This is a genomic window from Streptomyces sp. NPDC001732 (assembly GCF_053596315.1).
In genome coordinates this window covers 227,871-285,100 of sequence record NZ_JBSFFY010000003.1, presented here as the reverse complement: position 1 = coordinate 285,100, position 57,230 = coordinate 227,871, and the positions used below count along the sequence as shown (strand labels likewise).

49 protein-coding genes and 2 pseudogenes (2 of these 51 cut by a window edge) are annotated in these 57,230 nt (G+C 72.8%); 27 read left to right on the top strand and 24 right to left on the bottom strand.

The window, feature by feature from the left end; genetic code table 11:
- The 3 genes from ACWCXX_RS06250 to ACWCXX_RS06240 all read right to left on the bottom strand — a co-directional run.
- Positions 1–348: the 5' end (the start) of a DUF1266 domain-containing protein gene (locus ACWCXX_RS06250; RefSeq protein WP_451124851.1), read on the bottom strand. The gene continues 840 nt to the left of window position 1, outside the view; the window shows 348 of its 1,188 coding nt (coding positions 1–348); the start codon lies at positions 346–348; its stop codon lies beyond the left edge, outside the window.
- Positions 345–1,505, bottom strand: coding sequence for a DUF1266 domain-containing protein (locus tag ACWCXX_RS06245; protein ID WP_451124849.1), 1,161 nt, complete (start codon positions 1,503–1,505; stop codon positions 345–347). The genes ACWCXX_RS06250 and ACWCXX_RS06245 overlap by 4 nt, the downstream gene beginning before the upstream one ends.
- A gap of 138 nt (positions 1,506–1,643) precedes the next feature.
- Positions 1,644–3,008: a M20/M25/M40 family metallo-hydrolase gene (locus ACWCXX_RS06240; protein WP_451124847.1), complete on the bottom strand. Its 1,365-nt coding sequence runs from the start codon at positions 3,006–3,008 to the stop codon at positions 1,644–1,646.
- 183 nt (positions 3,009–3,191) lie between these two features.
- Here ACWCXX_RS06240 and ACWCXX_RS06235 point away from each other — a divergent pair, with 183 nt between their 5' ends.
- On the top strand, positions 3,192–4,406 hold the full coding sequence (locus ACWCXX_RS06235; RefSeq protein WP_451124935.1) for a geranylgeranyl reductase family protein: 1,215 nt from the start codon (positions 3,192–3,194) through the stop codon (positions 4,404–4,406).
- Positions 4,407–4,497: 91 nt separating this feature from the next.
- Here ACWCXX_RS06235 and ACWCXX_RS06230 read toward each other — a convergent pair whose 3' ends face one another.
- Complete coding sequence (locus ACWCXX_RS06230) at positions 4,498–4,986, bottom strand: nitroreductase family deazaflavin-dependent oxidoreductase (protein WP_451124845.1); 489 nt, start codon at positions 4,984–4,986, stop codon at positions 4,498–4,500.
- A 128-nt stretch (positions 4,987–5,114) separates the two neighbouring features.
- Between ACWCXX_RS06230 and ACWCXX_RS06225 the strand changes: the two genes are divergently transcribed.
- The 3 genes from ACWCXX_RS06225 (at position 5,115) to ACWCXX_RS06215 (ending at position 7,995) form a co-directional block, all read left to right on the top strand.
- A complete protein-coding gene (locus tag ACWCXX_RS06225) occupies positions 5,115–5,840 on the top strand; it encodes a TetR/AcrR family transcriptional regulator (RefSeq protein ID WP_451124843.1) in 726 nt (241 codons plus the stop codon).
- Between the two features lie 188 nt (positions 5,841–6,028).
- Complete coding sequence (locus tag ACWCXX_RS06220; RefSeq protein WP_451124841.1) at positions 6,029–7,333, top strand: sensor histidine kinase; 1,305 nt, start codon at positions 6,029–6,031, stop codon at positions 7,331–7,333.
- On the top strand, positions 7,330–7,995 hold the full coding sequence (locus tag ACWCXX_RS06215) for a response regulator (protein WP_451124839.1): 666 nt from the start codon (positions 7,330–7,332) through the stop codon (positions 7,993–7,995). The genes ACWCXX_RS06220 and ACWCXX_RS06215 overlap by 4 nt, the downstream gene beginning before the upstream one ends.
- Before the next feature lie 101 nt (positions 7,996–8,096).
- On the opposite strand, the gene ACWCXX_RS06210 is transcribed toward ACWCXX_RS06215, so the two are convergent.
- A complete protein-coding gene (locus ACWCXX_RS06210) occupies positions 8,097–8,870 on the bottom strand; it encodes a maleylpyruvate isomerase family mycothiol-dependent enzyme (protein ID WP_451124837.1) in 774 nt (257 codons plus the stop codon).
- Complete coding sequence (locus ACWCXX_RS06205; RefSeq protein ID WP_451124835.1) at positions 8,867–10,156, bottom strand: MFS transporter; 1,290 nt, start codon at positions 10,154–10,156, stop codon at positions 8,867–8,869. Before ACWCXX_RS06205 ends, ACWCXX_RS06210 begins: the two co-directional genes overlap by 4 nt.
- Positions 10,157–10,277: 121 nt before the next feature.
- On the opposite strand from ACWCXX_RS06205, the gene ACWCXX_RS06200 reads away from it, so the two are divergent.
- Entirely contained in the window at positions 10,278–11,492 is a 1,215-nt protein-coding gene (locus ACWCXX_RS06200; RefSeq protein WP_451124833.1) for an ROK family protein, read from the top strand.
- A 367-nt stretch (positions 11,493–11,859) separates the two neighbouring features.
- Positions 11,860–12,150, top strand: a complete 291-nt coding sequence (locus ACWCXX_RS06195; protein ID WP_451124831.1) for an SHOCT domain-containing protein — start codon at positions 11,860–11,862, stop codon at positions 12,148–12,150.
- A 108-nt stretch (positions 12,151–12,258) separates the two neighbouring features.
- Here ACWCXX_RS06195 and ACWCXX_RS06190 read toward each other — a convergent pair whose 3' ends face one another.
- Together ACWCXX_RS06190 and ACWCXX_RS06185 are read right to left on the bottom strand one after the other, a co-directional pair.
- Positions 12,259–12,780 carry an ATP-binding protein gene (locus tag ACWCXX_RS06190; RefSeq protein WP_451124829.1) on the bottom strand — a complete coding sequence of 174 codons (522 nt, stop codon included), beginning with the start codon at positions 12,778–12,780 and terminating at the stop codon, positions 12,259–12,261.
- Between the two features lie 188 nt (positions 12,781–12,968).
- Positions 12,969–13,286 carry a hypothetical protein gene (locus ACWCXX_RS06185; protein WP_451124827.1) on the bottom strand — a complete coding sequence of 106 codons (318 nt, stop codon included), beginning with the start codon at positions 13,284–13,286 and terminating at the stop codon, positions 12,969–12,971.
- A gap of 195 nt (positions 13,287–13,481) precedes the next feature.
- Here ACWCXX_RS06185 and ACWCXX_RS06180 point away from each other — a divergent pair, with 195 nt between their 5' ends.
- A complete protein-coding gene (locus ACWCXX_RS06180; protein ID WP_451124825.1) occupies positions 13,482–14,615 on the top strand; it encodes a PLP-dependent cysteine synthase family protein in 1,134 nt (377 codons plus the stop codon).
- Between the two features lie 29 nt (positions 14,616–14,644).
- Here the strand turns inward: ACWCXX_RS06180 and ACWCXX_RS06175 are convergent, their stop codons facing one another.
- From ACWCXX_RS06175 to ACWCXX_RS06160, 4 genes are all read right to left on the bottom strand, one after another.
- Complete coding sequence (locus tag ACWCXX_RS06175; RefSeq protein ID WP_451124823.1) at positions 14,645–15,124, bottom strand: SRPBCC family protein; 480 nt, start codon at positions 15,122–15,124, stop codon at positions 14,645–14,647.
- Between the two features lie 61 nt (positions 15,125–15,185).
- The gene (locus ACWCXX_RS06170; protein ID WP_451124821.1) at positions 15,186–16,733 is read right to left on the bottom strand and encodes an SDR family oxidoreductase; all 1,548 of its coding nucleotides are present in this window, start codon (positions 16,731–16,733) and stop codon (positions 15,186–15,188) included.
- Positions 16,734–16,819: 86 nt separating this feature from the next.
- Positions 16,820–17,269: an SRPBCC family protein gene (locus ACWCXX_RS06165; RefSeq protein WP_451124819.1), complete on the bottom strand. Its 450-nt coding sequence runs from the start codon at positions 17,267–17,269 to the stop codon at positions 16,820–16,822.
- A gap of 106 nt (positions 17,270–17,375) precedes the next feature.
- The gene (locus tag ACWCXX_RS06160) at positions 17,376–18,212 is read right to left on the bottom strand and encodes a DeoR/GlpR family DNA-binding transcription regulator (RefSeq protein WP_451124817.1); all 837 of its coding nucleotides are present in this window, start codon (positions 18,210–18,212) and stop codon (positions 17,376–17,378) included.
- Between the two features lie 187 nt (positions 18,213–18,399).
- Between ACWCXX_RS06160 and ACWCXX_RS06155 the strand changes: the two genes are divergently transcribed.
- A complete protein-coding gene (locus ACWCXX_RS06155; RefSeq protein ID WP_451124815.1) occupies positions 18,400–20,778 on the top strand; it encodes a hypothetical protein in 2,379 nt (792 codons plus the stop codon).
- Here ACWCXX_RS06155 and ACWCXX_RS06150 read toward each other — a convergent pair.
- The 7 genes from ACWCXX_RS06150 to ACWCXX_RS06120 form a co-directional block, all read right to left on the bottom strand.
- Entirely contained in the window at positions 20,748–23,189 is a 2,442-nt protein-coding gene (locus ACWCXX_RS06150; RefSeq protein WP_451124813.1) for a right-handed parallel beta-helix repeat-containing protein, read from the bottom strand. The genes ACWCXX_RS06155 and ACWCXX_RS06150 overlap by 31 nt on opposite strands.
- A gap of 154 nt (positions 23,190–23,343) precedes the next feature.
- On the bottom strand, positions 23,344–23,952 hold the full coding sequence (locus ACWCXX_RS06145; RefSeq protein ID WP_451124811.1) for an Rv1733c family protein: 609 nt from the start codon (positions 23,950–23,952) through the stop codon (positions 23,344–23,346).
- Positions 23,953–24,176: 224 nt separating this feature from the next.
- Positions 24,177–24,656, bottom strand: a complete 480-nt coding sequence (locus ACWCXX_RS06140) for a DUF6643 family protein (RefSeq protein ID WP_451124809.1) — start codon at positions 24,654–24,656, stop codon at positions 24,177–24,179.
- 441 nt (positions 24,657–25,097) lie between these two features.
- Positions 25,098–26,147, bottom strand: a complete 1,050-nt coding sequence (locus ACWCXX_RS06135; RefSeq protein ID WP_451124808.1) for an RNA ligase family protein — start codon at positions 26,145–26,147, stop codon at positions 25,098–25,100.
- 505 nt (positions 26,148–26,652) lie between these two features.
- Positions 26,653–27,438 carry an FAD:protein FMN transferase gene (locus ACWCXX_RS06130; RefSeq protein ID WP_451124806.1) on the bottom strand — a complete coding sequence of 262 codons (786 nt, stop codon included), beginning with the start codon at positions 27,436–27,438 and terminating at the stop codon, positions 26,653–26,655.
- Positions 27,431–27,865, bottom strand: a complete 435-nt coding sequence (locus ACWCXX_RS06125; protein WP_451124804.1) for an FMN-binding protein — start codon at positions 27,863–27,865, stop codon at positions 27,431–27,433. Before ACWCXX_RS06125 ends, ACWCXX_RS06130 begins: the two co-directional genes overlap by 8 nt.
- Positions 27,866–27,873: 8 nt before the next feature.
- Entirely contained in the window at positions 27,874–29,244 is a 1,371-nt protein-coding gene (locus ACWCXX_RS06120; protein ID WP_451124802.1) for a ferredoxin reductase family protein, read from the bottom strand.
- A gap of 149 nt (positions 29,245–29,393) precedes the next feature.
- On the opposite strand from ACWCXX_RS06120, the gene ACWCXX_RS06115 reads away from it, so the two are divergent.
- Together ACWCXX_RS06115 and ACWCXX_RS06110 are read left to right on the top strand one after the other, a co-directional pair.
- Positions 29,394–30,125, top strand: coding sequence for a response regulator transcription factor (locus ACWCXX_RS06115; RefSeq protein ID WP_451124800.1), 732 nt, complete (start codon positions 29,394–29,396; stop codon positions 30,123–30,125).
- Positions 30,122–31,621 carry a sensor histidine kinase gene (locus ACWCXX_RS06110; RefSeq protein WP_451124798.1) on the top strand — a complete coding sequence of 500 codons (1,500 nt, stop codon included), beginning with the start codon at positions 30,122–30,124 and terminating at the stop codon, positions 31,619–31,621. The genes ACWCXX_RS06115 and ACWCXX_RS06110 overlap by 4 nt, the downstream gene beginning before the upstream one ends.
- Positions 31,622–31,860: 239 nt before the next feature.
- Here the strand turns inward: ACWCXX_RS06110 and ACWCXX_RS06105 are convergent, their stop codons facing one another.
- On the bottom strand, positions 31,861–32,298 hold the full coding sequence (locus ACWCXX_RS06105) for a DUF2690 domain-containing protein (protein ID WP_451124796.1): 438 nt from the start codon (positions 32,296–32,298) through the stop codon (positions 31,861–31,863).
- A gap of 218 nt (positions 32,299–32,516) precedes the next feature.
- Here ACWCXX_RS06105 and ACWCXX_RS06100 point away from each other — a divergent pair, with 218 nt between their 5' ends.
- A complete protein-coding gene (locus ACWCXX_RS06100) occupies positions 32,517–33,827 on the top strand; it encodes a TerD family protein (RefSeq protein ID WP_451124794.1) in 1,311 nt (436 codons plus the stop codon).
- A 51-nt stretch (positions 33,828–33,878) separates the two neighbouring features.
- On the opposite strand, the gene ACWCXX_RS06095 is transcribed toward ACWCXX_RS06100, so the two are convergent.
- Complete coding sequence (locus tag ACWCXX_RS06095; protein WP_451124792.1) at positions 33,879–35,051, bottom strand: glycosyltransferase; 1,173 nt, start codon at positions 35,049–35,051, stop codon at positions 33,879–33,881.
- Positions 35,052–35,109: 58 nt separating this feature from the next.
- Here ACWCXX_RS06095 and ACWCXX_RS06090 point away from each other — a divergent pair, with 58 nt between their 5' ends.
- From ACWCXX_RS06090 to ACWCXX_RS06075, 4 genes are all read left to right on the top strand, one after another.
- On the top strand, positions 35,110–35,895 hold the full coding sequence (locus ACWCXX_RS06090; protein WP_451124790.1) for a glutamate racemase: 786 nt from the start codon (positions 35,110–35,112) through the stop codon (positions 35,893–35,895).
- A 60-nt stretch (positions 35,896–35,955) separates the two neighbouring features.
- Positions 35,956–36,519: a hypothetical protein gene (locus ACWCXX_RS06085; RefSeq protein ID WP_451124788.1), complete on the top strand. Its 564-nt coding sequence runs from the start codon at positions 35,956–35,958 to the stop codon at positions 36,517–36,519.
- A gap of 276 nt (positions 36,520–36,795) precedes the next feature.
- Positions 36,796–38,391 carry an apolipoprotein N-acyltransferase gene (lnt, locus tag ACWCXX_RS06080; protein ID WP_451124786.1) on the top strand — a complete coding sequence of 532 codons (1,596 nt, stop codon included), beginning with the start codon at positions 36,796–36,798 and terminating at the stop codon, positions 38,389–38,391.
- A 30-nt stretch (positions 38,392–38,421) separates the two neighbouring features.
- Positions 38,422–38,901, top strand: a complete 480-nt coding sequence (locus ACWCXX_RS06075) for an NUDIX hydrolase (protein WP_451124784.1) — start codon at positions 38,422–38,424, stop codon at positions 38,899–38,901.
- 115 nt (positions 38,902–39,016) lie between these two features.
- Here ACWCXX_RS06075 and ACWCXX_RS06070 read toward each other — a convergent pair whose 3' ends face one another.
- Positions 39,017–41,407, bottom strand: coding sequence for an ATP-binding cassette domain-containing protein (locus ACWCXX_RS06070; RefSeq protein WP_451124782.1), 2,391 nt, complete (start codon positions 41,405–41,407; stop codon positions 39,017–39,019).
- Positions 41,408–41,996: 589 nt separating this feature from the next.
- Here ACWCXX_RS06070 and ACWCXX_RS06065 point away from each other — a divergent pair.
- The 12 genes and pseudogenes from ACWCXX_RS06065 (at position 41,997) to ACWCXX_RS06010 (ending at position 55,747) form a co-directional block, all read left to right on the top strand.
- Positions 41,997–43,088, top strand: a complete 1,092-nt coding sequence (locus ACWCXX_RS06065; RefSeq protein ID WP_451124780.1) for a polyprenyl synthetase family protein — start codon at positions 41,997–41,999, stop codon at positions 43,086–43,088.
- Positions 43,089–43,183: 95 nt separating this feature from the next.
- Entirely contained in the window at positions 43,184–43,819 is a 636-nt protein-coding gene (locus tag ACWCXX_RS06060; RefSeq protein WP_451124778.1) for a PadR family transcriptional regulator, read from the top strand.
- Positions 43,820–43,948: 129 nt separating this feature from the next.
- Positions 43,949–44,563: pseudogene (locus tag ACWCXX_RS06055) on the top strand (hypothetical protein); the annotation flags it as partial.
- Complete coding sequence (htpG, locus tag ACWCXX_RS06050) at positions 44,553–46,484, top strand: molecular chaperone HtpG (RefSeq protein WP_451124776.1); 1,932 nt, start codon at positions 44,553–44,555, stop codon at positions 46,482–46,484. The pseudogene ACWCXX_RS06055 and the gene htpG, both read left to right, overlap by 11 nt.
- Before the next feature lie 337 nt (positions 46,485–46,821).
- The gene (locus tag ACWCXX_RS06045) at positions 46,822–48,297 is read left to right on the top strand and encodes an MFS transporter (RefSeq protein ID WP_451124774.1); all 1,476 of its coding nucleotides are present in this window, start codon (positions 46,822–46,824) and stop codon (positions 48,295–48,297) included.
- Positions 48,298–48,380: 83 nt separating this feature from the next.
- Positions 48,381–49,832 carry an MFS transporter gene (locus ACWCXX_RS06040; RefSeq protein WP_451124772.1) on the top strand — a complete coding sequence of 484 codons (1,452 nt, stop codon included), beginning with the start codon at positions 48,381–48,383 and terminating at the stop codon, positions 49,830–49,832.
- Positions 49,833–49,924: 92 nt separating this feature from the next.
- Positions 49,925–51,070 (top strand): glycosyltransferase, encoded by a 1,146-nt coding sequence (locus ACWCXX_RS06035; protein ID WP_451124770.1) that lies wholly within the window; start codon positions 49,925–49,927, stop codon positions 51,068–51,070.
- Between the two features lie 103 nt (positions 51,071–51,173).
- Entirely contained in the window at positions 51,174–52,394 is a 1,221-nt protein-coding gene (locus ACWCXX_RS06030) for an FUSC family protein (protein WP_451124768.1), read from the top strand.
- A 154-nt stretch (positions 52,395–52,548) separates the two neighbouring features.
- On the top strand, positions 52,549–52,911 hold the full coding sequence (locus ACWCXX_RS06025) for a YciI family protein (protein WP_451124767.1): 363 nt from the start codon (positions 52,549–52,551) through the stop codon (positions 52,909–52,911).
- Positions 52,908–54,149: pseudogene (locus tag ACWCXX_RS06020) on the top strand (RNA polymerase sigma factor); the annotation flags it as partial. The gene ACWCXX_RS06025 and the pseudogene ACWCXX_RS06020, both read left to right, overlap by 4 nt.
- Before the next feature lie 249 nt (positions 54,150–54,398).
- Positions 54,399–55,109 carry a hypothetical protein gene (locus tag ACWCXX_RS06015; protein ID WP_451124765.1) on the top strand — a complete coding sequence of 237 codons (711 nt, stop codon included), beginning with the start codon at positions 54,399–54,401 and terminating at the stop codon, positions 55,107–55,109.
- Positions 55,106–55,747: a hypothetical protein gene (locus ACWCXX_RS06010; protein WP_451124763.1), complete on the top strand. Its 642-nt coding sequence runs from the start codon at positions 55,106–55,108 to the stop codon at positions 55,745–55,747. The genes ACWCXX_RS06015 and ACWCXX_RS06010 overlap by 4 nt, the downstream gene beginning before the upstream one ends.
- Before the next feature lie 4 nt (positions 55,748–55,751).
- On the opposite strand, the gene ACWCXX_RS06005 is transcribed toward ACWCXX_RS06010, so the two are convergent.
- Positions 55,752–56,216 carry a hypothetical protein gene (locus ACWCXX_RS06005; protein WP_451124761.1) on the bottom strand — a complete coding sequence of 155 codons (465 nt, stop codon included), beginning with the start codon at positions 56,214–56,216 and terminating at the stop codon, positions 55,752–55,754.
- A 94-nt stretch (positions 56,217–56,310) separates the two neighbouring features.
- Positions 56,311–57,230, bottom strand: the 3' portion of a protein-coding gene (locus ACWCXX_RS06000) for a protein kinase domain-containing protein (RefSeq protein WP_451124759.1). 850 nt of this gene lie beyond the right edge of the window; 920 of the gene's 1,770 nt are visible here — the last part of the coding sequence; the start codon falls outside the window, past its right edge; it ends in the stop codon at positions 56,311–56,313.

Here is a 57,230-nt window from a genome sequence, read left to right as displayed (position 1 = left end):
TAGCTGCTGCGGGTCGTGCCAGTCGAACTCGGCGATCCACTTGAGGGAGACCCGGTGGAACACCCATTCGGGATGCCAGGGCGGCAGCATGCCGTGAGTGAGCACCTGGCGCCCGGAACGTCCCGCCCCGTCCCGGTACGAGCGCCAGACCACCATGTCGGGATCCGCGTCGACCTCCGCCTTCGGCGCCAGGATGTAGAGGCGCGCACCGGCCAGCACCCGCAGCTGTGCCTCCACGTCACCGCGCGCCCCGGCCTCGTGCAGCAGATGCTCGGTCACGGTGGGAGCGGCCCAAGGGGCCCCGTACACCGGGACGTTGGGGGAGTGGGAGGGCTGGTGGGGATTCATGACCACGGGATGTTCCGGTAGGGGCTCGTCGGATCCTGGGTGAGGATGCGGTGCTGGGTGAGCGACTGCGCGTACTTCTCCTCGGCATCGTCCTCGCCGTCGAACATGATCAGCCGGGTCAGGGCGTAGCCGAGGGAGAACTCCTCCCAGGAGCCGTACGTCCGCCGGGCCAGTTCACCGATCCGCAGAACGGCCCGCTCGGCCTCCTGCGGGTCGCAGTAGCGCGCCCCCAGTCCCATCCGTACGACATTGACGGCACGGCCGTGGTCGAAGGCGGACAGCGTGTCGATCCTGCCCCCGGGGGCGAGGACGCCGTCGGCACGGAACCGCGCCTCGTACCGCGCGATGCGCCGGAGCGCCTCGTCCGCCTCCGCCGGCTCGGTGGCCGCCGCGCCGCGCCGGCCCAACGTCCCGCCGACGTTTTCGGACCACTCCTGGAGGGAGGGTGTCCGCCCCAACCGGTCGGCCAGCGCGCGCCGGATCCGGAGCACCGATTCATGGGTGCGGCCGATGAAACGGGTGGCCATCAGCGCGTCGAGGGTCTGCCGGTGGTCGGCGCGGTTCTCGATCCCCCACGGATTGCGCAGCCACGCGAGGTCCGACTCGTAATCCGCGTAGGCGGTGCCGAGCCGGTTCCAGACGAGGCCGTTGTGCACGGCGAGATGGGCGCCGACGGCCAGGCCGTGCGCGACCGGGCCGTGCAGCGGACCGCCGCTGTCCGTGAGCAGTCTGCCCGCCGGCGGACCGGCGGACCGCGCGTCGGCGGACAGCCACGCCCTGCGGTGCTTCGGGCGGGCGTCGAGGGTGAACGCGCCCGGCGTCGCGAGGTTCACGCCGAGCCGCCACTTGTTGTCCGGCCAGCGTCCGGCGAGTTCCGTCAGCGTCGTCCGGCGGAACACCCACTCCGGATGCCAGGGCGGCAACATGCCGGACGTCAGCACCGGGACGCACATCCGCCCGGTCACGGGGTCGTGCTGCGAGGGGAACGGGGCGATGTATCCCGGGGCGTCGGCGTGCAGCCGGGCGACCATCACATGGAGCCGGCAGTGGGAGAGCGTGTCGAGCACCGCTTCCGGGTCTCCGCCCGCCCCGGCCTCCCCCAGCAGCCGTTCGGTCTCTGTCGGCGGCGTCCAGCCGATCCCCGTCCCCGTTGTCACGGGCCGATCCTACGGAACCGGGCCCGGACCGACCCGTGGCGGGTGGTCCGGACCCGGTCCGCCGGAACCCGGCGAGCGTGCGCGCCGGGACACGCGAACCCTGCATGCCCCAAACGGGAGGCCTCAGGTGACGCGAAGTCAGGCCTGCTTGGAATCCGCGTAGTTGCGCAGGAACAGGGCCTCGGCGAGGGACAGCCGCTCCAGTTCCTGCGGCGACACGCTCTCGTTCACCGCGTGGATCTGCGCCTCCGGCTCGCTCAGACCGATCAGCAGGATCTCGGCCTGCGGGTAGAGGGTGGCGAGGGTGTTGCAGAGGGGGATCGAGCCGCCCATGCCGGCCGTCTGCATCTTCTCGCCCGGGTACGCGGCCTCCATCGCCTGCGCCATCGACGTGTACGCCGGGCTGGAGGTGTCCGCGCGGAACGGCTGGCCCTGGCCGACCTGTTCCACCGTGATCCTGGCCCCCCACGGGGTGTGGGCCCTGAGGTGAGCGGTCAGCAGCTCGGTCGCCCCGGCGGCGTCCTGGCCCGGCGGCACCCGCAGACTGATCTGCGCGCGGGCGCTCGCCTGCACGGACGGCGTCGCGCCGACCACCGGCGGGCAGTCGATGCCGATGACGGTGACGGCGGGCCGGGCCCAGATGCGGTCGGCGACCGTGCCCGTGCCGATCAGTCCGACCCCGTCGAGGACCTTGGCGTCCTTGCGGAAATCGGCCTCCGGGTACTGGAGCCCGTCCCACTCGGTGTCGGTGGCGAGCCCGTCCACGGTCGTGGTGCCGTCCTCGGCGCGCAGCGAGGCCAGCAGCTGGATCATCGCGGCCAGGGCGTCCGGGGCGGCGCCGCCGAACTGCCCGGAGTGCAGGTTCCCTTCGAGGGTGTCGAGCGTGACCCGCAGCATCGTCATGCCGCGCAGCGTCGCGGTGACCGTCGGCAGCCCGACCCGGAAGTTGCCGGTGTCGCCGATGACGATGGTGTCGGCCGCCAGCAGCTCGGGGTGGGCCTCCGCGTACTGCTCCAGGCCGCCGGTGCCCTGCTCCTCGGAGCCCTCGGCGATCACCTTGACGGAGACCGGGACGCCGCCGTTCGCCTTGAGGGCGCGCAGGGCGAGCAGGTGCATGATGAAGCCGCCCTTGCAGTCGGCCGAGCCCCGGCCGTACCAGCGGCCGTCGCGCTCCGTCAGCTCGAACGGCGGGGAGAGCCAGGCGGACTCGTCGAGCGGCGGCTGCACGTCGTAGTGCGCGTAGAGCAGCACGGTCGGGGCGCCGGCCGGACCGGGCAGGAAACCGTAGACCGACCGGGTGCCGTCGGGGGTGTCGAGAAGGGCGACGTCCTGGAAGTCCTCGGCGCGCAGCGCGTCGGCGACCCAGTCGGCGGCCGCCTCGCACTCGCTCTTCGGGAACTGCGCGGGATCCGCCACCGACCGGAAGGCCACCAGCTCCGTCAGCTCCGCCTTGGCGCGGGGCATCAGCGAGGCGATGGTCTCGGAAAGCGGACGGGCGGTCATGGGCACGCTCCTCGTGGGTGCGACGTTATGTGTATGAATCCGGCCGCATGCGCACCGGGTGTGCGGCGGCGCATGTGGGCCGAACGCACGGTCGATCCTCCCACAGCGGGGGCCGGGACCGGCGCGCCGTAGGATGCCGTGAGCAGCATGGGCCACTGGTGGGATCGGGAGCAGAAGCACATCGTGAGCAGCGAGAACGCAGACGCCGTACATGAGCACGAAGAACCGTCCGTGTGGGACGTGGTCGTAGTCGGCGGCGGACCGGCCGGAGCCTCCGCAGCATACGCGGCGGCGGTGGCCGGCCGACGGGTGCTGCTCCTGGAGAAGGCGGAGCTTCCCCGCTACAAGACCTGCGGCGGAGGCATCATCGGGTTTTCGCGCGATTCGCTGCCGCCGGGGTTCGAACTGCCGCTGCGGGACCGGATCCACGCGGTGACGTTCTCGCTCAACGGCAGGCTGGCGCGGACCCGTCGCTCCAAGCGGATGCTCTTCGGGCTCATCAACCGCCCCGAGTTCGACGCGGGCCTGGTCGAGGAGGCGCAGAAGGCGGGCGCCGAACTCCGCACCGGGGCGACGGTGACGAGGGTCGAGCAGCACGGCGCCTCGGTGCCGGACCGGCGCACGGTCGCCGTGGTGCTGTCCGGCGGCGAGACGATCCTGGCCCGTGCGGTCGTCGGCGCCGACGGCAGCGCGGGGCGGATAGGGGCCCACGTGGGGGTGAAGCTCGACCAGGTGGACCTCGGCCTGGAGGCGGAGATCCCGGTGCCGGCCACGGTCGCGGAGGACTGGGCGGGGCGGGTGCTGATCGACTGGGGCCCCATGCCCGGCAGTTACGGCTGGGTGTTCCCCAAGGGTGACGTCCTGACCGTCGGGGTGATCTCGGCGCGGGGCGACGGTGCGGGGACCAAGCGGTATCTGGAGGACTTCATCGCCAGGCTCGGTCTGGCCGGCTTCGAGCCGAAGATCTCCTCCGGGCATCTGACGCGCTGCCGCAGCGAGGACTCGCCGCTGTCGCGCGGGCGGGTGCTGGTGTGCGGCGACGCGGCGGGGCTGCTGGAGCCGTGGACCCGTGAGGGGATCTCCTTCGCGCTGCGGTCGGGGCGGCTCGCCGGCGAGTGGGCGGTCCGGATCGCGGAGTCGCACGATGCGGTGGACGCCAGGCGTCAGGCACTGAACTACGCCTTCGCCATCAAGGCGGGCCTGGGTGTCGAGATGGGCGTCGGCCGGCGCATGCTGAAGCTCTTCGAGCGCCGCCCGGGAGTGCTGCACGCGGTGCTGACGGGATTCCGCCCGGCCTGGAACGCGTTCGCCGGAGTCACCCGGGGGACGACCTCGCTCGGCGAGCTGGTCCGTACACATCCGCTGGCGCAGCGGGCCCTGTCGGCGATGGACCGCTAGGGGTTTTTGGCCCGGACGTGCGGGGCGGGCGGTACGTGCCGGACGTGCGGGGCGGGCGGTGCGGGTGAGATGTGCGGGGCGTACCGGATGGTCAGCCCCGCACGGTGAACCGGAAGACGGGGTGGTCCGGGCAGGCGGCCAGGAGCTCGGCGTCCGTGGACTTCGCGGTGACACCCTTGAAGTACTGGTTGACCTGCCAGCCCCACTGCTCCAGGTAAGTACGGATGACCAGGGCCTTCTCCGCGTCGTCCGCGATCTCCACGGCGTCGAAGGCGCGTACCTTCCGCCCCACCCGCAGCTCGCCGCCGCCGGCGACCCGCATGTTGCGCACCCACTGGGAGTGGCCCCGGGCGGAGACGAGGTACTGCCCGCCCTCGTGGGTGTGCGGGTTCACGGGGATGCGCTGCATCTGCCCGCTCTTGCGGCCGCGCACCGACAGTTCGGCCGAACCCTGGAGGCTGATGCCGTGTCGGGCGAGCCAGCCGATGATGCTGTTCACCCGCACGTTGAAGGCGTTGCCCCGGAGGTAGTACGGCTGAGCCACGGGCGGGGCCTGGGGCTGGGTCCGGGTCTGGAACATGGTGACTCCTTCACGTTTTGAGAGCGGTGCTCTCGCTTGAGATCAGCGTGCACGAGAGTGCTGCTCAAAAGCAAGAGCAGCGCTCTCGTTATTGGTCGGTGCTCTTTCCTCATGGCAGACTGACCGGCATGAGCACAGTCCGAGGAGCCAGGGAACGGGCCCGCATCGAGGTCACAGCAGCGATCAAGGACGAGGCGAAGAGGCAGCTCGCTGCCGAGGGCGCCGCGAAGCTCTCGCTGCGTGCCGTCGCGCGGGAGCTGGGCATGGCCTCCTCCGCCCTCTACCGCTACTTCCCCAGCCGTGACGAACTGCTCACGGCCCTGATCGTCGACGCGTACGACGCCGTGGGCGAAACCGCCGAGGCCGCCCACCGCGCCGCCGTGGCCGAGGCCGCCCCGCACCTCGCGCGCTGGACCGCCGTGGCCCGGTCCGTACGCGACTGGGCCCTGGCCCACCCCCACGAGTACGCTCTGATCTACGGCTCGCCCGTGCCCGGCTACACCGCGCCCCAGGCGACGATCGGCCCCGCGGCGCGCGTCGGCCACGTCCTGATCCGCGTGGTCACGGACGCCTACCGTTCGGACGGCATCGCCCTGCCCCCGCTCGCCGAGGATCTGCGCGCGGAGGCCGGGCGGCTGGCCGCCGAGTTCGCCCCCGGCCTCCCCCCGGAGGTCGCCGCCCCGCTGATCGCCGCCTGGTCGCAGCTGTTCGGGCTGGTCTCCTTCGAGGTCTTCGGCCAGTTCCACAAGGTGGTGGAGGCCCGCGAGGTCTTCTTCCGGGAAGCCGTCGCCGAACTGGCCCGCTCGGTCGGCCTGCTCGACGGCCGCCGGGGCCGGAACTCCTCCAGCCCCTGAGCACCGCCCCGCGCGACCGGGGAGGCGCCCCACGACCGGGAGTCACCGGGACCGGGGAAGCGCCGGGGCCGGGGAGGGATTGGCCGGCACGTCGTGCCGGGCCCGTACGCCGTACTCCACCGGGAGTACGGGTGACCACCACGCCCGGCTGACGCCTCCGCCGGGGCCCGCGGTCTAGCGTGACCGGCATGGAAGAGCAGCGCTCACGCAGAGGCGGCGGCCCCTTCCGGCCGCACGGCGAGCCGCCCCGGTGGCTGACGGGCGAGCGGGACGGCGCGGCCTCCCGGCTGCCGTGGCCCTCGACGATCCTGCTCGGCGCCTTCGTCATGATCGGGTCGACCGTCGCGGCCCGGGGCCAGATGAGCGAGCGGGCGCCGCTCGACCCCCTCGCGCGGGTGCTGCTCCTCCTGGCCGTCGCCGTGCTCCTGCTGCGCCACCGCCGCCCCGTGGCGGCCGTCTTCGGCACTTCGGCCGCGGTGATGGTCTACCTGGCGGCCGGCTATCCGTACGGGCCGGTCTTCCTGGCCGTCGCCGTGGGCTGCTTCGGCGCCGTCGTCTCGGGGCACCGGCGGGCCGCCTGGTCGGCCGTCGGCCTGGTGTGGCTGGGACATGTCGTGGTGGGCCACTGGCTCTACCGGTGGCTGCCGCCCTCCGGCGACCACGCCTCGCCCTGGGGGCAGGAACTGGGCGTCGCCGCCTGGGTGCTGGCCATCGTCGCCGCCGCCGAGTTCGTACGCGTGCGCCGGGAGCAGTGGGCGGACCGGCGGGCGGAACGGGAGGCCGCGGAGCGGCGGCGGGCGGACGAGGAACGGCTGCGGATCGCCCGCGAACTGCACGACGTCCTGGCGCACAGCATCTCCGTCATCAACGTCCGGTCGAACGTCGGACTCGCCCTGCTGGACTCCGACCCCGAACAGGCCCGCGCCGCCCTGACCGCCATCAAGGACGCCAGCAAGGAGGCGCTGGGCGAGGTCCGCCAGGTACTCGACACCCTGCGCACGCCCGGAGACGCCCCCCGGACCCCGGCTCCCGGGCTCGACCGACTTCCCGAGCTCGTCGAACAGGCGGCGAGCGCCGGACTGACCGTCACCGTCGAGACGGACGGCGTACGCCCGGCGGTACCGCCGGGCGCGGACCTCGCCGCCTTCCGGATCGTGCAGGAGGCGCTGACGAACGTGGTCCGGCACTCCGGATCGCGCACCGCGCGGGTCCGCGTCGGCTATCACCCCGATCGCGTCCGGCTCCGTGTCGACGACGACGGACCCGCCACCGGCAAGGACGCGGGCGGCAGCGGCAACGGCCTGGCCGGGATGCGGGAGCGGGCCGCGGGCCTGGGTGGCACCATCGAGGCGGGCCCCCGGGCCGCCGGCGGCTTCCGGGTGCGGGCCGAGCTTCCGCTGCCGTCCGGCCCGTCCGGGGCATCGGGGCCGCCCGGTCCGTCCGGCCCACCCGGTCCGTCCCGCGCGACGGCGCACGATGAGGAGACACCGTGATCCGCGTACTGCTCGCCGACGACCAGCTGCTGGTCCGGGCGGGCTTCCGGGCCCTGCTGGACGCCCAGTCCGACATCGAGGTGGTGGGGGAGGCCGCGGACGGCGAGGAAGCCGTGCGCCTGGTGCGCGAACTGCGCCCCGACATCGTGCTGATGGACATCCGGATGCCGCGTCTCGACGGCCTCGCCGCGACCCGTGCCCTCGCCGGGGACGCCGCGTCGGCCGACGTCAGGGTGGTCATGCTCACCACCTTCGAGCTCGACGAGTACGTCTTCGAGGCGATCCGCTCCGGGGCCTCCGGCTTCCTCGTCAAGGACACCGAGCCGGACGAACTGCTGCGCGCGGTGAGGGCGGTGGTGGGCGGTGACGCACTGCTCTCGCCGGGGGTCACCCGCCGTCTGATCGCCGAGTTCGCGGCCCGGTCCAAGGAGCCCACGGCGTCGACGGCGCTGGACGGACTCACCGAACGGGAGAGGGAGGTGATGGCGTTGGTCGGCATGGGCCTCTCCAACGAGGAGATCGCCCGGCGGCTGGTCGTCAGCCCACTCACCGCCAAGACCCACGTCAGCCGCACCATGGTCAAGCTGGGCGCCCGCGACCGGGCGCAACTCGTCGTGTTCGCCTACGAGTCGGGGCTGGTGCGTCCGGGCTGGCTCGGCTGACCGGGTACGGCGGAGGGCCGGGGCACGACGAAGGGCGGGGCGCTCCGCGCCCGGGAGAGTGGTTGGCGCCGGGCCGGGCGCCGTCCTGTCCCGGCCGGTCCTCAGGACCAGGTGATCCCGGAGTTCTCGCGCCAGATCCGGGCGGGCTCCGGATCGCCCGTCACGGTGACCGCCGTGAGCGGCAGCCGGTTCCAGAGCGTCAGGTAGAGGTTCTCGGCCGACGCGCTCAACTCGCAGTCCACCGGCCCCTCCTGAGCAACTCCGCCGATCCGCCCGGTCTGTTCGGTCCGCTCGGTCCGCGGCGGTTGCGCCGAGAGCCGCACGGTCCAGACGGCGTCGGTGTCCGTGGCCCGGATCCGCAGCGAGCACGGCGTGTCCGTACGCACCCGGCTCTTCGGGCGGCGGTGCATTCCGAGCAGCAGCTCGTCGATCCCGTCCACCGCGTGATCGGCCCCGACCGGTGACAGCCGCCCGCCGCGGGCCGACTCCGCGTCCACCCGGTGGATCGTGGTCTCGTGCGCCTGCCGCCGCGCCCAGAAGGCCACCGGCGACGGTGCGGGCAGGAAGGTCCAGCACTCCAGCCCGGCCGGCGCGGCCTCCAGCGCGTCGACCAGGAGGTCGTGGCCCTCGCGGAACCAGTCGAGGAGCTCCGGTCCGTCCAGGTCGGGTTCCCCTCCGTCGGGGTGGTACGAGGTGTGGCCCTCGGCGACGAAAGCGGTCGCCCAGCGGTGCACCATGCCGGTGTGCCGGAGCAGGTCGCGCACCCGCCAGTCCGGGCAGGTCGGCACCGGTGCGTCGGTGCCCGCCCGCCGTGCGGCGTCCGCCAGCGACGTCCCCTCGGCGGACAGCAACCGGATGTGGTCGGTGATCTTCATGACCCGATGGTGACACCGCTCCGGGACTCCCGGTGCGAGGATTCCGGCCACTTTCCCGAGGCGACCGGCCGGCCGTGCGCGGTCGCGTTACGTGCTCCGTACCCCAGCGCCGCGGCCGCGACGGCCAGCAGCGCCACCGTGGTCAGGGCTGCCGGAAGGGAGGACCAGTCGGTCAGGAAGCCGATCGCGGGCGGCCCGAGCAGCATGCCGCCGTAGCCGAGCGTCGAGGCGGCGGCCACCCCGCCGGGGCCGGCCAGTTCGCCCGCCCGGCCGACCGCGACCGGGAAGATGTTGGCCAGGCCGAGACCGGTGACGGCGAAACCGATCAGGGCGGCCCAGACGGAGGGCGCGAGCGAGCCGAGCAGCATCCCGGCGGCGGCCGTCGTGCCGCCCAGGACGAGGGTGCGGGTCTGGCCGAGCCGTTCGAGCATGGCGGTGCCGGTGAGCCGGCCCGCTGTCATGGCCAGCGCGAACAGGGAGTACCCGGCGGCGGCGACCCCGGGGTGGGCGTGCAGGTCCTGCTCCAGGTGGAGCGCGCCCCAGTCGGCCAGCGCGCCCTCGCCGTAGGCGGTGCAGAGCGCGATCACACCGAACAGGACCACCAGGCGGCGGGTCCTGCCGTCCGGCCGCCGCGGCTTCCCGGCGACGTCCGTGCCGGAGGCGGCGACGGGCGCCGGGTGGCGCAGCAGCACCGGCCCCGCCGCGGCGGTGACCAGGAGCCCGGCCCCGGTGAGGGCGAGGAGGTGCGAGGCGGGGGAGAGCCCGCCCGCGACCAGCCCGCCGAGCCCGGCGCCGATCATCCCGCCCAGGCTGAACGCGGCGTGGAAACCGGGCATCACGGGGCGGCGCAGGGCGGCGACCAGATCGACCGCGGCACTGTTCATCGCCACGTTCATCCCGCCGTACGCGGCGCCGAAGACCAGCAGCACCAGGCCGAGCGCGAGCGCCGAATGAGTCTGCGCGGGCAGGGCGATGGCGAGGGAGAGCAGGACGCCGCAGACCACGGTCACCGGATGACTGCCGAAGCGCCGGCACAGCCGGCCGGTGAACATCATGGTCACCACGGCCCCGGCGGACACGCCGAGCAGCGCGAGGCCGAGGGTGGCGGCCGAGGCGCCGGTCTGGTGCTTGATGGCCGGGATGCGGACCACCCAGCCGGCGAAGAGGAATCCGTCGAGGGCGAAGAACACGGTCAGGGCGGAACGGAGGCGGGCCGACGGGGGTACGGCGGTGTTTCCGCCCGGTCCCCCCGACAGGGCCGTCCGCAGTTTGTTTAGTTGCGGCACAAACTCAGCATAGGGGCGCCCGGACGGTAGGTGCAAGACGGAGGTGCAAGGGGAGCGCGAGGGGCCAGACCGCGCCACCGGGGCGTCGGAGGCACCCTCGGAGCGTGGGAGACTCGCCCCCATGAACGGCAAGGTGTCCACCACCCGGACAAAGCTGGAGAGGGGCCGCAGCGCGCTCGGGCCCGCGCTGGAACTGATCCATACCGGACGCGCGCCCACCCGCGCGGTCCTCACCTCCGAACTGGGGGTGACCAGGGCGACGGCCGGTGCGGTCGCCGCGGAGCTGGAGGCGCTCGGCCTGATCCGGGTCGACTCCCGCCCCGGCTCCGCCGCCGGCTCGCAGGGCAGGCCCTCGCACCGGCTGGCGGTCCGGGAGTCCGGCCCCGTCGCCGTCGCCGCCCAGGTGCACGCCGACGGGTTCCGGGCCGCCCTCGTCGGACTCGGCGGGCGGCTGGTGGCCACCGCCCCCGGCTGCGTCACGGTCACGGCGGACCCGGCACAGGTCATCGGTGAAGTGGTCGACGCCTGCGCCCGGTTGCTGCAGGAGAGCGGACTGCGCTGCGTCGGCGCCGGTCTCGCGGTCCCGTCGGCGGTCGCCGAACCGGAGGGCAACGCGCTCAACCCGCTGCACATCGCCTGGCCCGCCGGTGCCCCGGTGAGCGAGATCTTCGCCACCCGCGTACGCGAGGCGGGCATCACCGGACCCGCGTTCACGGGGAACGACGTCAACCTCGCCGCGCTCGCCGAGCACCGGCACGGCGCCGGCCGGGGCGCCCGACACCTGCTCTGCGTGGCCACCGGCCACCGCGGCGTGGGCGGCGCCCTGGTGCTCGACGGCCGCCTGCACACCGGGAGTTCGGGGCTCGCGCTGGAAGTGGGCCATCTCACGGTGAACCCCGAGGGACGCCCCTGCCACTGCGGCGGCCGGGGCTGTCTGGACGTCGAGGCCGACCCGCTGGCCTTCCTCGTCGCCGCCCGCCGCGAACCCGGCCCGGAGGAGTCCCTGCTCAAGCAGGCCGGCGATCTGCTGCGCACGGAGTACGAGGACGCGGAGGTGCGGGGCGCCGCCGAGGAACTCATCGACCGGCTCGGCCTCGGGCTCGCCGGACTGGTCAACATCCTCAACCCGGACCGCATCATCCTCGGCGGACTGCACCGGGCCCTGCTCGACGCCGATCCGGAGCGGCTGCGCGCGGTGGTGGCCGACCGGAGCCTGTGGGGGCGCAGCGGCAGCGTGCCGATCCTGCCCTGCACGCTCGACCACAACAGTCTGGTGGGCGCGGCGGAACTGGCCTGGCAGCCGGTGCTGGACGACCCGCTGGCCGCCCTCGCCTGACGAGGGATCAGGACCTGGCCGACCGGCCACGGACCCGAGCGTCCGGCTCTTCGGCCGGGGCCCGTCGACGGGCCTGCCCGCCCGCTGCCGGCCCCGGGGCCCACGTAGCGGCGCTCCCACCCGGGCTCCCGGGCGGCCTCGACCGGGCGGTCCGAAGCACTCACGATTCGGTGGCGCACAGCGGCCGGCAGGCGTGGAGAATCCGGCCCGGCCGGTGACGGGAGCAGCGAAGGGGCCGCCGCGTACTCCCGAGGGGGTACGCGCACGGCCGCCGGTCGCACGACGACCCGGACCCCCTGCCGGGGGCAGTCTCGGAGGCGTCGGGAAAAACCTGGACGCGAACCCCCGAACGAGGGAGCTGACCGAGATGAACACCCTGGCGCACAGCGGCGGACCCGGGCCCTGGATCCTCCTCTTCCCGCTCTTCTGGGCGACCGTCGTCATCGGCGGCGTCACCCTGCTGCGCAGGACCCTCCGGCGCGGTGGGCGGCCCCCCTGGCAGGCCCGTATCCCGGCGGAGGCACCCGCCGAACCGTCGCCGATCACCCTGCTCGGCCGCCGCTTCGCGGCTGGGGAGATCGACGAGGACGAGTACTGGCGCAGGCTCTCCGTCCTGGACGAGCAGTTCGGCCGCGGCGGCAAGGGGGCGGGGGTGTGAGCGACGCTCCCGTCCCGGCGCGCGGCGGAGGGCCGGCGGGACGGCCGGACGCCCGGCGGCCGTACGGTGCCGACGCCGTACCGGACCACCGGGAACCGGGGGCGGCCCTCAGCCGACCACCGCCGACCGTGCCACGGAAGGCATCCCGAGCTCCGGCTCGATGACGAGGTCCGGCTCGAACGGGCCGTCGGTGGTTGCCCCGTACACCGAATGCGGTGCCGGTGCGGCACACCGGGGAGGGGCCGTAAGGGTGAACCAGACGACCTTGCCGGCCCCGCCGCTCGGGCGGACCCCCCAGCTCTCGCTGACCGCGGCGATCAACGCGAGCCCGCGCCCCGACGTACTGGACGCGCTCGCCTCGCGCACGGTGGGCAGCCGTGGGTCGTGGTCGTGGACGGACACCATCAGCCGTTCGAGCAGCAACTCGATCTCGACGGTGCACGACTTGTCCGGCTGGGCGTGCCGGTGAACATTGGTCAGCAGTTCGGTGACGCCGAGCGCGGCCTGGTCGATCAAGGGATCGAGATGCCAGTAGCGCAACTGCGCCGAGATGATTCTGCGGACCTGACCGATCCGCGACGGCAGGGCCTGGAGCTCCACCGTGCAGTGCCTGCTTGGCTCGCTGATCACGGCTGCGACTCCCCGAAATAGGTCCGGAAGAAGACGGAGTGACGGATGCGGCAGCCGACTGGCTGCTGAATCCGGTCCCGGCGGCACGTACCACAGTGTCACCGCCGGTGAACCATGAGTGATGCGTGTCCAATGTCACCCAGGGCTCGCCGCTCCGCAACTCGCGGGGTTCCGGTGGCGCCGCCGGATCAGCTCGTCCGGCCGCCCGCGCTGCGCAGCGTCTCGAGGAAACGACGGGCCGGTCCGGTCCGGTCCGGTCCGTGGTTGCGCTGCCCCATCGTCAGCCGGTACCGCGTCCCGTTGAGCCGGGCCACGGCAGCCCCGGCGCCGGCGAACCACGGCCTGCCCGCGCTCACCGCCACCACCGGCGCGCTGTCGATCTCCCGTCCGTTGCTGGTCAGCAGGGCCAGCCTGCCGTCCTTGACGATCACCTGCCCGGCCCGCGTGAGTGAGCGGGCCCAGCGTTCGATCCGTACCCCCGTGGCACTGAACTCCGTTTCCGGCATGACGGCTTCGCCCCCTTCGTGATGCTTCTGAGGGGAAGTCTGCACAAGCGGGGGCCGACGCGCCAGGCCGCGTCACCGACCGTTCGGCCCCCTGGGGCCAAGGCCGGGCTATGGGACCTCAAAGTAAACGTTTGTGCAGGTGGGGGGAATATCGTGGGAAGCAGGCAGTCCGGTCGTACGAGGAGGAGCGCGCTGATGGGCATCGTCGAGCACAGGGGTGAGGGGCGTGTCGCGGCGACCGTCGACATCGACCGCTCCGACGTCGGCTACCGGGTCTGGCTCAAGGAGGCGGTCCGCAAGGTCCAGGCCGACGCCAACCGCTCCGCCGACACCCATCTGCTGCGTTTCCCGCTGCCCGAGGCGTGGGGCATCGACCTCTACCTGAAGGACGAGTCGACGCACCCCACCGGCAGCCTCAAGCACCGGCTGGCCCGCTCGCTCTTCCTCTACGGGCTCTGCAACGGCTGGATCCGGCCGGACAAGCCGGTGATCGAGGCGTCCAGCGGTTCGACGGCCGTCTCGGAGGCGTACTTCGCCAAACTGATCGGCGTGCCGTTCATCGCCGTGATGCCCCGCACCACGAGCCCCGAGAAGTGCCGGCTGATCGAATTCCACGGCGGCCGCTGCCACTTCGTGGACGACTCGCGGAAAATGTACGAGGAGTCCGCCACGCTCGCCGAGGAGACCGGCGGCCACTACATGGACCAGTTCACCTACGCCGAGCGGGCCACCGACTGGCGCGGCAACAACAACATCGCCGAGTCGATCTACCAGCAGTTGAAGCTGGAGCGCTACCCGGAGCCGACGTGGATCGTCGCCACGGCGGGGACCGGCGGCACCTCGGCGACCATCGCCCGCTACGTGCACTACATGCAGTTCGACACCCGGATCTGTGTCCCCGACCCGGAGAACTCCTGTTTCTTCGACGGCTGGACCCGGCACGACCCCCTGGCCACCAGCGACTGCGGCTCCCGGATCGAGGGCATCGGCAGGCCCCGGATGGAGCCGAGCTTCGTGCCCGGGGCCATCGACCGGATGATGAAGGTGCCGGACGCGGCCAGCGTCGCGGCCGTGCGCGCCCTGGAGAAGGCCATCGGCCGCAAGGCGGGCGGCTCCACCGGGACCGGGCTGTGGAGCGCGTTCAAACTGGTCGCGGAAATGGTCGCGCAGGGCAGCAGGGGCAGCGTCGTCACCCTGATCTGCGACCCGGGCGACCGCTACCTCGACAAGTACTACTCCGACAGCTGGCTCGCCGACCAGGGCCTGGACATCGCCCCGTACACGGCGACCGTCGAGTCCTTCCTCGCCGACGGGAAGTGGCCCTGCTAGGACGTGTCCCGGAAGTCCCGCCGGGGAGTTCAGGATGCCCGGCCGGCCAGCCGCCTGTCGAGATTGCGCACCGCGTCCCGGAAGGCCCGTCCCATCCCCGGCCGGCCCAGCCGCAGGGCGGCCCGGAAGGGCGCGGAACCGTCGACGGCGAACGTCCACTGCACCCGGGTCCCCGCCCCGGCCGGGGTGAGCCGCCACTCCTCCAACAGGGCGCGCACCCCGGGGGCGTTGGCCTCGTCGACCCGGTAGGCGTACCGTTCGCCGGGCTCCGCCGCCACGATCGTCTCGCGGAGCGCCCCGCCTCCCTTGAGCCGGATCTCGCGGCCCGCGCCGTCCTCGGTCGGCCGGGCCGCCGTCACCGCCGTGAACCAGTCGGGCCAGCCCGGCACGTCGTCGGCGAGCGCGCGGTAGACGGCGTCGGCCGGTGCGGACACCTCGGCGGCGAAGACCAGCCGCAGCGGGGCGGAGTCGATGAAGTCGAGCCCCACGGAACGGAGTCGGCGTGGCATGGAACGCACCTCCCGTGCGATCGGTGGCGGACGGGCCGCGCACACCATAGCTGGCGTACCGTCAGATGTCTTCGTGCGCCCGGCGGTCGGCCGGGGGACCGGGCGGAGGGCCGGACGGGGCGCTCCGGGCGGCCGCGGTGATGTTCCGGGCCATGCCGCCGAACACCACCGCGTGGAACGGCCACACGCTCCACCAGTAGGCATGGCCCAGCAGCCCGCGCGGATGGAACAGGGCCCGCTGCCGGTAGACCGTCCGCCCCCGCTCGTCCCGGCCCACCGAGAGCTCCAGCCAGGCCGGACCCGGCAGCCGCATCTCCGCGCGCAGCCGCAGCAGTTCGCCCGGCACGATCTCCTCCACGCGCCAGAAGTCCAGCGAGTCCCCGACCCGCAGCCGCTGCGCGTCCCGCCGCCCGCGCCGCAGCCCGACGCCCCCGACGATCCGGTCCAGCCACCCCCGTACGGCCCAGGCGAGCGGGAAGGAGTACCAGCCGTTCTCGCCGCCGATGCCCTCGATCACCCGCCAGAGTGCGTCCGGCGCCACCGGCACCGTCAGCTCCCGCTCGTCGCGGTAGAGGCTCCCGCCGGCCCAGTCGGGGTCGGTGGGCAGCGGGTCGCTGGGCGCACCCGCCACTGCGGCGGACGACCAGCGGGTGTCCACCCGGGCCTCCTTGACCCGTTGGAGGGCCAGCCGCAGCGCCCGGTCGAAACCGATGACGCCGTCCGGCGGATCGGGCACGTACCGGGCGATGTCGTGCTCGCGGCAGACCACCTCGTGGCGCAACGACTCCGCCAGCGGGCGGGCGATGGCGGGCGGCACCGGGGTCACCAGCCCGATCCACAGGCCGGAGAGCCCTGGGGTGAGCACCGGCACGGGCAGGATCAGCCGCCGCGGCAGCCCGGCGACCTCGGCGTAGCGCCGCATCATGTCCCGGTACGTCATGACGTCCGGCCCGCCGATGTCGAACGTGCGGTTCACCTCGGCGGGCAGGGTGGCGCAGCCGACGAGGTACCGCACGACGTCCCGCACCGCGATCGGCTGGATCGAGGTGCGCACCCAGCTCGGGGTGATCATCAGCGGCAGCCGTTCGGTGAGGTGGCGCAGGATCTCGAACGAGGCCGAGCCCGACCCGATGACGACCGCGGCCCGCAGCACGGCCGTCGGCACCCCGGAATCCAGCAGGATCCGCCCCACCTCGGTCCGTGACCGCAGATGCGGCGACAGCTCCCGCTCGGGCACCCCGGCCGGGGTGAGCCCGCCGAGGTAGACGATCCGGCCGACCCCCGCCGCCCGCGCCTGCTCGCCGAAGATCCGGGCCGCCTCGCGGTCCCGCTCCTCGAACCCGGGCCCGGAGCCGAGCGCGTGCACCAGGTAGTACGCCACGTCCACACCGGCCATCGCCGCCCGCACCGACGCGGCGTCCCCCACGTCGCCCTCGACCACCTCGACCCGGTCCACCCACGGATGGTCCCGCAGCTTGCGCGGGGTCCTGGCCAGCGCGCGCACCCGATGGCCGGCGTCGAGGAGCGCGGGCACCAGCCTGCCGCCGATGTACCCGGAGGCACCGGTCACCAGACAGCGCAGCCGCGCGTCACCGGAGGATTCGTCCACCCGCCCGAGTCTCGCACCGATCACCGCACGGGGCGGGCGGAGGACTCCGAACGGCGGCACCCGGACCACGCCTGCCCGGTCACCCGCTACGGCCGCCGGACCGCGGGATCCAGCAGACTGTCGAGCACCCGGCCGAAGACCCGGCGGCCCGCACCGGCGAGCAGCGGATCACTCCACCGCGGCAGCAGCCGGACGGTCAGCTCCTCCACCCACACCACATGCGATCCGGAACCGGTCGGATACACATCGATCGAGGCCCGGCCCCGGACCAGCCGACCGCGCTTCTCCAGCCCGCACAGCCCCGCGCGCCCGGCCGCGGGCGGAGTCCACCGCACCACTTCCATCGGATCGTCGAACCCCAGCGGGCCCATCCCCGTACGGGCCACGAAGACCGTCCCGACCGAGGTGGGCGCTTTCGTGAGCACGGTGATCCTGGTCAGCGGAACCTGTGCGGCATGCCGCTCCCAGTCCGTGACGCGGCGCCAGCACTCGGCCGCGGTCAAGGAGCTGAAACGCTCGATCCGGAATACTGCCACGCCGCGATCCTAGGGCGTTTTTCGAAAGTCTCGCCCGGCTCTTGACCGTCCCGGGGAGGACAAACGGAATCCGTCGCCGGCCGATGGGGCCAGGACGCCGACCGGCTCAGGACTCGCGGTCCGCCGCCCGGCCCGCCACCACCAGGCCCGGCAGATGCTCCTCGACCTCCGCACGGGCCGCGGCCGGCAGACCGTCGTCCGTCACGAACGTGTCGACCTGCTCCAGCGTCGCGAACGAACTCAGACCCACCGTGCCCCACTTGGTGTGATCGGCGACCACCACCACGCGCCGCGCCGACCGCACGAAGCGGCGGTTCGTCTCGGCCTCCGCCAGATTCGGCGTGGAGAGACCGGCCTCCACCGAGATCCCGTGCACCCCGAGGAACAGCACGTCGAAGTGGAGGGAATCGATCGCCCGGTCGGCCACCGGACCGACCAGCGAGTCCGACGGGGTCCGCACCCCGCCGGTGAGCACCACCGTCGCCGCCCCGGCCCGCGCCTCCGAAGCGGCCCCCGACCGCCGGGCGGAGTGGAACACGTCGGAGACCCGGACCGAATTGGTCACCACCGTCAGATCCGGTACGTCCAGCAGTCGTTGGGCGAGCGCGTACGTCGTCGTGCCGCCGGAGAGCGCGATGGCGCTGCCGGGCGCCGCCATGGCCGCCGCCGTCCGCGCGATGTCCTCCTTGGCGGTCAGCTCCAGCGCCGACTTGGCCTCGAAACCGGGTTCGTGCGTACTGGCCCCGGCCACCGGAACGGCTCCGCCGTGCACCTTCTCCACGACCCCCATGCGGGACAACACGTCCAGATCCCGGCGAACGGTCATGTCGGAGACGCTGAGCCTGCGGGTCAGCTCGTTGACCCGTACCCCGCCGCGCCTGCGCACCTCGTCGAGGATCAGGGCGCGCCGCTGCTCCGCGAGCAGATTCTGATTCTCGCTCAACGCGGGGTCCCGTCCTTCCATCCGGCCGTGCGGCAGCCTCTTCGAACGGGGTCATCCTGCCACGCGGTGTGGCCGGCCGCCGCACCGGGGAGATTCGGGGAGAGGGTGCGGACACCACCCCTCTTCCACGATTCTGGTGACACCGCATCAGCAACTCCCCCCACGACAGAGAGAGCGAGTCACCTCAGTGCCACCTGCCACCCCGGCCCCGCAGAGTCCCGGGCCCGCGCTGGAACTGCTGGTCCACGGCGTGGGCGGCACCACCCCCCAGGAAATGCTCGACGACCCCTCCACGGTCAGGATCACCGGTGACGCGACCGCCGCCATCTACCGGCGCGCCGACGACAAGGACGCCGAACAGCACCCGGAGCGCTACCGCGACCGGCCCATCGCCGAGGCCTACTGCTGGTCCAACCTGACCTCCGGGAACGGCTCCCGCGCCCTGTGGCTGCTGCTCCTGCCGTTCATGGTGGTCAACCTCGCCCACTGGATGCGCCCGACCGCCAGGAGCCGCACCCGCGCGGTGCGCCTGTACGGCGTCCTCGTCCGGCTCCTCGCCCTCAGCCTCACGGTCCTGCTGACCGCGGCGGCCTGCGAGGTCGCGCTCGACCTGGCGGCCTGGCAGTGCGCGGGCGTCCCGGCCTGCTCGAACCAGCGCTCCTGGCTCGGCTTCCTGTCCACGGCCCAGGGCGGCTGGTGGTCCCAGCCGGGCCGCCGGCTCGCCCTCGCCGCCCTGGTGCCCACCGCCCTGGTCGCGCTCCTCTGGTTCCTGTCCAACCGGACCTGGAGCGCGTACGAATCACAGCGCCCGCTCACCGGTTTGGAACCCGACGACGACACCTTCGCCGAACCGGTCGCCGAACCCGGCGGTCGCCCCGCCCTCGGCCGCCCCGGATTCTGGTACGGCCGCCGCCTGGTCGCCCGGCTGCGCGCCGCCCACACCGCCGCCGGATTCCTGACGGTCGCCGCGTCGGTCGCGGGGGCCGCCGCCCGCCACGACCGCGCGGTCACCGGCCCCGTACCGGACCTCTTCGGCCGGCTGATCGAGGCGGCGCTGGCCGGGGGCGCGCTCGTCGTGCTCTGGGTCGTCTGCCGCCGCGGCCGCAGCGAACGCCGCCTCGACAACCGGCTCGACCGCGCGCTCATCGCCTACCTGCCCGGTGCGGCCCTGACCCTGCTGCTCCTCGCCGCCGGGTACGCCGCCTGGTCCCGCCCCGACTGGACCTCCTCCGGCACCCTGCCCGGCGACTTCGCCTTCAGCGCCATCGCCCTCGGCCAGGGGACCCTCGTCGTCGTGCTCGCCGCGGTGGCCCTGAGCCTGTACCGCCGGACCCCCGAACCCCGCACCGTCATGTACGGACTCGGCGGACCCGTGGTCGCGATGCTCGCCTGCGCCCTCGGCGGCGTCATGAGCGGCGGGGTCTCCCAGCGCGTCGCCGACTGGCTCGACGGCCCCGGCACCCCCGGCATGGGCAGGGGCTCCGTCATCGAGGGACCGCCGGTGCTGCTCAGCTGGCAGGCGTCCGTCATCCCCGTCCTCCTGGTACTGCTGGCCGTCCCCGCCCTCCTGCTGCTCGTACGGACCTGGTTCGCCGCCCGCGCCCTGGAGCCCGGGATCGACCAGGAGTACGAGGAGGAGCGGCCGGACCCCGCCCGGACCCGGCAGATCGCCCGCATCCGGGCCACGGCCGCCCTCACCGATTCCGCGCCCTGGATCCTCGGCCCGGTCTGCGCCGCCACCCTGCTGCTCGGCGCGGGGGCGGTCTGCGGAGCCTGGATGAGCGGAGAAGTGCCGGGGCTCGCGATGAAGGGCAGCGGCCCGTTCGTCGAGTCCCTCGCGCAGGCCGCCCAGTCGACCGGCTCCTGGATGGTCGGACTCGGCTTCATACTCTTCGTCACCTGGGGCCGGCGCGCCTACCGCGACGCCTCCGCCCGGCGCACCATCGGCATCCTCTGGGACGTCGGCACCTTCTGGCCGCGCGCCGCCCATCCCTTCGCACCGCCCTGCTACGCCGAACGGGCCGTCCCCGACCTGGCGTCACGGATGTCCGGCTGGACCGCGCTCACCCGGGGCAGGCTCGTCATCTCCGGACACTCCCAGGGCAGCGTCCTCGCGGCGTCCGCGGTCTGGCAACTGCCCGCCGGAACCCGCAGGCGGGTCGCCCTGCTCACCTACGGCTCGCCGATCGAGCGACTGTACGGGCGCTGGTTCCCGGCCTACTTCGGCCCCGTACCGCTGGGGGCGCTGCACCGGTCCGTGCACTGCTGGCGCAACCTGTGGCGGGCCACCGACCCGATCGGCGGCCGGGTCCGCCTCGACGGGGGACCGGGGCCCGAGGTGGACCGGGGACCGCTGAAGGACCCCCTGGTCTACGGGCGGACCCGGGAACACCCGCTGCCCGAAGCCGTTCTGGGGCACTCCGACTACCAGGCCGACCCGGTCTTCGCCCAGGAACGGGCCGCGCTGCTGGACCGGCTGGACCCGGTCCTGCCCCGCCAGGCCGACGGGGCGGCCGACGCCGGACCCACCCGCTCTCAGGGGAGTTCGGGCAGGTCCTCCGGGTAGAGCAGGCTGAGGTCGTCCGTGCTCGGCTCGGCGAGCTGGGCGACCCGGCCCGCGTGCCGCTCCACCATCGACTCGAAGGTCTGGCGCGCGGTGCGGCCGTTGCCGAACGCGGGCCCCTTGGGAAGCTCCGTGAAGTACTTCAGCAACGCCTCACCGGTCCCGTCGGCCAGGCTGTACTCGTGCTCGTCGGACTGCTGCTCCACGATCCGCAGCAGTTCGGCGGGCTCGTAGTCGCTGAAGGTGATGGTCCGTGAGAAACGCGACGCCACACCGGGGTTGATGGTGAGGAACCGCTCCATCTCGTGGGTGTACCCGGCGACGATGACGACCACCGCGTCCCGGTGGTCCTCCATCAGCTTCACGAGCGTGTCGATCGCCTCCCGGCCGAAGTCCCGGCCGGAGTCCTCGGGTGACAGGGCGTACGCCTCGTCGACGAACAGAACTCCGCCGCGCGCCCGGTCGAACGCCTCCTGCGTGCGGATGGCGGTCGAACCGATGTGCTCACCGACCAGATCGACCCGGGACACCTCGACCAGATGACCCCGCTCCAGGACCCCGAGCGAGGCGAGGATCTCGCCGTACAGCCGCGCCACGGTGGTCTTGCCGGTGCCGGGGGAGCCGGTGAAGACGAGATGGCGCCGGACCGACGCGGCCTTGAGCCCGGCCTCCCGGCGCCGACGGCCGACCTCGATCATGTCGGTGAGGGCGCGCACCTCCCGCTTGACGCTGTCCAGCCCCACCAGCGCGTCCAGTTCACCGAGAACGGCGTCCGGCGAACGCGCCGGTTCGACGGCGGCGGGCGCCTCGGCCGGGGCGGGCTCCGCGGCGCGCTGTCCGGGCACCCCGCCGAGCAGCCCGGGGGCCGACTGGGTCGCCGTCAGCACGGTGGGGGCCGGGGGCGCGGGGGAGCGCAGTGCGCTCTCGTCGCTCGTGCAGTCCTCGACGACGGGGCCGGTGCCCTGGCCGTCGCCGTGCGCGGCGACGGGCTCGGCGAACTCGTAGCCCCCGCGCGAGCACCGTTCGGTACGGCAACGGGTCAGCGTCGTGCGGCAGCCGTCCATCACGTGGAAGCCGTAGCCGTCGCTGCCGGTGACCCGGCACTGGCGGAACGTGCCGCGGCCCTCGGCGGAGACGTAGAAACCGGCCTCGGCGGTCGAGGTGACCGTGCAGCGCTCGATCGTCGGGTCGGCGCCCTTGGTGACGATCACTCCGGTCTGCACCGCGTCGACGGTGCAGTTGTTCAGCGTGCCGCCGCTGCCGTGGTCGCGGAACCAGGCGCCGGTGGACGCCTCCCGGACCCGGCAGTCGTCGAGCTGCGCGGTCGCCCCGTCGCTCACCGACACCGCGGTGTTGCGCACCTGGGACAGATCGCTGTCCACGACGTCGGCGCGCGAGCCCCGGTCGAGCACGAAGATGGCGTCCGGCACGTCGTGGACCCGGCAGGAGTCCAGTATCACGGTCGCCCCGTCGCTCACCCAGACCGCGGGATAGTCGCCCGTACTGTCGTAGATCTCGCACTGGTTGGCGTCGACCCGGGTGCCGGGGTCCCAGACGGAGAGGCCGTTGCGGCCGAACCGGCGCACCGTGGAACGGGTCAGGGTGAGCACCGAACGGGAACGCAGATCCACCGCGTTCTCCGGGATGTCGTGGATGTCGCAGTCGGCGAGCGTCAGTACGGCGTCGGTGTCGAGCGTGACGCCGTCCGCCGAAGTCCGGTGCACCGTGCACTCGCCGAGGTGGGCGGAGGCACGGGCGGTCACCTGGATCCCGCTGCCCTTGACCTCGTACACCTCGCAGCCGACCCCCTCCAGGCCGCTGCCCTCCCCGGTGACGCTCAGCCCCGCGCCCGAGGCGTGGTGGACCCGGCAGCGCTCCAGACGGGGGTGTGCGCCGTCGCGCACCGAGACCCCGGCCTGCCCGGCGGAGACGACCTCGCACTCCTCGAACACCCCGCCCGCGCCGTCGAGCACGGCGATGCCGACCCCGGCCGGATTGTCGACGGTGCAGCGGCGCACGGTCGGCCGGGCCGCACCGCGCACCTCGATCCCGGTGGCGGAACGGGTCACGATCCGCAGGTCCGCGATCTCCGGCGCGCCGTCCTCGACGAGCAGCGCCGGGGCGGTCGAGTCCTGGCCCTCCACGTGCAGGTCCGAGACGACGGCGGAGGCGCGGACGGTCAGCGGCACGCCGTCGGCCGGCGCGATCCGCACGGAGCCGACGGACCCCTCCGGGCCCCGCAGGGTCACCGCGCGGTGCAGGACCAGATTCTCCCGGTACGTGCCCGGTGCGACGGTGAGGACGTCGCCGTCCGCCGCGGCCTCCAGGGCTGCGGTGAGGGAGGCGTATTCGCCTGTGCGGCGCCGCCACCGCGATGTGCCGGTGTGCGTCACCTGGACCGTGCCCTGTGCCATGGCGCTGTTGTGCCCCCACCTCGTGCGTGCGTGATGCCCGGGTCACCGGCCTTCCGGCAACGGCGGAACCCGGGGCGCGCCCGCCGGGAAGGACGGGCGGGCCGGTCCACCGTAGCGCGCGCGGCGGGCGGGAGTTGTCCGGATCAGGAGGTCGTCAGTTGCCGGTCCCGGTCCTGCCCCAGTCCGGACCGACCTCGGCCCAGGCCCGGTCGATCCGGGCGTACCGCCTGCGCGTCATGCCCCCGACCGCCAGCCGACGGCCGCCCTCGACCAGCCCGGCGGCGAGCAGGGCCGCCCCGATGCCGGCCAGCACCGCGTGGGTGCGGGCGGTCGGGGCGTCCATGGGACGCTGCGCGGCGCGGCCGTCGGGGCCGATCCAGATCTCCACCTTCGAACCGGGTCTGACGCTGCGTGAGGAGGCCGTGACCGTCCCGCGGCGGGCCGTGCCGTCCGGGGCCTTCCAGCGCGCCACCACCGGGATCCGCGAACCCTGCTCCGTGGCGACCTCGGGATCGGTGACCAGCAGCGACGCCCCCGGCGCCAGCCGCACCACGACCGCGGTGGTGGCACGGAGCCGGGCCCGCTGCTCCCGTACCGTCCTCTGCAGGGCCTCGTCGGTGAGCGCGCCGCAGATCCAGCCCAGGGCCGGTGCCGCCACCACCACGAGGAGCAGCGCGACGAGAGCCACCCACGCCTCGCACCGGTCGGTGGCGCGGCGCAGGGGATTGCGGCGCCAACGCCATACTCCGGTAACCGCTCGCACAGTCCGGCACCCCCCTTCCCGCCTCCGTCATAACCCGGTGCGGCACGCTTCGGGTGCTGAAGGAGCGAAGAGAGAGCAACTTCACCCGGCCGGTGCGGTGATCGGCCCGCGGGTTTCCGTGCGACGGGCCGGGCCGACGGACCGTCCGCCGCCGGAACGCCGGGGTCGCCGCCGAGTCCCCATGGCTCGACGACGACCCCGTGCGTTCGTGCGTGACCGCCGGCTCAGTACCCCCGGCCCTGGTACGGGCGGTTGTACGGGTCCTCGTAGGGCGCGGGCGCCGGGGCGGGGCGCGGCGAGGCCGGACGCATCGCCTCGTACCCCGTGCCCGGAGCGGGCCGCTGGTACTGCTGCTGCGGCTGGGGCGGCTGGTACCCGCCGCGGGCCGCGGTCGGCTGCTGCGGGATGTACGGCGCCGGGGCGTGCTGCAGTTGGGCGGGCTGCATCGGCGCGTAACCCTGCTGAGCCGCCGGCTGCGGGTAGCCGTACGACGGACCGGGCTGGGAAGGCGCCGCGGGAAGCGCCGGCAGGGCCGCCGGGAGAGCCGGCAGATGGCTGTTGCCGGTGTCATAGGCGGCAGGCACTCGGATCGGAGCGATCTGAGGGGTGCCCCGCTCCGCGACCAGGGAGTCGTAGATCGGAGTGTCGGGGAACGACGAGGTGGCGTAGTAGCCACCGCCGAAGGTGGAGCGGGGGGAGGTCATGACACCTAAGTTAAGCCCACGATGTGCTGGTTGGGGAGTCCTAATCTTGGGGTCATCCTATTTATGCTGGTTCTGTCGGCCTGGCCTGCTAAAACGCAGATAAAGCTTCCGTCGGCGGCAGGGGTTTTTCCGTCGGCGGCCCCCACGGCCGGTGAGAAGTCGCGCACGGGCCGCAAAGGACGCCGCCCGTGCGGCACTCGTCGGGAACGGAAGACTTCGACCCGGGCGCCCGGGACCCCTGCGGGTATCGGGAGATCGCCGACGGCAATCGCGGCGCAGTGTCGGGTGCCTGCATGTTTGGCGTACCCGGGCCGGGGTACTTACGTTTTCCGGTGGCTTCGGTTTCGGCTTCGGATTCGACATCTGGCATGAGCCGATCAACCGCACCCGACTGATGCCTTTACCCACCGGGCCTTTCACCGGGACGACTGATTACGGTCGTCACCGTATGCCTTCTCCGCCTTTCCGGGAGGGGCTGCGGTCCTCGGCGTCGAAGACCGCCAGGGAGAGTGCCCCGGGCAGAAGTGCTCGTTCCAGAGGACGCAGGAGTGTGTCCTCCAAACCTCCCAGCGCTTCGGCGAGTTCTTCCGAAACATCCCGGGTGATCTCCTCCGCCACGGTGTCCACCGGAGTGCGGGGGCCCAGCTTGCTGACCACGGCGGCCGCGCGGGTGGGGGTGAGGAGTGCCGAGGCCTGGGCCAGGAGCCAGGCGGGAACTCCGGCCGCTCCCCGGGGTGGTGGCAGATAGGGACGTGCGCCGTCGAACCGCTCGTCCTCCGCGAAAGACTTCTGCTTCACCTTGGCCACCGGGCGGATGCCCGCGCCCGCGGAACCCTTCTCCGGCCACTCACCGGCTGGTTTGAGGACATAGCCTTCGGCGAGATTGTCCGCCAGTTCGGGCAGTTCGAAGAGGGCCGGCACCTTCGTGGGGAAGGCGCACGGCAGCTCCTGAAGCCCGTTCAGCGCGCCGCGCCCGAGAACGGGAGGACAGACGAGCCCTGCGGCGGCTGCGGCCTTGCGCAGAGCGCGGTCGGAGACCCAGCAGCGCCCCTCGGCCGTCTCGACCGATGCGTCGAACGGCAGCCAGTGCAGCCCCGGCGAGTACCACACGCCCGTCTGCACCGGCTCGGCCCCGGCAACGGCGGGAACATCCGGGTGCGGATAGCTTCCACCGGCCAGCTCGCCGTAGACCGTCACCACCGCGGCCTCACCCCGCGCACTGCACAGCGCGGAAGCGAAACGGGCCGCCGCCACCGACAGCACCGGCCAGATTCTGCTCACGCCGAAGAAACCGTCCAACGCCTCGTCGCCCAGCAGTTCACGCCGCTTCGCCGGACGAACCCCCGTGCCGTCACACACCACCGCGAAGTGCGCTCCGTGCACCTTTTCTACGGCGACCCACTCCCGGACCCCGGACACCCCACGCCCTCCCTTCGCGGAGATCTTGGGATACGGCCGCAGTGTGGAACCCTCGGACACGAAGTCGGACATGAGGAGGATCATCGCTCTCCGGCGGGGCAGGGGCAACCGACATTCACCGTGCCGACTTCGAAGGACCAATACGGGCGAGACAGCTGCAACTGTCCCTGCACGCCTGCGAGAAGGAACGGAACGGCCAGTGGCGACGACGGGCCGGTCCTGGTCCCGGTCCGGTGACTTCGGCCGGCTGCCCTGCGCTCCGGGGCATGCCAGTTCCCCCCTCGGGGCCAGGGGATGCCGGTGACCACCGCGACGGCGCACCCGACGCCCGGGACGGAGAATCCGTACAGGCACCGGACTTCACCGCGCCGGAGAACGCATCGCCGTTCAGGACGACCAGATCCCGCCCGGCGGTACGGGCGATGTCGGCGGCGTCCCACGTCGCACGCCCGGGACCGTCTGTCCTCGGGGCGCCGCCGGGCCGTCCCGGGAGGAGTGACGGGAGTTCCTCCCCGGGGTTCCGTACGCCGGATCGGGCGGCACGCGCCGAATCGGCCGTACCCGGTGGGCCGATGGGTCACATGACCGGAGACGGCGTCGCCGGCCGGGCTCCCGAGCACCTGGACCGCTCCGGCGCCGTCCAGGTCGATCCGTCCGGCGCCACTGCGAATGCGGCGATTCCGGGCTGCCCGGCCAGCCACGCCCTGGCCTCTGCGCCCATGGAGTACGCGGCCGTCGCCAGCATGTCGGCCTCCGTCAGGGAAGCGGCCGTCACGGTCAGTGAGGCCAGGGCGTGGGACGGTGCCGCGCCGGTGTGCGGGTCGAGGATGTGGCAGCCGCGTTCGGCGGGGCCCGAGGTGGCGATGGCGAGCGGGCCTGCGGTGTGCTCGACGAGGGCGGCGAGCCTGCCCGGTTGCAGCGGATGACTGATGCCCACGCGCCAGGGACCGCCGTGGAGTTGGACGTCGCCGCCGCCGTTGAGGCAGAGATGTCGTGCGCCTGCCTCCCGGAGCAGGAGTGCCGCACGCTCCACCGCCCAGCCCTTGACCAGGCCGCTGGGATCGAAGGCCCCCGAGTACCGGGCGTCGAACCAGCCGCCGGTGCGCCGACGGGCCTCGGCGCACAGGTCCAGGACCTCGTGCAGTTCCGGCTCCCACTTCCCGGGCACGGACTCGCCCCGAGCCACGCGGCTGACGGCGCTGTCGTCCCGGTAGGGGGAGAAGACCTCGTCGAGGTGGTGCAGCAGGGCCTCGGCCGCGTCGAATGCCTTGCGGAGAAAGGGAGTCGGCGCGGCACGTACCGTGAAGGAGAAAACGGTGCCCATGGTGTGCACCACGCGGTGCAGCTCGGGTCGCTCAGCCATGGGCCCGGTCCAGTGCGCTCTGGAGGGAACCGATGTAGCCCCCGCTCGTGTAGGTCGCGCCGGAGACGGAATCGACGTGGGCGCTCTGCGCGTCCAGGGTCTCCCGGACGAGAACGGGTATCGCGGACGCATTGATCTGCAGACTGCGGGGGTCACCGCCCGGCGACCGCACGGCCCGCGCGGCCGTGATCCTCGAACCGTCGAGGGTGAGCTCCACCCGGACGGGCCCGTAGCGGGTCTGGACGACGGCTCCGGTGACCGTCCGGGTGCCCGGGGAACCAGGACCGGAGCCGGCGCTCGGGGGCGTCCCGGTGGACGGCACGGCGACGGACGTCACATGGTGGGGCTTGAGGGACAGCGCGAGGACCGTCACGGTGACGGTGGCGGCACAGGTCAGTACAGTGCGGCGGACGGAGTGGGCGCGCATGGCGGGGCTCACAGTTCGAAGGACTCGTGGTGGATGCGGGACGCGGGTACTCCCGCCTCCCGCAGGGCGTCGTACGCGGCCAGCGAGAGACCCCTCGGGCCGCACAGGTACACGTCGTGGCGGTCGATGTCCGGGAGAAGCGCCCTGAGCCGGTCCGCGGTGATCGGGGCCCGCGTGCCGTCAGGAGCGTTGAGGACGTACACGAGGCGGGCGCCGCGCGCGGCGGCGACGGCCTCCAGCTCGCCGCGCAGCGCCAGCTCCTCGGCGGTGCGCGCCCGGTAGAGGAGGGTCAGGTCGCCGGGCGCGGCGGGCAGCGTCTCGAACAGGGTGCGCAGCGGTGTGATCCCGGTGCCGCCCGCGATCAACAGCACCTTCCCGCGCCTGCGCCGCCCGGCGGTCAGCGCTCCGTACGGTCCCTCCGCCCACACCCGGGTGCCGCGAGGCAGGGTGGCGACGGCGGCGCTGTGGTCGCCGAGGGCCTTGACGGTGATGCGCATCAGACCGCCGCGCGGCACGGCCGACAGCGAGTACGGATGACAGGCGCCCCACATGCCCCGGGTCAAGAAGCGCCAGCGCAGGAACTGCCCCGGTCGGGCGCCGAGCCGGTCGAGGCGGTGACCGCGCAGCCAGACGGAGTACACACCGGGTGCCTCCGGCACGACGGAGTCCACGCGAATCCGGTGCCGCAGATTGAGGCGCAGCGGCGTCAGCACGCGGAACCACAGGACCAGGCAGGCCACGAGGATGTACAGGGTGTACCAGGCGGCGCGGGTCGGCGCGCTGCCCACGAAGTCGGCGCCGAGCGCCAGCTGGTGCGAGAAGGCCAGGAACACGGCGGCGTACGTGAACAGGTGGAGGTGGTACCAGGTCTCGTAGCGCATCCGGCGGCGCACGGCGCGCACCGAGACGCAGCCCACGGCCAGCAGGACGACGGCCGCCGCCGTGCCCTTGAGCATCTCGGGCAGGTCGAACACGATCGTGCCGAGTTCGGGCAACGGGCCCACGTGCGCCTGAGCGGCGTAGCCGAGCGTGATCAGCACGACGTGGCCGACGAGGAGGCCGATCGTCCAGCGTCCCGCCGACGCGTGCCAGCGTGCGGTCCGGACGCTGCCCACCCCCGACTCCAGCCACGGCACCCGCGCCATCAGGGCGACCAGCAGGGCACACATGTATCCGCACAGCAGCCCGGTGATCCGGCCCGCCCCGGTCAGCCAGTCGCCCGCGCCGACGACCGCGCCCGTGTCCCGCCACCACAGGGCGAGTACGGCGAGACCGCCCGCCCACGCGGCGGCGAGCAGCGGGGCGGCGGGCGACCGGCGCCGGGGCGGGCCGGGCGCGCGGTGCCGTACCGGCGGCGGGCGGTGGATCGCGGTGGCCATGACGGTCTCCTCACGGGCGAACGGACTGCCCACTGTGGTGCCGCAACCTCTGAGCCGGCTCTGAACGGCGCCGGGGTGCGACCCGTTCGGAAAGCCCGGGGACACCTTCAGAGGAAACCCAGAGGATTCCGGGGGATGCTGGTACGGCCATGAATCCACGCCACGCAGCCCTGGCCCGCCCCGACGGCACCCCCGTGCGCGTCCTCGTCGTCGACGACGAGCCCGACCTCGCGGAGGTCGTCACCGGAGCCCTGCGCTACGAGGGCTGGGAGGTGCGCAGCGCGGGCACGGCACGGGCCGCCCTCCACGAAGCCCGCGCCTTCCGGCCCGACGCCGTCGTCCTGGACCTCATGCTGCCGGACCGCGACGGCCTGGCGGTCCTGCGCGAGCTGCGCGCCGAGCAGCCGCACGTGTGTGTGCTGTTCCTCACCGCGCGCGACACCGTCGAGGACCGTATCGCCGGGATCACGGCGGGCGGCGACGACTACGTGACCAAGCCGTTCAGCCTCGGGGAACTCGTCGCACGAGTGCGTGGGCTGCTGCGCCGCGCCGGGATGACGCGCGAGCGGGCGGCCGACTCACTGCTGGTCGTCGGCGACCTGGAGCTGGACGAGGACGCGTACGAGGTCACCCGGGGCGGCGACCCGATCGACCTGTCGCCGACCGAGTTCCAGCTGCTGCGCTGCCTCATGCGCAACGCACGTCATGTCCTGAGCAAGGCGCAGCTGCTCGACCTGGTCTGGTCCTACGACTTCGGCGGTGGGGCCCACGTCGTCGAGCTGTACATCTCGTACCTCCGCAAGAAGATCGACGCGGGCCGTGAACCCATGATCCACACGGTGCGGGGCGCCGGGTACGTGCTGAAGCCGGTGGGCCGGTGAGGTGGCCGCGGCCGTACACGCTGCGCGCCCGGCTGACCGTGGGGCTGCTGGTACTGCTCGCTCTCGGGTGCGCCGCGGTGGGCGGCGCGGCCGTCCTGGAGCTCGACAGGTTCCTCACCGACCGGCTCGACCAGCAGCTGTCCGACACGGGCGGCGCGTTCGCGGCGAGCCTGGAGCACCCGGGAACGGGCCACGACGACCACGACGGGGACGAACGCGGCGACACCCGCCGCCAGGCCATCGGCACGCTCGGGGTCCGTATCGTCCACGGCGGCGTCACCAACGCCGCCGTGGTGCGGCGCGGCGAAGGCCCCGCCGACCTGGTCACCCTCGACCTCGGCAGTGGCGACGCCCGAGCCCTCGCGGCCGTGCCCGGTGACGGGCACGGGCACAGTGTCGAGCTGTCCGCCCTCGGCGACTACCGGGTGATGGCCTGGCGGGGGAAGGACGGCGACGTGCTGATCACCGGGCTGCCCCTGGAGCCCGTCGAGGCCGCCGTGCACCGGCTCGAACTGGTCGCGGGCAGCGTCTTCGGCCTGGCACTGGCCGGTGCGGGTGTCGCGGGGGCACTGTGGGTCCGCCGGTCGCTGCGCCCGCTCGGCCGGGTCGCCGGCACCGCGATCCGGGTCAGCGAACTTCCACTCGCCAGCGGGGAAGTGGCGCTGCCGGCCCGCGTGCCCGACACCCGGCCGCGCAGCGCGGAGGTCGACGGCGTCACACTCGCGTTCAACCGGATGCTGGGCCACGTCGAGGACGCCCTCACCCAGCGGCAGCGCAGCGAGGAACGCCTGCGCAGCTTCTCCGCCGACGCGAGCCACGAACTGCGCACCCCCGTGGCCTCGGTGCGCGGCCACGCCGAACTGGCCCTGCTGCACCCGGGCCCCGTGCCGCCCGAGGTGACCCGGGCCCTGGAGCGGATCGCCGCGGAGTCGGGCCGGATGGGAGCCATGGTCGACGACCTGCTGCTGCTCGCACGTCTCGACGCGGGCCGGCCTCTGGAGCGCGGGCCGGTCGACCTGACCCGGCTCGTCCTGGACGCCGTCACCGACGCGCGCGCCGCCGGTCCGGGCCACCGGTGGTCCCTGGAACTCCCGGAGGAACCGGTCGTCGTCCCCGGCGACGCCCACCGCCTCCACCAGCTCCTCGCCAATCTCCTCGCCAACGCCCGTCTGCACACGCCGCCGGGAACCACCGTCACCACGGGCGTCGCACCGGACGAGGACGGCGCGGTCCGGCTCACGGTCGCCGACGACGGCCCCGGCATCCCGGCCGCGCTCCGCGACCACCTCTTCGAGCGGTTCGTCCACGGTGAGGGCCCGCGCGGCCCCGACGGCGGCGGCACGGGCCTCGGCCTTTCCATCGTCACGGCCGTCGCCACCGCGCACGGCGGCACGGCGGCCGTGACGAGCGAACCGGGCGCGACGACGTTCACGGTGCGCCTGCCGGTTCACGGGCCCGGCCAGGAGGCGCCCGGCGGATCGTGCCCGGAGCCGTGAGCGGATCGCCGCCGCGGTGACCGGGCGGTGGAAGACGTGGGCCCGCCCGGCACAGTGGATTCCTTCATCGGCACGGCGAAAGCGAACACCGGCACGGTGGAAGCGAACCGGACGGCTGCTCCTCACCGCCCTGCCCGTGGGCGCGACCGGGAGCGCGTGGAGAGGGAGAACCACGGCCGGGATCCCGCCAGGGGTGCCCCGCTGTGACCGTTCGGCCAGGCCGACGGGCGGTTTGCGGGTCAGTGCCAGCCGGTGCAGGACCAGCTGCCTCCTTGTCCGTCATAGACCTCCACGCACGCGCGGTAGGCGTTGCTCGACCCGACCATGCGCGTGTAGGCGGCATAGGAGGGGGAGGCGTTTCCCGTGTACGACGCACCGCCCCGGATCTGAATCTTGAATCGCCAGGAGCTGTTCGCCTTTTCGATCCGCGCCCAGGCAGCACTGCAGCGGGCCGAGTTGCGCAACTGCACCTCCGGCCCGCCACCCGCCGGCCGTACCCGGTCGATGACCTTCGCCCCGGAGCCGCACCCCTCGCTCTGGGGGTTCTTTCCCGTGCACGAAGAGCCCTTGCACGCGGTCGGCGCCGCGGCTTCGGCGGACAGAGTGGGGGCCAGCAGCAACGCCGAGGTCAGAAAAGCGGTGCCGAGGGCCGGGAGAAGTGAACGGCGAGCTGTCATGCAGAGCTCCTTCGACAGACGAAATGCGCATGGACCGGGATCTCCGGTGCGCGGGTACTCACCTTTGACAGTGATCCGGCCGACGCATCCGGAATCCTCGTGACCCACGTATCACTCCACCCGGCGAGCACGTGTCGGGGAGTTGACTCGCTGCGGCTCCCGAGCCCGTCGGAGGATTAGGTTGTTCGGAGAAAGATTTTCGGGCAGCCGGACTCGCGATGGGGGCGAGCATGACCATGCTAAAAGGGGCCAATGTTCCGGTGACGGCTCAGGCCGTGCGGGTCGAACTGGGGTGGCGCACCTCCCCGGGGACCCCGGACGTGGACGGTTCGGCGCTCCTTCTCGTGTCGGGGAAGGTGCGCAACGACGCCGACTTCGTCTTCTACAACCAGCCCTCCCACGCATCCGGCGCGGTGCGTCACGAGGGCAAGCGGGTCACCGGCACCGGGACGACGGACAGCCTCGCGGTCGACCTGGCCCGCATCGAGCCGGTCATCGACCGAGTGGTCCTGGCCGCCTCCGCGGACGGCGGCACCTTCGGCCGGGTGGCCGGGCTGTACGTACGCGTCACGGACGCGGCGAACGGCAGGGAGATCGCACGCTTCGACAGCACGGACGCGACGGTCGAGACCGCGTTCATTCTCGGCGAGCTCTACCGGCGCCAGGGCGCCTGGAAGTTCCGCGCGGTCGGCCAGGGATACGGCACCGGCCTGGAGGGCCTCGCGACGGACTTCGGGATCTCCGTCGATGAACCGCAGCAGCCGAAGCAGACCCAGCCGTATCACCAACCCCAAACGCCTCAACAGCCCCAGAGCACAACGCGGGTCGATCACCGGACACCGTCCCGGCCCGTGCTTCCGCCCACCCCGCCGGCGGCGCCTCCCGCGCCCGTCCGGTTGACCAAGGTGACCCTCACCAAGGAGACCCCCTCGGTCTCCCTCGCCAAACAGGGCGGTACCTCGGGAGCCCTCCGCGTGAATCTCAACTGGGAAGTGCGCAAACAGTTCAAGGGCTGGGGAAGCAAACTCGGCAGGGCCGTCGCCCAGCACGCGGACCTCGACCTCGACCTCTGCGCCCTCTACGAACTGACCGACGGCCGCAAGGGAGTCGTGCAGGCGCTGGGGAACGCGTTCGGCGCGCTCCAGCACCCCCCTTACATCCACCTCGACGGGGACGACCGCACCGGGGCCGTGGCCACCGGCGAGAACCTCACGGTCAACCTCGACCACAAGAGCGAGCTGCGGCGCGTCCTGATCTTCGTCACCATCTACGAGGGCGCCCGGAGTTTCGCCGATCTCCACGCCACCGTCACCCTCCAGCCCCAGCACGGCGCACCGATCGACTTCTCGCTCGACGAGTGCACCGTCCCGTCCACCGTCTGCGCCCTCGCGCTCCTCACCAACAACGGGGGAGACCTCACGGTGCAGCGCGAGGCCCGCTACCTCGTCCCCGAGCGGGGAGTGAGCCCGCAGCGCACCATCGACTACGCCTACGGGTGGGGCATGAACTGGACACCCGGCCGTAAATAACCCCCCGAAGGTCCGGCCGGCACTGCGGTCACCGGCCGACGGCCCCTGCGCTCATCGGTCGGGCGCGGCCTCGGGACGGGCGTAGGTACGCCCTTTCCAGGCCGCGCCCCGGCCCCGGTGGTGCTGCACCGCCGAATCGACCGTCATCAGCAGGTACAGCGCGGCGGTGAACGGCAGCAGCGGCGCCCACCAGAGCGACTGCCGGTAGTAGGCCAGCATCGGCAGGTACGTCCCGGCCATCACCGCCCACGCGGCGCCGCCCGCCCACGCGGCCACCGGGCCGTCGCCCAGCAGCCCGGCGACGAGCGTCACCGGCGGCGCGAGATAGACCAGCGCGAGCCCCAGCACCGTCCCCAGGAGCAGCGCCGCGCTGTGCCGCAGTTGCGCGTACGCGCTCCGCGACACCATCCGCCACAGGTCCGCGAGCCGCGGGTACGGCCGCACGCTGTCCACCCGCTCGGCGAGCCCCAGCCAGATCCGCCCGCCGCTGCGCTGCACCACCCGCGCCAGCGACACGTCGTCGATCACCGCCTGCCGGATCGACTCCGGCACCCGCGCCCGCTCCGCCGCCCCGGTCCGCAGCAGCACACAGCCGCCGGCCGCCGCGGCCGTCCGCGCCCCGGCCCGGTTCACCCACCGGAACGGGTAGAGCTGCGAGAAGAAGTACACGAAGGCGGGCACGACCAGCCTCTCCCAGACGCTCGACACCCGCAGCCGGGCCATCTGCGAGACCAGGTCGAAGCCACCCGTCACGGCGGCGGCCACCAGCTCCCGCAGGCTGTCCGGCTCGTGCGCGATGTCCGCGTCCGTCAGCAGCAGGTACTCCGGCTCCCGGCTCCGGGCCAGCGCGATGCCGTGCCGCACGGCCCACAGCTTGCCCGTCCACCCCGGCTCCGGCTCACCGGGCGACACCACCGTCACCGGCAGCCCCCCGTACCGCACGGACAGCGCGCGGGCGACGTCCCCGGTGCCGTCCTTGCTGCAGTCGTCCACGAGGAAGATCTCCGCCCTGCCCGGATAGTCCTGCGCCAGCAACGACGGCAGGCTCACCGGCAGCATGTCGGCCTCGTCACGCGCGGGGACCACGATCGCGACGGACGGCCAGCGGTCGGGGACCCCCCGACGGGGCAGCCGCTGGTCGGTCCGCCAGAAGAACCCCTGGCCCAGCAGCAGCCACACCCACGCGATCAGCGAACCCACGGCGATCCAGGCAACGGCGCTCATTCGCCGCAGTCTGCCCCACCCGGACAAAACCGCAAGGGCGGTCGACTATGGTGACCGGGTGAAGATCGCGCTCATGGACTCCGGAATCGGCCTGCTCGCGGCAGCCGCCGCGGTACGCGGGCTGAGGCCCGACGCCGATCTGGTGCTCTCCTCCGACCCCGACGGCATGCCCTGGGGCCCCCGTACGCCCGAGTACGTGACCGCCCACGCGCTGGACGTGGCCCGCGCGGCCGCCGCCCACCGGCCGGACGCGCTGGTCGTCGCCTGCAACACGGCCTCCGTCCACGCCCTGCCGGCGCTCCGCGCCGCGCTCGAACCCGCGCTGCCGGTCATCGGCACCGTCCCCGCGATCAAGCCGTCCGTCGCGGGCGGCGGCCCCGTCGCGATCTGGGCCACGCCCGCCACCACCGGCAGCCCGTACCAGCGCGGACTCATCCGCGAATTCGCCCGCTCCGTCGAGGTCACCGAGGTCCCCTGCCCCGGCCTCGCCGACGCCGTGCAGAACGCGGACGAGGCCGCGATCGACCGGGCCGTCGCCGCGGCCGCCGCGCTCACCCCCCGCGACGTGCGGGCCGTCGTCCTGGGCTGCACCCACTACGAACTGGTCGCCGAGCGGATCCGCGCCGCCGTGCACCGGCCCGGCCTGCCGCCCGTCGAACTGCACGGCTCGGCCGACGCGGTCGCCGCCCAGGCGTTGCGCCGGATCGGTGCCGAACCCGCTCCGTCGGCCGAACCGTCCACCGGTCTCACCGTGCTCCTCAGCGGCCGCCCCGCCGACCTGCCGGAAGCCGCCCTGGCCTACGCCGAGGGGCGTCTGCTGGGGGCCGTCAGCCCCGCCCGCTGACCCCTCCGGGACCGTCGGCACCACCTCCCGGCGTGCGGGATCCTGAGTACGCTGCTTGGCATGAGGGACCACCTCCGTACACCCCCGCACACCGGAACCGAACCCCACTCCGAGGTCTGGATCGGCCGGGCCACCAACCGGGTCCAGTGGGTGCTCGCGGGCGCGGGCGCGGCCTGTCTGGCGCTGGGTGTCCAGCTGGCCGTCAGCTCGAACTGGACCTCGGGAATCGTTCCCCTGCTGATGTCCGTGATCGGCTGCGTCGCCGCCGGACTGCTCATGCTGTTCGGAACGCTTGCCTTCGTGAACGTGGCCGTCCGGATCGACGGCGACGCCCTGGAGGTGCGCTGCGGCCACATGGGCCTGCCGCGCCGCCGGATCCTGCTCGCCCATGTGGTGGGCGCGGAGTTCGTGCCCCGGGTCACACCACGCCAATGGGGCGGCTGGGGCTACCGCTGGCGCCCCGAGCAGGGCACCGCCGTCGTCGTCCGCAGGGGCGAGGGACTGGTGCTCCGGCTCGGGGACGGCAGGACGTTCACGATCACGGTCGACGACGCGGAGGCGGGCGTGCGCTTCATCCGCGAACGCCTGCACCTGTCGGCGAGCGGCGCGACGGCCGGGGCCTGAACCCCGCGGAGCCGCCTCCCGGGGCGGGCCCGGCCCCTTCCGACATCCCGGGAACCTGAACCCTGCGGACACGCCCCGGGGCCTCACGTCCGGATCATGCGGGGCCCGCGGGGTCCGGTCCCCTCCGGACGAGAGCCCCCCGACGGGCGGCCGGGCACGACCGCGGCAGCGGCCCCGAGCCGCACGGGAAGGCGCCGGAACGGCCCCCGCGCGGGAGGACGCTTCGGGGCGGCCGGGGCTGCCGTACCCACAGCCGCTCACCGTAGACTCCGCCGGGTGAGCGCCACCATCACCCCAGTCGACGCCCCGCAGCCCGCACCTGCGCCCGCGTCCCGGAAGTCACGCCTCGTACTGCGGCCCGCCGCCGCCGTGCTCTCGGGCGTGCTGTTGTATCTGAGCTTTCCCCCGCGCCCCCTGTGGTGGCTGGTTCTGCCCGGTTTCGCCCTGCTCGGCTGGGTGCTGCACGGGCGTCGGCTCCGCGCCGGGTTCGGGCTCGGCCTCCTCGCCGGGCTGGGCTTCATGCTGCCGCTGCTGCACTGGACGGGCGAGGAGGTCGGCCCGGTGCCGTGGCTTGCCCTCGCCACGGCGGAGGCGCTGTTCATCGCGGTCGGCTGCATCGGGATCGCCGCCGTCACCCGCCTCGCCTGGTGGCCGGTGTGGGCCGCCGCGGTCTGGGCGCTCGACGAGGCGGTCCGGGCCAGGGTGCCGTTCGGCGGCTTCCCCTGGGGGAAGATCGCGTTCGGGCAGGCGGACGGGGTGTTCCTGCCGCTCGCGGCCGTCGGCGGCACACCGCTGCTCTCCTTCGCGGTGGTGCTGTGCGGCTTCGGGCTCTGCGAAGCGGTGCGACAGTTCCGGGCCCGCCGCAACACCGGGCAGGTGTCCCGGGCGGCCGTCGCGGCCGCGGCCGTGAGCGTCGTCGTCCCCATCGCCTCCGCCTTCGCCGCGCTGCCGCTGGTCGACGACTCGGCCGAGGACGGCACCGCGACCGTCGCCGCGATCCAGGGCAACGTGCCCCGGCTCGGACTCGACTTCAACTCCCAGCGCCGCGCCGTCCTGAACAACCACGTGCGCCGTACGGAGCAGCTGGCCCGGGAGGTGGAGGAGGGCAAGGTCCCGCAGCCGGACCTCGTCCTGTGGCCGGAGAACTCCTCCGACCTCGACCCCTACCGCAACGCCGACGCCCGGATCCTGATCGACGACGCGGTGCGGGCGATCGGCGCGCCCACCGTGATCGGCGCGGTGCTCGAACCCGAATCCGACACCGCCAAGCTGCGCAACACCCTCATCCAGTGGGACCCGAAGAAGGGCCCGGTCGACACCTACGACAAGCGCCACATCCAGCCGTTCGGCGAGTACATGCCGATGCGGTCCTTCGCGCGTCTCTTCAGCTCGGACGTGGACCGGGTGCAGCGCGACTTCGGGCCCGGAAAGAAGGTCGGCGTCTTCGACCTGGCGGGGACCGAGGTGGGGCTCGTGACCTGCTACGAGGCCGCGTTCGACGACGCCGTCCGGGACGCGGTCACGCACGGCGGGCAGCTGATCGCCGTGCCCAGCAACAACGCCACCTTCGGCCGCAGCGAGATGACCTACCAGCAGCTGGCCATGTCCAGGGTGCGGGCGGTCGAGCACAGCCGGTCCGTCGTCGTCCCCGTCACCAGCGGGGTCAGCGCGATCATCCGCCCGGACGGAAAGGTCGTCGCGCGGACGAAGCTGTTCACCCCGGGCGCGCTCGTGGACGAGGTGCCGCTGCGGTCCTCGCAGACGCCCGCGACCCGGATGGGCGTGCTCCCCGAAGGCGTCCTCGTGCTGATCGCCGCAGTCGGCCTCGGCCTGGTCGCCTTCCGCGCGGTGCGGCTGCGGCGCAGCAGGTGAGCGGCCTACCGGGCCACGTAGGGTCTCCCCATGGCCATTCCTGATTTCATCCGCGAGATCCGCGCCACCGCGGGCCAACAGCTGCTCCTGCTGCCGGGAGTCACCGCCGTCGTCTTCGACGACGAGGGCAGAGTGCTTCTCGGCCGCCGCGCCGACACCGGCGCGTGGTCGGTCATCGGTGGCATCTGCGAGCCGGGCGAACAACCGGCGGCGACGGCGGAGCGCGAGGTGTACGAGGAGACCGCCGTGCACTGCGTGGCGGAGCGGGTGGTGCTCACCCAGGCCCTGGCACCGGTGCAGTACGCCAACGGCGACCGCTGTCAGTACCTGGACGTCACCTTCCGTTGCCGGGCGACGGGAGGGCAGGCACGGGTCAACGACGACGAGTCGCTGGAGGTGGGCTGGTTCGAGGTGGACGCGCTGCCCCCGCTGAACGATTTCGCGCTCTTCCGGATCAAGCAGTCGCTGACGGACGGGCCCACCTGGTTCGAGCCCACCGAACAGCGGTGAACCCCGGTGTCCGCCGGACGGGCCGGACTGTCCGGCCCGTCCGGTCGTCCGGCGGACCCCGGACCCGGCGGCCGGGGCCGGCCGCCCGGACACGTCCCGGACGGCCGGCTCCGGTTCAGTCGCCCACGTAGGCCGCGAGGTGCTCGCCGGTGAGGGTGGAGCGGGCGGCGACGAGGTCGGCGGGGGTGCCCTCGAAGACGATCCGGCCGCCGTCGTGGCCCGCGCCGGGGCCGAGGTCGACGATCCAGTCGGCGTGCGCCATGACCGCCTGGTGGTGCTCGACGACGACGACCGACTTGCCGGAGTCGACGAGCCGGTCGAGCAGACCCAGCAGCTGCTCGACATCGGCGAGGTGCAGCCCCGTCGTCGGCTCGTCCAGGACGTAGACGCCGCCCTTCTCGGACATGTGCGTGGCCAGCTTGAGCCGCTGCCGCTCGCCGCCGGACAGCGTGGTGAGCGGCTGGCCCAGGCTGAGGTAGCCGAGCCCGACGTCGACGAGCCGGGCGAGGACGGAGTGCGCGGCGGGCGTGCGCGCCTCGCCGACACCGAAGAACTCCTCGGCCTCGGTCACCGACATCGCGAGCACCTCGCTGATGTCACGGCCGCCGAGGTGGTACTCCAGCACCGATGCCTGGAACCGCTTCCCCTCGCACTCCTCGCAGGTGGTGGCGACGCCGGCCATCATCGCCAGGTCGGTGTAGATGATCCCGGCCCCCTTGCAGTTGAGGCAGGCCCCCTCGGAATTGGCGCTGAACAGGGCAGGCTTGACGCCGTTGGCCTTCGCGAACGCCTTGCGGACCGGGTCGAGCAGCCCGGTGTACGTGGCCGGGTTGCTCCGCCGGGAGCCGCGGATCGGGCTCTGGTCGATCGACACCACGCCCGCCCCGGCGGGAATCGACCCGTGCACGAGCGAACTCTTGCCGGAACCCGCGACGCCGGTGACGACGCACAGCACTCCGAGCGGGATGTCGACGTCGACGTCCTGGAGGTTGTGCGCCGTCGCGCCGCGGATCGCGAGCGTGCCGGTGGACGTCCGCACCTTCTCCTTGAGGCGGGCGCGGTCGTCGAAGTGGCGGCCGGTGCGGGTGCCGCCGGCCCGCAGCCCCTCGACGGTGCCTTCGAAGCAGACGGTGCCGCCCCCCGTGCCGGCGCCCGGTCCGAGGTCGACCACGTGGTCGGCGATCGCGATCGTCTCCGGCTTGTGCTCCACCACCAGCACCGTGTTGCCCTTGTCCCGCAGCCGCAGCAGCAGGTTGTTCATCCGCTGGATGTCATGGGGATGCAGCCCCGCGGTGGGTTCGTCGAAGACATAGGTGATGTCGGTGAGCGGGGAGCCGAGGTGGCGGATCATCTTGACGCGCTGCGCCTCGCCCCCCGACAGCGTGCCCGCGGACCGGTCGAGCGAGAGATAGCCCAGCCCGATCTCCACGAACGAGTCGAGGGTCTGCCGCAACGTCGCGAGCAGCGGCGCCACCGACGGCTCGTCGAGGCCGCGGACCCATTCGGCCAGGTCGCGGATCTCCATCGCGCACGCGTCGGCGATGCTGATCGCGCCGATCCGCGAGGAACGGGCTTCCGCGCCGAGCCGGGTGCCGTCGCACTCGGGGCAGGCGGTGAAGGTGACCGCCCGGTCCACGAACTCCCGGATGTGCGGCTGCATCGCCTCCTTGTCCTTGGCCAGGAACGACTTCTGGATCTTGGGGACGAGTCCCTCGTAGGTGAGGTTCACGCCCTCGACCTTCACCTTGGTCGGCTCCCGGTGGAGGAAGTCCCGCATCTCCTGCTCGGTGAAATCGCGGATCGGCTTGTTCGGGTCGAGGAAGCCCGACTCGGCGTAGACCCGCACGGTCCAGAAGCTCTCCGACTTCCAGCCGGGGATGGTGAACGCGCCCTCGGAGAGCGACTTGGAGTCGTCGTAGAGCTGGGTGAGGTCGATGTCGGAGACCGTGCCCCGGCCCTCGCAGCGCGTGCACATGCCACCGGTGCGGCTGAAGGTCGCCTTCACCGCCTTCTTGGCACCGCGCTCGACGGTGATCGCGCCGCTCGCCCGGACCGAGGGGACGTTGAAGGCGTACGCGCCGGGCGGGCCGATGTGCGGCTGCGCGAGCCGGCTGAAGAGGATGCGCAGCATCGCGTTGGCGTCGGTGGCGGTGCCGACCGTGGAACGGGGGTCGGCGCCCATCCGCTGCTGGTCGACGATGATCGCGGTGGTCAGCCCTTCGAGCACGTCGACGTCGGGCCGGTCCGGCGTCGGCATGAAGCCCTGCACGAAGGCGCTGTAGGTCTCGTTGATCAGCCGCTGCGACTCCGCGGCGATCGTGTCGAACACCAGCGAGCTCTTGCCCGAGCCGGAGACGCCGGTGAACACTGTCAGCCGGCGCTTGGGGATCTCGATGCTGACGTCCTTGAGGTTGTTCTCGCGCGCACCGTGCACGCGGATCACTTCGTGGCTGTCGGCAGCGTGCGGCGCGGGCGACTGCGTGTCCGCCCTCGTGGCCGTGCTCATCGTGTCTCCATCTGTCGCGGGGCCGCTCTCGCGGTCCCCGTGGGCGTCGCACGGCCCGGACGGTTCCGGGCGGTGCGTCCCGCTCTTCCGCGTCGGGGCGGGCGCGGCAGCGGTCGGTCGTTCGGTGTGATCGGCGGTGTCGGCCGGGGTCCGTGGCCGGGCTGCGCGGTACGCCCCGGGTGCCGGACCGGGCGACGGCCGTCGTGCGTCGGGCCAGGGCGTGCGGCTCGTTCGCCTCGCGCCCGGCAGGGATGCGGCGCGAGGTCCGGCGGCAGGGTAACACCCGGTGAGCGGCCTCCGGTTCGTGAAACCGGGACTCACTCCCTGCGACGCCGGGCGGGCATCGCGGCGGGGCCGTCGACGGCGGTGGGGTGCTGCGGAAGCCCGATGTCCATGTGCCTCACGCTACGGGCGGGGCAGCGGGCCCGCTTCTTCGTTCCTGATCGATCGAGTTCCTCCCGCTCCCGCCTCCGGCCGTCGCCCGGTACGCCTCCTGAGACAATCGCGTCCCCGACGCACGTGCCGTCGAACGGCACCGTCGCGCGTCCATGCGCACGTCACCCGCCCCTCACGCAGGAGAACACCCGTCATGACCGACACCGCCGGCCTCGGCGAACAGGTGCTGAAGCGCGCCGCCGGACACGAGCGCCGTTTCCGCACGCTCTTCGAGGAGTACTTCGACACGTTGGGCACCCGGCTCGACGCGCCGTCGTTCAGCCGTTTCACGCCGGAGTGTGTCCGGTTGCTGCGGGACCTGTCCCTGCGCGGCGGCAAGCGGATGCGGGTGGTCCTGCTCCACGAGGCGGCCCGGCTGGTGACCCCCGACCCGGTCGACGGGCTGGACGCCGCCGCGCTGAGCATCGAACTGCTGCAGACCCACGGCCTGGTGCACGACGACCTCATCGACGACAGCCCCACCCGCCGGAACGGCCCCTCCACCTACTACGCCTACCGCGAGCGGTTCCCCCACCACCGACAGGCGGCGATCGGCCTGACCGTGCTTGCGGGCGACCTGGCCCTGGCCCTGTCCCTGCGGGTGCTCCTGGAGGCCGAACTGCCCGCACCGGTGCGCCGGGCCATGGTCGAGGTGCAGACGCGTGCGGCAGCCGACACCTTCATGGGTCAGATCGTCGACCTGGAACGCGACTTCACCACCACCGTTCCCGACGAGGACGTCCTGCACGACGTGGCCGACTACAAGACCGCCCGTTACTCCCTCCTCGCCCCCCTCCAGCTCGGACTCCTGGCCGCGGGGGAGCAGCCGGAGCGCTTCGAGAAGGAACTGCGCCGCTACGCGCGGCTGGTCGGGATCAGCGGGCAGATGCGCGACGACTACCTGGACCTGTTCGGGGACGCGGCCGTCATGGGCAAGCCGACCGGCACCGACATCCGGGACGGACGGCGCACTTACACCGTCGGCGCCCTGCTGTCCGCCACCGACGGCGCCGACCGGAACGTGGTGGAGGCCGCGCTCGGCGACCCGGCCTGCACGCCGGAGACCGTCGCCGCCGTCCGGGAGATCGGCGAGCGCCGCGGTGTGGCGGCCCGGATGCGGGCGGACATGCGGCGCCACGCGGAGCAGGCGTCCGAGGTGGCCGCCGCCTGGCGGCCCCGGTGGCGCGAGGAGGCGGTCACCTTCTTCGAGCGGCTGCCGGTGTGGAGCGTCGAACGGGCCATGTGACCGGCGCACGTACGGGGTCTGTCGCCCGGGTGAGTCACGTCCCACCCGGGCGGCCCGACTTGTCCATGCAACGAGTTGCATAGAAAGATCGGGGCATGGCGATCGAACACGCGATCCTGGTGTCCTTGCTGGAGAAGCCCGGCTCCGGCTATGAGCTGTCCCGGCGGTTCGAGCGGTCCATCGGGTACTTCTGGACCGCCACCCACCAGCAGATCTACCGGGTGCTCAAACGCATGGAGGGCGACGGCTGGGTCGAGGTCCGGGAGGTGCCGCAGGAGGGCCGCCCGGACAAGAAGGAGTACTCCGTCGCCGACCTCGGGCGGACCGTCCTCTCCGCGTGGCTGCACGAGCCGATCGAGCCCGAGAGCGTCCGGCACGATCTCGCCGTGAAGATCCGGGGATCGGCCTTCGACGACCCGGCCGCGCTGATCCGCGAGGTGCGGCGGTACCGGCAGGTGCACGCCGAGCGTCTCGCCCGCTACCTCGCGGGCGAGGAACGCGACTTCACGGGACCACGGACGCCCGACACGGCTTCTCCCGGCCCCGTCCCGGCCGACTCCTCGTCCGCCGACAGCCCCTCTGCCGACGACTCGCCCGGCGACGGTCCGCTCGACGCCGGTCGGGAGCTCCAGCACGTGGTGCTGCGCGGCGGCATCGCGTACGAGCGGATGACGCTCGCCTGGCTCGACGACGTGCTCGCCACCCTCCACCGGCTCGGCCCCGAGCGCTGAACCCCCCGTCGCGACCCGCCGCCCCGGCTCCGTGCGCACGCGTGCCCGGCCGCGACACCGTCCCGCCACCGGAACGACCACCCGGCCGGCGCCCCCTCCCACCGACCCGAACCGGAAGGCGACCCCCACGACTACTTCCGTTCCGCGGGCCCCGACGACCGCCGCCACCTGCTGTTCGACCGATGACGAAGATGAAGGTGACCACGGAGGGCGAGAAGGTCGTCGACCTGATGTGGGACGTCGTCGCCGCCAAGGGCTTCGAGAAGGACAACTGCTTCGCCCAGGCCGCCGTCGAGATCCGGGGGCTGCCGAAGCTGGAGGGCACCGTCCACGTCAACCTGGCGCCGATCCTGAAGTTCATGCGGAACCACCTGCTGGACCCGGTCGACTACGAGCCCGTCCCGACCCGGCTGGACGGGGCCGGACGAGGACGTCCTCGACGAGCTGTTCGCCGTCCTCGTACGGGACTTCTCCGCGCACGCCGTCGAACTGCACGGAAAGGACTCCGCCACCGAGCAGCAGCAGCTCTGGGCCCCGGGCGCCGTCCGGCGCCCGGCCGTGGACGAGGAACGCTCGGGCCGGGTGCCGGGGGCGCGCCACGCACGACGGGAGAGCGGACTTGGAGGGTTCCGGCGGGATCGGCCCTGCGGGATCGGCCCTGCGGGATCACCGGCTGAATTAAAGTTCTCGGGTCCGGATCCCAACCAAGCGGACCTGAGAAGGAATCACGGTTATGCCCACTGAGACGTTCGAGTTTCAGGTGGAAGCGCGCCAGCTTCTGCAGATGATGATCCACTCGATCTACTCGAACAAGGACGTGTTTCTGCGCGAACTCGTCTCCAACGCCTCCGACGCGCTCGACAAGCTGCGGCTCGAAGCACTGCGCGACGACACGCTCGGCGCGGACGTGTCCGACCTGCACATCACGATCGAGACAGACCGGCAGGCCCGCACGCTGACCGTGCGGGACAACGGCATCGGAATGTCTCACGACGAAGTGGTCCAGCTCATCGGGACCATCGCCAACTCGGGCACGGCGAAATTCCTGCGAGAACTCAAGGAGGCCGAGGACGGCGCCGCGGCCGAGGGGCTCATCGGTCAGTTCGGCGTCGGGTTCTACTCCAGCTTCATGGTGGCCGACGAGGTCACGCTGCTGACCCGGCGCGCGGGCGAGAGCCAGGGCACCCGGTGGACGTCGACCGGCGAGGGCACGTACACGATCGAGACCGTCGACAGCGCCCCCCAGGGCACTGCGGTCACCCTCCGGCTCAAGGCGGAGGACACCGAGGACCGGCTCTACGACTACACCTCCCCGTGGAAGATCAGGGAGATCGTCAAGCGGTACTCCGACTTCATCACCTGGCCCGTCCGGATGGCCCCCGAGTCCGCGGACGGCGCGGGCGACACGGAAGGGGCCGACGACGCCCCGCGCGAGCCCGAGACCCTCAACTCGATGAAGGCCCTGTGGGCACGCTCGCGCGACGAGGTCACGGACGACGAGTACCACGAGCTGTACAAGCACATCAGCCACGACTGGATCGCCCCGCTCGAAACCATCCGCCTCCAGGCGGAAGGCACCTTCGAGTACCAGGCACTGCTCTTCATCCCGTCGCACGCGCCCCAGGACCTGTTCATGCAGGGGTACAAGCGCGGCATCCAGCTCTATGTGAAGCGCGTCTTCATCATGGACGACTGCGAAGCGCTGATGCCGCCGTACCTGCGCTTCGTCAAGGGCGTCGTCGACGCGCAGGACCTCTCGCTCAACGTGTCGCGAGAGATCCTCCAGCAGGACCGCCAGATCCAGCTGATGCACCGGCGCCTGGCGAAGAAGGTGCTGTCGACGGTCAAGGACATGATGTCCTCCGAGCCGGAGCGGTACGCCACGTTCTGGCGGGAGTTCGGCCGCGTCGTCAAGGAAGGGCTGCTGAGCGACTTCGAGAACCGCGACGCCATCCTCGGCGTCGCCTCCTTCGCCACGACCCACGACAAGGACGAACCGACCACGCTGCGGCAGTACGTGGAGCGGATGAAGGACGGCCAGGAGCACATCTTCTACCTCACGGGCGAGTCCCGGCAGGCCATCGAGAACTCCCCGCACATGGAGGCGTTCCGGGCCAAGGGCGTCGAGGTGCTGCTGCTGACCGACCCCGTCGACGAGGTGTGGGTCGAGGCGGAGCCGGAGTTCGACGGCAAGAAGCTGCGGTCCGTGGCCAAGGGCGAGGTCGACCTCGGCACCGAGGAGGAGAAGAAGGAGGCCGCGACCGAGCGCGAGAACCGGCAGCAGGAGTACGCGGACCTGCTCGGCTGGATGACGGAGCGGCTGGGCGAGACCGTCAAGGAGGTGCGGCTCTCCTCGCGGCTCACCGTCTCGCCCGCGTGCATCGTCTCCGACACGCACGACGTGACGCCCGCCCTGGAGAACATGTACCGCGCCATGGGCCAGGAGGTCCCGCACGTCAAGCGCATCCTCGAACTCAACGCGGAACACCCGCTGGTCGGTGGCCTCAACCGGGCGTACGCCGAACGGGGCGAGGAGGCCGGCACCGGTCTGGAGGAGACGGCCGAGCTGCTGCACGACCTGGCGCTGCTCGCCGAGGGCGGCGAACTGGCCGACCCCTCGCGCTTCGTCCGGCTGATGGCCGACCGTCTGGAGCGCACCCTGTGAGCGCGGCCACCGCGCCACGGTCCGTACGGCGCCGCCCTCCCGCGGCCACCGGCGCGCCGTCCCGGTCGTGACGCACGGGAACCGATGAGGCCGGCCCGCCACCGGTGATGTCGCACCGGTGGCGGGCCGGGAAGGTCCGTATCGGGCCCCGGCCCCCAAGGAGCAACGGGCGGCTCGGCGCCGGGTGTTGCTCGTACGGGTCACCTCGATCCCCCTCCGGACGGCGGTGGACATGAGCGGTCGCGACGGACTGCTAACTTGCGTCAAGCGACTGACCTAATCATGTTCGATCATGTGACGCCGTCTGCGTCGGCGCCCCTCAACGGAGGTCTCCGTGATGTCCAGTGCCCAGCCCCAGGCCGGAAGCAGGCCTCCCACGGCCCCGCCGAAGGCGACGAGCGGTCTGGTCGCCGTACTCGCCCTCTCCGGGATCGTCGTCTCCCTGATGCAGACGATGGTGATTCCGCTGGTGCCCGAACTGCCCCGGCTGCTGCACGCGTCCGCCACCGACGCGACCTGGGCGATCACCGCCACCCTGCTCGCCGGGGCGGTCGCCACCCCGGTCATGGGCCGGCTCGGGGACATGTACGGCAAGCGCCGCATGCTGCTGGCCAGCCTCTGCCTGCTGGTGGCCGGTTCCGTGATCGCCGCGCTCGGCGACGGCCTGGGCCCGATGGTCGTCGGCCGTACGCTCCAGGGCCTGGCCGCCGGCGTCATCCCGCTCGGCATCAGCATCATGCGCGACGAACTGCCCGCCCACCGGCTCGGATCGGCGATCGCACTGATGGGGGCCTCGCTGGGCATCGGGGGAGCCCTCGGCCTGCCCGCCGCCGCGTTCCTCGCCGAACGGGTCGACTGGCACGTGCTGTTCTGGGTGGCGGCCGGCGCGGGGGTGCTGGCCACCGTCCTCGTCCTGGCCCTGGTGCCCGAATCGCCGGTGCGCACCGGCGGACGGTTCGACCTGGTGGGCGCCGCCGGACTCTCCACCGCCCTGGTGTGTCTGCTGCTCGCGATCTCCAAGGGCGCCACCTGGGGCTGGGGCAGCGCCTCCACCCTCGGCCTGATCGGTGCCTCGGCCGTCGTCCTGGGGCTGTGGGGCCGGTGGGAACTGCGGACCGCGCAGCCACTGGTCGACCTGCGGACCACCGTCCGCCGCCAGGTGCTGCTCACCAACGTCGCCTCGGCCGTCTTCGGCTTCGCCATGTTCGCGATGTCGCTCGTACTGCCCCAGGTGATCCAGCTGCCGAAGGCCACCGGATACGGCCTGGGCGCCTCGCTGCTGACCGTGGGTCTGGTCATGGGCCCGTCCGGGCTGGTCATGATGGCGGTCGCGCCGCTGTCGGCACGCATCTCCCGGAACCAGGGGCCGAGGACGACCCTGATGGCCGGTGCGACGGTGGTCGCCGCCGGATACCTGCTCGGCATCGTCCTGATGTCGGCGATCTGGCAACTGGTGCTGGTCTCGGCCGTGATCGGGGCCGGGATCGGACTGGCCTACGGGGCGATGCCCGCACTCGTCATGGCCGCCGTACCCGTCTCGGAGACGGCCGCCGCCAACAGCTTCAACACCCTCACCCGGGCCATCGGCACCTCGGCCGCCAGCGCGGTGGCGGGGGTGGTCCTCGCCCAGATGACCACCCCGTTCGGCCCGCACGCCGTGCCGTCGCAGAACGGCTTCCGCACCGTCATGGCGATCGGCGCGGGCGCGGCACTGGTGGCCCTGGTCTTCGCGTTCCTCCTGCCCGGACGGCACTCCGCCACGCCGGCGGACCGGCCCGCGCCAAAACCCGCGCCCGCACCCGCCGAGGGCTGAGACACGACCGCCGTCGGCGACGGCGGTCCGCCCGCCGAAAACCGGTGGACCAGACCTTTGCGAGCCGCATAGCTTGTGCGGCCGTGACTGATGCCCAGCAGCGTTCATCGAGTGACTCGCCCACGACGGCCACGACGGCGAAAACCCCGCACGGACTGTTCTTTGGGCAGTACGCGCCGGCCACCGCCGTCTTCGCCACGGTGATGTTCCTGACCGGGCTCGCCGCACTGGCCGTGGTTCCCACACTGCCGACGGCCGCCCAGGACCTGGACGGTGTGGCGCTCTTCCCGCTGGTGGCGGGATGCTTCGTGGCGGCGAGCCTGCTGGGCGGGGTCCTGGGCGGCCACTGGGCGGACCGGTCGGGGGCCCACCGTCCGCTGGCGGCGGGCATGGTGCTGGCCGTGGTCACCCTGCTCGTCTCGGCCGCCAGCACCTCCGTCTGGCAACTGGCGGCCGGACGCTTCGTGGACGGCGTGGCGGGCGGAATGATCGCGGTGTCGGTCAACGCGGCGATCGGTCAGGCGTACCCGGAACGCCTCCAGCCGCGCGCCCTGGCACTGATGAGCGCCTGCTGGATCATTCCGTCGCTGATCGGCCCGCCGCTGGCGGGGCTGGTGGCCGAATGGTGGTCCTGGCGTGCGGTGTTCTACGGCCTGGCCGCCCTCACCGCGCTGCCGGCCCTGGCCGTCGTGGCCCTGCTGCGCGGCCGCTCCTGGCCGGCCGTTCCGGAGCCGTCGAAGGACGCCGCGCAGCGCCCCGCGCTGCTGGTCGCTCTCGCGGTGAGCGTGGGCGCGGCACTGGGCCAGTACGGCGCGTCGGGCTGGGACACGCGCCATCTGCTGTTCGCGGCGGTGGGCCTCGCCCTGTTGGCGGTGTTCGCCACGCGGCTGCTGCCGTCCGGCACCGTGCGCGCCGCGCGCGGCCTGCCCGCCACGGTGCTGCTGCGCGGCCTGAGTTCGGGGGTGTTCTTCACCCTGGAGGCGCTGGTGCCGCTGATGCTCGTCACCGACCGGGACGTGGCCCCCGTGGTGACGGGCCTGGCCTTCACGGGCGCCGCCGTGGCCTGGGCCGCCTCCTCCTGGGTACAGGGCCGACTGCCGGAACGCACTCCGCGCCACCGCCTCGTCGCGATCGGCGCCCTGATACAGGTGGCGGCGGTCGTGGTCGCGGCCGTCGGCTCGATGCCAGGCGCGCACGCGGCCGTCGCCGCCTCGTCCATGGTCGTCGCGGCGGTCGGCATGGGCCTGCTCGCTCCGTCCCTCACCGTGCTGTCGCTCTCCCACGTGCCGCCGGGCCGGCAGGGCTACGCGAGCAGCGCGATGCAGACCACCCAGAACCTGGGCCAGATCCTGGTCCTGGGCGTCGCCTCCGCCGTGTTCCACGCCTTCCCGGCCCTCGGGCCGCAGGACGCCGCCGGATACGGCGCGGCCTTCGTGCTGCTGCTCGTACCGGGCGTCCTGGCCGTCCTGCTCGCCCCCAGGTCCGGTAACGTGCGAGGCGCGGGCCAGGACGATCCGGACGGCTGCCGGGCCTGACGGCCGTGCCACCCACAAACACCGGAAACACGCCTTGATCAGGCGGAAAGCCGTCCTGTGGGCAGGGGGTGGACATCTCTAGGCTCGACCCCATGCGTGTACTTTTCGCCTCGACCCGCGGTTCGGGCCACTTCCACCCACTCGTTCCCCTCATCGACGCGTGCGCGGCACGGGGCGACGAGGTCCTCGTCGTCGCCCCGCCGGCCCTCGAAGCGTTACTGGCGTCCCGCAAACAGCCGTACCGCATCGGCGGGGAGCCGGACCAGGAGGAACTCGCGCGGATCATGACGCGGGTGCTGACGCTGGCCCCGGAGGACGGAGTCTCCCTGATGGTCGGGGAGGTGTTCGGCCGGCTCTGCACCGCCGCGATGCTTCCCGCGCTGGAGGAGGCCTGCCGCGACTGGCGGCCCGACCTCGTCCTGCACGAGACGTTCGAGTTGGCTTCGGTGGTGGCCGCCGAGCGCCGTGGAATCCCGCACGCCCGGGTCGCGGTCTCGACCGCGGGGTTCACCGGGTCCACCGACCCGCTCCTGGGCCCCGCGCTCGACTTCTACGGCCCCGGCATCGCCCAACGGCTCCTCGACTCCCCGTATCTGACCCGGCTGCCCGCCTCCCTGGACCCCTCGCCGTACCCCACGACCCACCGCTACCACGAAGAACTCCGGCCGCAGGGGCTGCCGGACTGGTGGGGAGGAGCGACGGAGCCGCTGGTCCACGTCACCCTCGGCACCGAGGCGGGCGCCCTGCCGACCGCGACCGGTCTGTACCGCGCGGTCCTGGAGGCGGTGAGCGGACTGCCGGTGCGCGTACTGCTGACGACGGGGAGCCACATCGACCCGTCGGACCTCGGACCGCTGCCGCCCCACGTCCATGCGGAGCAGTGGGTGCCGCAGGCGGACGTCCTGCGCGGTGCCTCCCTCGTGGTCTGCCACGGCGGCTCGGGAACGGTCTTCGGCGCACTCGCGGTCGGTGTCCCCGTCGTCTGCGTCCCCCTCTTCGCCGACCAGCCGGAGAACGCCCGGCTGGTGACCGCGGCAGGAGCGGGGGCGGCCGTCATCCCGGCCGGGGGCCCGGAGGACGAAGCGTCGGTGCTGGGCCCCGACGACGTACGAAGCATCCGCGCGGCCGCCGAACGGCTCCTGGAGGAACCTTCGTACCGGGTCCGGGCCCAGTCCCTCGCCGACGAAATGCGGGCCACCGCCACGGCTGCGGAACTGCTCGCCACCCTCGAACCCTGACCCCGGCCCCCGGACCCGACGGGGCCGCCCGCCCGTACGCCCGTACGGTGGGTGTCGCCGCACCCAGGTGCTTTCGTGGCGCGGGGGCGGGCAGGGGAAGGGGATGGCACGAGTATCCGCACCCGTGATCGAGCTCGTCCGGCGCACGACCGAACCCGCCGGAGCACAGACCCTGCGTTCCACCGCGGCCTCCGTCATCGCCTACGTCGTGGCGGTGTGGACCCTTCCGCACCCGGCGCCGCTCACGGCGCCGCTCACCGCGCTCCTCGTCGTGCAGGTCACCCTCTACGCGACCCTCACCACGGGCATCCGCCGGGTGAACTCGGTCGTGGTGGGGGTGCTCATCGCCACTGCGCTCAGCGCGCTGGTCGGCCTCAACTGGTGGAGCCTGGGCCTGACGATCTTCGTTTCGCTGATCATCGGGCGGCTGGTGCGCGTCGGCGAGTTCGTGCCCGAGGTGGCGATCAGCGCGATGCTCGTGCTGGGCGTCTCGCAGGTCGCCTCGACCGCCTGGGACCGGGTCCTGGAGACCCTGATCGGGGCGGGCGTCGGGCTGCTGTTCAACCTGCTCCTGGCCCCTCCCGTGTGGGTGCAGCCGGCGGGCGCCTCCATCGACGGCCTGGCCCGCGAGATGGGCGGGATGTTCCGGGCGATGGGCGAGGAGGTGAGCGGCCGCCTCTCCGTCGAGCGGGCGGCCGAGCGGCTCCACGCCGCCCGCCGCCTCGACCACGACATCGTGGAGGTCGACGCCTTGCTGCGGCAGGCCGAGGAAAGCCTCACCCTCAACCCGCGCGTGAGACAGGGACTGCTGCACCGGGTCGTGCTGCGCACCGGCCTGGACACCCTGGAGATCTGCGCCGTGGTGCTGCGGGTGCTCTCCCGCACCCTGACCGACCTGGCCAAGGTCCGTACCGAGGAGACGTTGTTCCCCGCCGACGTGGCAGAGGTCCTGACGGAACTGTTCGGGCAGATGGCCGGTGCCGTCGAGAGCTTCTCGGAACTGATCACCACTCCGGTCGCGGAGAACGCCGAGGAGGCGGAGGACCGGCTGGCCCACGCACTCGCCGTCAGCCGCGCGACCCGGGACCGGGTGGCCGGCCTGCTCCTGGAAGACCTCCGGGAACACCCCCGGCAGTGGCAGCTGCACGGCGCCCTGCTCGCCGAGGTCGACCGCATCCTGGACGAACTCGACATCGGCAAACGCACCGAACGCCTGGGCAAGGAACTCGACCGGCGCTCGGCACAGCTCCACGAACGCCACCCCTGGCTGCGCGCCCTCTCCCGGCGCCTGGAGGCCGAGCAGCCGGACCGACGGACGACATAGGTTGATCACCCGCACCGCCCGGCGTTTTCGCCGGTCACGGACGGATCGAAAAAGTCGGAGAAAGTTGTCGTCGGACGTCGAGGACCCGTTTCCCGCTCCGACCGAAGGGTGACAGCGCGCCGACGGGGCGCGCGGGACGGGGAGGACACCCGGAATGAAGTACGTCGCGATGATCTACGGCAACCAGGCCAAGTGGGACTCCTTCCCCGCCGAGGCGTGGCCGGAGGCGATCGCCAGGCAGGAGGCGTTCAACAGGAAGTACCGGGAGAGCGGCGAACTCCTGGGGGCCTACGGCCTCGCGGATGCCGCCGCCGCCCAGCTGGTGCGCCGCGAGGACGGCGCCCCGGCCGTCACCGACGGGCCCTACCTGGAGACCAAGGAGTACATCGCCAGCTTCTACATGCTGGACTGCGAGAGCCTCGAACGGGCCCAGCAGATCGCCGCGGACATGCCGTTCGCCGACGTGGAACCGGTGGAACTGTGGCCCGTGCTGCACGAATCCGCGGCGGACATGTGAGCACCGTGCACCACGGCGCCGAGGACCTGCTGCGCGAACTGGCGCCGCAGGTCCTCGGCGCGCTCGTCCGACGGTACGGCGCCTTCGACACGTGCGAGGACGCCGTCCAGGAAGCGCTGCTGGCCGCCACCCTGCAGTGGCCCGAGGAGGGAGTGCCGGACAACCCCCGGGGCTGGCTGGTCACCGTCGCCTCCCGCAGGCTGGTCGACCAGGTGCGCAGCGAGGCGGCACGCCGCCGACGCGAGGACGCCCTCGCACTGGCCACTCCGCAGTCCGAGCTGCTGGCCCGAGCCGCCGACGCCTCACCCGCCTCGGACCGCGACGACTCCCTGTCCCTGCTCTTCCTGTGCTGCCACCCCTCGCTGTCCGCGCCGAGCCGGATCGCGCTGACCCTGCGTGCGGTCGGCGGCCTGACCACCGCCCAGATCGCCGCGGCCTTCCTGGTGCCCGAGACGACGATGGCCCAGCGCATCAGCCGGGCCAAACAGACTGTCAGGGCGGCCGGCACCACCCTGTCCCTGCCCGAGGGTTCCGACGGCGCCGAGCGGCTGGCCGAGGTCCGGCACGTGCTCTACCTGATCTTCAACGAGGGCTACACCACCACGGGCGGCACCGACCTGACCGCGCCGGAACTGTCCACCGAGGCGATCCGGCTCACCCGGCTGCTGCACCGCCTCGTGCCCCGGGACACCGAGACCGCGGGGCTGCTCGCGCTGATGCTGCTGACCGACGCGCGCCGTCCCGCCCGCACCGGACCCCGCGGCGAACTGGTGCCCCTGGCGGAACAGGACCGCGGCCGTTGGGACCGCCGGTTCGTCGCGGAAGGCGTGGAGCTGATCAGCCGCACCCTGCCCCGCGGGCAGGTCGGCCCCTACCAGCTGCAGGCGGCCATAGCCGCCGTGCACGACGAGGCCGAACACCCCGACGCCACCGACTGGCCCCAGATCCTCGCCCTGTACGACCTCCTGGAACAGTGTGGGCCGAACCCGATGGCCGGCCTCAACCGCGCCGTCGCGGTCGCCATGGTCCGGGGCCCGGCCGCCGGTCTCGACCTGCTGGCGGAGCTGGAGAGCGACAAACGCCTGGGGCGCCACCACCGACTGCTCGCCGTCCGCGCCCATCTACTGGAAAGGCTCGGTCGGCACCGGGAGGCCGCGCACGCCTACCGGGAGGCCGCCGGACGCACCGCCAGCGCACCCGAGCGCCGCCACCTCACCGACCGCGCCCGCCGACTGGAGAACCCGGCCCGACCCGGACCGGGGAGGCGCCCGCCGGACGGCCGGCCGGCCCGTCGTGCGGGGCAGCCGGGGAACGCCGGCCCCGGGGAGGCGACCAGTCGCTCCGAGCCCGTCGAGGCGCCGGCCCCGGCGGCCCGATCCGCCCCCACCCGGCCGGGTGGTGTGCGTCACGGACAAGGTGTGGACAGCACGTATATGGTCCACCGGGGTGATCCACAACCCCGCGAACCGTGAGAACGAGGGCGGACAGTGCGGCAGAGAGCCTACGCGCAGACGATGCGCGTCATCGCCTGTGCGCTGATGGCGTGGTTGGTCTGGTCGATGTGGTACATCGCCAGCCACGAGGCCGTGTCCGTGCGGTGGAGCTGCGACGGGACCGGCGGCTGCGCCAGCGACCAACTCGCCTCCGGGTCCGCCCTCGTCGGAGCGGGCTCGGCCGCCGTCCTCGGTCTGCTCTCCGCCCGGTTCCTGCACCGGGCCACGCCCGGGGCGATGGTCGTGTTCTGCGCCCTCGCCACGATCACCGGCTGGTACGACGCGTTGGCGGAGGGCCTGGTCGAGCGCGACTCCACCCCCTCCTTCAACATCCTCCTCCCGATCGGTGGTTTCTCCGTCTCCACCTGGCTCGTCGTCCTGTGGTCCGTCGCGGGCGCGGGCTGCTTCGCCGCCTGGTGGGGCGCGGCCGTCAGCCTGCGGCGCACCGCAGGGCTGCGCAGGCTCTCCCGCCGCTGGGCCACGGCCGACGCGGTGCTGGAGGGCTGGCGCCCTGTGGGCCGCAAGCACGGCGAGGTCACCGTGGTCTTCGAGGACCCGGCCGGGGTGCGCCACGAGGTCCCGGCCGTCGTGGAACGCGTGGCCCTCGGGCGGGACGTCCTCGCCCTGTACGACGCCGACCGTCCCGACGACCCGGACCGGACCAGGGTCGTCATTCCTCGCCGGAAGATGCTGCGTCTCACATGATCACGCCGACTTCCCCCGTCTCCTACCTGCGCAGGCTCTTCCGAATGTTCGGCGTGGTGTCCGCGCTCGGCACCGGGCTCGTTCTCGCCGCGGTGGTCCAGGGGGCCGTGGACGGCCCCCGCTGGCTGCTGTTCCTCGCGCTCCCCGCGGCGGCCCTGGCCCTGACGGCGTTCGGCAAGGCGGCCGAGGACGCGGCATCGGGCATCGCCGCCCCCGGGCTGCGCTCCGGCGGGCCGCGCGCCTTCGCGCCCGCCGTGGTCAACGGCGTGAAGGCCGTCGACAAGGCCGGCCGCCGGCCGGCCGCCGACGGGCGGTCGGTGAACTCCGTGTTCGCCTTCGACCTGACCGTGGTGGCCGACGGCCTGCCCCCGTACCGGGTCGAGGTCCGTCACCCCCTCGACCTCCAGGGGCTGTTGCACAGGTCCAGGGCGGTCGTCGAGTACGACCCGGATCAGCCCTGGCGAGTCGTCGTCCCCAACGACCCGCCGCGCGAGTGGCTGGCCCGTGCGCACGCCCTCACCCCGCCGACGGGTGAGGTGAAGCAGGGCGGCGGCACCTTTCCGGCCGGCTCCCGGACCCTGGCGGCGGGCGTGGCGCTCGCGGCGGTGCTGCTGGTGCTGATCCGGGTGCTCGGCTGAGCCGTCACGGGCCGGGCAACCCGCGGGGTGGGGCAAGAGCGGGGTCGGCGAGGTCGAGGGTCAGCAGGTTTCCCCAGTCGTTGGTGAGAACGGCCGCTGTTCCCTCGTAGCGCACCCCCACGAAGGGGTTGGAGTTCCACATGACGGCCACCCACCGCAAGGAGCGGTCGACGCCGAGACGGGCGACGTAGCCGACGTTGCCCATGCCGCTGCCGCCGCCGCACATCCATCCCGTTCCGTCCGGCAGCGGACTCTCGAAGTGGGGGTCCACCTCGGTGGTACCGCTCTCCTCGACGAGCCGGGCCACGTCGACCGGCCCGCCGAGCCGGAAGGGGATCGGCCGGCCGGCGTCCGGGTGGTAGGCCCCGGGGCCGTCCACGTGCACCTCCAGGCCGGTGTCGTCCGACCGGTACAGCGCGTCACCGTACGGCATCTCGCCGCCCGCCCACAGCCGCACGACCCTTCCCACGCCCCCACCTCCGCCGACTTCGTGGTCCCGGCTGCCCGGAACGCGCCCGTCGAGGCCCCAACGGCACATCGAATGCCCGGACAATGACACCCCGTCAGCCATTGCGCGGGTACTTCTTGAGCACCTTGCCGTTGACGTCGGCCCGCAGATAGGCGCCGCCGTACTCGTCCGAGACGTAGATGCTGATCGTCGGCCGGTAGTCGGCGAACGGGGAAGCAGGGTCGATGTCCACGTAGTGGCTGGTGGGTTCGGCGACGCCGAGCTCCTTGTCCGCCCGGCGTATCAGCCCCGGCAGGGCGTCCCAGTCGAACTTCTTCAGGTCCACGGACTTGGCGCCCGGCATGAGGGTGCCACCGGCCCGTTCGCGGACGGCCTTGCCGTCCCTGTAGGCGTAGACGTCGTACAGGTTCTTGTTGCTCTTGATCGGGGCCTCGACGCGGGCATGCTCCTCGTACAGCGAGAACGAGGTGATCCGGGTGCCGCCCATCACCGGCTCGAGCGCGGCGATGACGGACCGGGCGCCGTCGGGCGTCAGCAGGTTCTTCGGCTGCTCCGGAGCCGTCTCCTCCGTCCCAGCCGCACCTGCCGTCCCTGCTGTCCTCCCTGTCGCGTTCCCGGTGCCCGAGGGGCTGGTGGAGGCCCCGGCAGAGGCGGACGGGGGGTCGTCGGTGGCCCGGTCGTTCGAGTCGGGCACCAGCGACCACACCAGAACACCGGTCAGGGCCGTCCCGGCGAGAGCGGTGGTGACCGCGACGGCGCGGCCCCGCCGGATCCGGCGGTGGGCCTCCTGCGTACCGAGCATCCCGGACCGGGGAGGCGCGGGCGTGCCGTTCCCCGCGCCGGGCATGCCGCTTCCCGCACCGGACGGACCGCTTCCCGCACCGGGCGCCGGGTGCCGGGCCGGGGAGGCGGGCAGGACCCTGGTGGGACCGCCGGAGGGCGTCGCGTCCTGCGGCGCGAACGGCTGCGGGCGCGGCGGCACGGCGTCCTGCGGGACCCGGGGATCCTGCCGGG

Excerpts from the sequence above, each read along its gene's own strand:
- ACWCXX_RS06220 (WP_451124841.1), top strand. The coding sequence starts at position 6,029 with ATGGAAGAGCAGCGCTCACGCAGAGGCGGCGGCCCCTTCCGGCCGCAC.
- ACWCXX_RS06060 (WP_451124778.1), top strand. The coding sequence starts at position 43,184 with ATGGCGATCGAACACGCGATCCTGGTGTCCTTGCTGGAGAAGCCCGGC.
- ACWCXX_RS06195 (WP_451124831.1), top strand. The coding sequence starts at position 11,860 with ATGAACACCCTGGCGCACAGCGGCGGACCCGGGCCCTGGATCCTCCTC.
- ACWCXX_RS06125 (WP_451124804.1), bottom strand. The coding sequence starts at position 27,865 with ATGCGCGCCCACTCCGTCCGCCGCACTGTACTGACCTGTGCCGCCACC.
- ACWCXX_RS06120 (WP_451124802.1), bottom strand. The coding sequence starts at position 29,244 with ATGGCCACCGCGATCCACCGCCCGCCGCCGGTACGGCACCGCGCGCCC.
- ACWCXX_RS06185 (WP_451124827.1), bottom strand. The coding sequence starts at position 13,286 with ATGCCGGAAACGGAGTTCAGTGCCACGGGGGTACGGATCGAACGCTGG.
- ACWCXX_RS06200 (WP_451124833.1), top strand. The coding sequence starts at position 10,278 with ATGAACGGCAAGGTGTCCACCACCCGGACAAAGCTGGAGAGGGGCCGC.
- ACWCXX_RS06010 (WP_451124763.1), top strand. The coding sequence starts at position 55,106 with ATGATCACGCCGACTTCCCCCGTCTCCTACCTGCGCAGGCTCTTCCGA.
- ACWCXX_RS06035 (WP_451124770.1), top strand. The coding sequence starts at position 49,925 with ATGCGTGTACTTTTCGCCTCGACCCGCGGTTCGGGCCACTTCCACCCA.
- ACWCXX_RS06240 (WP_451124847.1), bottom strand. The coding sequence starts at position 3,008 with ATGACCGCCCGTCCGCTTTCCGAGACCATCGCCTCGCTGATGCCCCGC.
- ACWCXX_RS06030 (WP_451124768.1), top strand. The coding sequence starts at position 51,174 with ATGGCACGAGTATCCGCACCCGTGATCGAGCTCGTCCGGCGCACGACC.
- ACWCXX_RS06150 (WP_451124813.1), bottom strand. The coding sequence starts at position 23,189 with ATGGCACAGGGCACGGTCCAGGTGACGCACACCGGCACATCGCGGTGG.
- ACWCXX_RS06105 (WP_451124796.1), bottom strand. The coding sequence starts at position 32,298 with ATGACAGCTCGCCGTTCACTTCTCCCGGCCCTCGGCACCGCTTTTCTG.
- ACWCXX_RS06095 (WP_451124792.1), bottom strand. The coding sequence starts at position 35,051 with ATGAGCGCCGTTGCCTGGATCGCCGTGGGTTCGCTGATCGCGTGGGTG.
- ACWCXX_RS06135 (WP_451124808.1), bottom strand. The coding sequence starts at position 26,147 with ATGTCCGACTTCGTGTCCGAGGGTTCCACACTGCGGCCGTATCCCAAG.
- ACWCXX_RS06085 (WP_451124788.1), top strand. The coding sequence starts at position 35,956 with ATGAGGGACCACCTCCGTACACCCCCGCACACCGGAACCGAACCCCAC.
- ACWCXX_RS06180 (WP_451124825.1), top strand. The coding sequence starts at position 13,482 with ATGGGCATCGTCGAGCACAGGGGTGAGGGGCGTGTCGCGGCGACCGTC.
- ACWCXX_RS06100 (WP_451124794.1), top strand. The coding sequence starts at position 32,517 with ATGGGGGCGAGCATGACCATGCTAAAAGGGGCCAATGTTCCGGTGACG.
- ACWCXX_RS06230 (WP_451124845.1), bottom strand. The coding sequence starts at position 4,986 with ATGTTCCAGACCCGGACCCAGCCCCAGGCCCCGCCCGTGGCTCAGCCG.
- ACWCXX_RS06115 (WP_451124800.1), top strand. The coding sequence starts at position 29,394 with ATGAATCCACGCCACGCAGCCCTGGCCCGCCCCGACGGCACCCCCGTG.
- ACWCXX_RS06210 (WP_451124837.1), bottom strand. The coding sequence starts at position 8,870 with ATGAAGATCACCGACCACATCCGGTTGCTGTCCGCCGAGGGGACGTCG.
- htpG (WP_451124776.1), top strand. The coding sequence starts at position 44,553 with ATGCCCACTGAGACGTTCGAGTTTCAGGTGGAAGCGCGCCAGCTTCTG.
- ACWCXX_RS06075 (WP_451124784.1), top strand. The coding sequence starts at position 38,422 with ATGGCCATTCCTGATTTCATCCGCGAGATCCGCGCCACCGCGGGCCAA.
- ACWCXX_RS06175 (WP_451124823.1), bottom strand. The coding sequence starts at position 15,124 with ATGCCACGCCGACTCCGTTCCGTGGGGCTCGACTTCATCGACTCCGCC.
- ACWCXX_RS06140 (WP_451124809.1), bottom strand. The coding sequence starts at position 24,656 with ATGACCTCCCCCCGCTCCACCTTCGGCGGTGGCTACTACGCCACCTCG.
- ACWCXX_RS06070 (WP_451124782.1), bottom strand. The coding sequence starts at position 41,407 with ATGAGCACGGCCACGAGGGCGGACACGCAGTCGCCCGCGCCGCACGCT.
- ACWCXX_RS06025 (WP_451124767.1), top strand. The coding sequence starts at position 52,549 with ATGAAGTACGTCGCGATGATCTACGGCAACCAGGCCAAGTGGGACTCC.
- ACWCXX_RS06065 (WP_451124780.1), top strand. The coding sequence starts at position 41,997 with ATGACCGACACCGCCGGCCTCGGCGAACAGGTGCTGAAGCGCGCCGCC.
- ACWCXX_RS06045 (WP_451124774.1), top strand. The coding sequence starts at position 46,822 with ATGTCCAGTGCCCAGCCCCAGGCCGGAAGCAGGCCTCCCACGGCCCCG.
- ACWCXX_RS06130 (WP_451124806.1), bottom strand. The coding sequence starts at position 27,438 with ATGGCTGAGCGACCCGAGCTGCACCGCGTGGTGCACACCATGGGCACC.
- ACWCXX_RS06225 (WP_451124843.1), top strand. The coding sequence starts at position 5,115 with ATGAGCACAGTCCGAGGAGCCAGGGAACGGGCCCGCATCGAGGTCACA.